A 55,730-nucleotide genomic window follows, 5' to 3' on the forward strand; every position below is an offset into this window, starting at 1 on the left:
GCCGTGGGGGTGCGGATGAGCCCGCGGTGGCGCGGGGCGGGGGGTGGCGCGCCCCCCGGCCCCGGGGGGCCGCCGGCCGGTCCGGCGCCCCCGGCGTGGGGCGCCGGACGGGTGCGTCAGCCGCTCACGCCGCGGCCGAGCTCCCAGAGCTGGAGGGTGGAGGAGGAGTTGAGCGCGTAGGCCGTGCCCGTGATGTCGTCACCGGCGGCGACGTACTGCTTGCCCTGCCACAGCGGGAGGACCGGCACGTCGTTGGCGACGATGTCCTGGATCTCGGTGAGGCTGCCGGTCGCGGCGATGCGGTCGGCGGCACGCCGGGACTCGGGGATGAGGCTGTTGCGGATGCGGCCGTTGGCGTACGGCGAGCCGAGGAAGTTGTCCTTGTCGAGGAACGGGGCGACGTAGTTGTCGGCGTCGGGGAAGTCAGGGAACCAGCCCATGCCGTAGACCTCGTACTTGCCCTTCTTCTCGGCGGGGCGGAACACGTCCCAGGGGGTGCCCTCGATGTCGACGTCGAACAGGCCGCTGCCGTTGAGCTGTTCCTTCAGCAGCTCGAACTCCTTCTTCGTGGCCGGACCGTAGTGGTCGGTGGTGTAGTGCAGCGTCAGCCGGACCGGGGTGGTGACGCCGGCCCGCTCCAGGATGGCCTTGGCCTTGCCGTTGCTGGGCTCGCCGTACTTGTTGAAGAACGAGTTGGAGTGGCCCGTGATACTGGCGGGGACCAGGGAGTACAGGGGCTCGGCCTGGGAGCCGTACACCTTGGAGACGAGTTCGCCGCGGTCGATCAGCTGGGCCATGGCCTGGCGGACGGCCTTGCTGCGCACGCTGGAGTCGTTGGTGTTGAAGGCGAGGTAGCGGATCTCGAGGCCCGCCATGTCGATGAGGTCGACGGCGTCGTCCGAGTCGGCGGACAGCTTGTCGATCTGCCCCGGCGACATGGCGCGGGTCATGACGTCGATGTCACCGCTGTCGAGGGCGGCACCCATCGCGTCGGCGCTGTCGAAGTTGCGCATCTCGACCTTGTCGTTGTTCACCGTCAGGCTCCCCTTGTACTCGGGGTTCTTGGTGAACTCGGCGGAGACGAGCTTGTCGCCTTCGACCTTCGCCTTGAAGGTGTACGGGCCGGAGCCGTCGACCTCGAAGCCGCTGCGCAGCTTCTTCTTGTCGTACAGGTCCGGGTCGATGATGCCCGCGACCGGGGTGGACAGCTTGTACGGGAAGGTGGCGTCGGCGGTCTTCAGGTGGAAGACGACCTCGCGGTCGCCGCGCGCCTCGACGGTGTCGATGGTGGACAGCAGGGCGAAGACGCCGCTGTCGGCCTTCAGGGAGAGGGCGCGGTCGATGGAGTACTTCACGTCGTCCGCGGTGACCGCGTCGCCGTCGGCGAACTTGAGGTCCTTGCGCAGGGTGCAGGCGTAGCGTTCGTTGCCGCTGTCCGTGAAGCTGCAGCTCTCGGCGGCCTCGGGGACGGGTTCGCCCTCGCCGCGCGGCTGGATCATCAGGGTCTGCACGGTCTGGCGCAGGATGTTCCACAGGCCGACGTCGTAGGCCCAGGCCGGATCGAGCGGTGCGGGACTCTCCTCCGAGGCAGTGAACACATCCGTGGTGCCCACGACGATCCCGTCGCCGCCGCCGCTGCCGCTGTCGGCTCCGCCACAGGCGGCGAGAACCGGCGCGAGCAGGCCGATGACGACCGGCAGCACCAAAGTCTTGCGGTTCATGCTCGGGTTTCTCCAGCTGTCTTCTCCGTGTATCCGCCATGCAGAGGGTGGTGCGGCGGATCACGAGGGTAAGGGCGATGTTCTCGCGACGAGATTAGTCCGCGCCCACAGGAGGGTTGGAGGGGACCGGAGTTGAGGCTTCCTCACTCAGCGGAATCGGGCGTGGACACACCGGAAGGCTGAGGCGGGAAGGATTGGCGCACCGGTCCATCAATCAGGACACATGGGTGCGCTCGAAACCGTTGTCCGGGGGCGAAAAGCACGAGGAGGGCACCTCGGCACGACCCCTTGGAGTGGCGAACGTCACAGATTGGACCATCTTGAGGGGCGCCGGAATTCAGCCCGTCCGGCGCGATCGAATTTCCTTGCGGAATTTCTCCGCCGTCAAGGCGCCATCAAAGCAGCACGCTCGGTGAACGACGGGCGGATTCAAGTTGTCATGACAGTGACGAGTCGTGGTCAGACCGTCATCAGGCCGCGCAGAAATGCCAGATCGACGTGTTCCAGCGAGGGCACCACCGTGCGCCGGGCGGCCGGCGCGATGGGCGCGATCGAGGGCACGGCCACCACGTGGCAGCCGGCGGCCTCCGCGGCGGCGACCCCGGTCGCCGTGTCCTCGACGACGGCGCACCGGGCGGGGTCGGCCCCGAGGCCGACGGCGGCGAGCAGATAGGGATCGGGGTGGGGCTTGGTGCGCGCCACCTCGTCACCGGCGACGGTCAGGGCGAAGTGCTGCGGGCCGAGCGTGGTGAGCACCCGGTCGATGATGCGGCGGTGCGAGGCGGAGACGAGGGCCGTCGGGATCCGGTGCTCGGCCAGCTCGGCCAGCAGCCGGGCGGCTCCCGGCATCAGGGGCAGGGAGTGGTCGATGCGGTCCTCGAAGCCCTGGTTGAGCAGCACCGTGAGCTCGTCCAGGCCGATGTCGGCGCCGGTGGCCTCGATCAGGAAGCCGGCGCTGCGGGTCATGGGCCCGCCGACCACGACATGCCGCCAGGTGTCGTCGAGGGTGTGGCCGAGGGAGGCGAAGACCTCGACCTCGACATCCCACCAGAAGCCCTCGGAGTCCACCAGGGTGCCGTCCATGTCGAGGAGTACGGCCTGTAGGGCCGAGCCGTCGGCCGTACGGGTCGACGGCGCGGGGACGGTGCTGGTCATCCACGTACCTCCTTCAAGGGACGACCAGGCCGGTTCCCACGGAGGGAACCGGCCTGCGATGGACCGTCCAGTGTACGGCGCTCCCGGAGGTATCGCCTGATCGACCCGCTGTGGCCCCCCGGCACACCGGGGCCGGGCCCTCAGGAGCGGGCGTCAGCGTGCGTTGAAGTACTTCGCCTCCGGGTGGTGGATCACGATGGCGTCCGTGGACTGCTCGGGGTGGAGCTGGAACTCCTCGGACAGGTGGACGCCGATGCGCTCGGGCCGGAGCAGGTCGGCGATCTTGGCGCGGTCCTCCAGATCGGGGCAGGCGCCGTAGCCGAGCGAGAAGCGGGCGCCGCGGTACTTCAGGGAGAACATGTCCTCCATGGCGGCCGGGTCCTCGCCGGCGAAGCCGAGCTCGGCGCGCACGCGGGCGTGCCAGTACTCGGCGAGGGCCTCGGCGAGCTGGACGGACAGCCCGTGCAATTCGAGGTAGTCGCGGTAGGCGTTGGCCTCGAAGAGCCGGGCGGTCTCCTCGCCGATGCGGGAGCCGACGGTGACGACCTGGAAGCCGACGACGTCGGTCTCACCGGACTCCTGGGGGCGGAAGAAGTCCGCGAGGCACAGGCGGCGGCCGCGGCGCTGGCGCGGGAAGGTGAACCGGGTCCGTTCGTTGCCGTGCTCGTCGAGGACGATCAGGTCGTCGTCCTTGGAGACGCACGGGAAGTAGCCGTGGACGACGGCCGCCTCGAGCAGGTTGTCGGTCTGGAGCCGGTCGAGCAGGCCGCGCAGCCGCGGGCGGCCCTCGGTCTCGACGAGCTCCTGGTACGACGGCCCGCCACCGGCACGGGACTCCTTCAGGCCCCACTGCCCCTTGAACAGGGCGCCCTCGTCCAGCCAGGAGGCGTACTCCTTGAGCTGGATGCCCTTGCTGACGCGGGTGCCCCAGAACGGCGGTTCGGGGACGGGGTTGTCGGTGGCGACGTCGGAGCGCACGTGACCGGCCTCGGGGCGCTCCTCGACCACGGCCTGGGCGGTCGCCCGCACCCGGCGCTGCCTGAGCTCGGGCAGCTTGGCGCCGGGCACGCCGCGCTTGACGCCGATGAGGGCGTCCATCAGGCGCAGTCCCTCGAAGGCGTCGCGGGCGTAGCGGACCTCGCCCTCGTAGACCTCGTGCAGGTCCTGTTCGACGTAGGCGCGGGTCAGGGCGGCACCGCCGAGGATGACCGGGTAGTCGGCGGCGAGGCCGCGCTGGTTCAGCTCCTCGAGGTTCTCCTTCATGATCACGGTGGACTTCACCAGGAGCCCGGACATGCCGATGACGTCGGCGCGGTGCTCCTCGGCGGCTTCCAGGATCGCGGAGACAGGCTGCTTGATGCCCAGGTTGACCACGTTGTAGCCGTTGTTGGACAGGATGATGTCCACGAGGTTCTTGCCGATGTCGTGGACGTCGCCGCGCACGGTGGCCAGCACGATGGTGCCCTTGCCCTCGGCGTCGGACTTCTCCATGTGCGGTTCGAGGTAGGCGACGGCGGCCTTCATGACCTCGGCGGACTGCAGCACGAACGGCAGCTGCATCTGCCCGGAACCGAACAGTTCGCCGACGACCTTCATGCCGTCCAGGAGGGTGGCGTTGACGATGTCCAGGGCGGGCCGGTCCTGGAGGGCCGCGTCGAGGTCGGCCTCCAGGCCGTTGCGCTCGCCGTCGATGATGCGCCGCTTGAGGCGTTCCTCCAGCGGCAGGGCGGCCAGTTCCTCGGCCCTGCCGGCCTTCAGGGACTTGGCGGTGGCGCCCTCGAACAGGGCCATGAGCTTCTGCAGCGGGTCGTAGCCCTCGGCGCGGCGGTCGTGGATGAGGTCGAGGGCCGTGCGCACCTCTTCCTCGTTGAAGCGGGCGATCGGCAGGATCTTGCTGGCGTGCACGATCGCCGAGTCCAGGCCGGCCTTCACGCACTCGTCCAGGAACACGGAGTTCAGCAGGATGCGGGCGGCCGGGTTGAGGCCGAAGGAGATGTTCGACAGGCCGAGCGTGGTCTGCACGTCGGGGTGGCGCCGCTTGAGCTCGCGGATCGCCTCGATGGTGGCGATGCCGTCCTTGCGGGACTCCTCCTGACCGGTGCAGATGGTGAAGGTCAGGGTGTCGATGAGGATGTCGGACTCGTGGATGCCCCAGTTCTCCGTCAGGTCCTCGATCAGCCGTTCGGCGATCTCGACCTTCTTCTCGGGGGTGCGGGCCTGCCCCTCCTCGTCGATGGTCAGCGCGATCAGGGCCGCCCCGTGCTCCCGGGCCAGCTTCGTGACGCTCGCGAACCTCGACTCGGGGCCGTCGCCGTCCTCGTAGTTCACGGAGTTGATGACCGCGCGTCCGCCGAGCTTCTCCAGGCCGGCCTGGATGACGTCGACCTCGGTGGAGTCCAGCACGATCGGCAGCGTGGAGGCGGTGGCGAAGCGCCCGGCGAGCTCGCGCATGTCGGCGACGCCGTCCCGGCCGACGTAGTCCACGCACAGGTCGAGCATGTGCGCGCCCTCGCGGATCTGCTCGCGCGCCATCTCCACGCAGTCGTCCCAGCGGCCCTCCAGCATGGCCTCGCGGAACTTCTTGGAGCCGTTGGCGTTGGTGCGCTCGCCGATGGCCAGGTAGGAGGTGTCCTGGCGGAAGGGCACGGTCTGGTAGAGCGAGGCGGCGCCGGGCTCGGGGCGCGGGTCGCGCCCGGTGGGCGCCAGGTCCCGGACCCGCTCGACGAGCTGCCGCAGGTGCTCGGGCGTGGTGCCGCAACAGCCGCCGACCAGGGACAGCCCGTAGTCGCGGACGAAGGTCTCGTGGGCGTCCGCCAGCTCCGGGGCGGTCAGCGGATAGGTGGCGCCGTCCTTGCCGAGGACGGGCAGGCCCGCGTTCGGCATGCAGGACAGCGGGATGCGGGAGTGCCGGGAGAGGTAGCGCAGGTGCTCGCTCATCTCGGCGGGGCCCGTGGCGCAGTTCATGCCGATCATGTCGATGCCGAGCGGCTCCAGGGCCGTCAGGGCGGCGCCGATCTCGGAGCCGAGCAGCATGGTGCCGGTCGTCTCGACGGTGACGGAGACGATGATCGGCAGGTCCAGGCCGGAGAGCTCCCGGGCGCGCTGGGCGCCGATGACGGCGGCCTTGGTCTGCAGCAGGTCCTGCGTGGTCTCCACGATCAGCGCGTCGGCGCCGCCGGAGATCAGGCCTTCGGCGTTCTGCTGGAAGGCGTCGCGGATGGTGGTGTAGCCGATGTGGCCGAGCGTGGGGAGCTTGGTGCCGGGGCCGATGGAGCCCAGCACCCAGCGGTCGCGCCCGTCACGGGCGGCGTAGGCGTCGGCGGTCTCCCGGGCGATGCGGGCGCCGGCCTCGGACAGCTCGAAGACGCGCTCGGGGATGTCGTACTCGGCCATCGCGGCGTGGTTCGCCCCGAAGGTGTTCGTCTCCACGCAGTCCACGCCCACGTCGAAGTACGCCTCGTGGACGGAGCGGACGATGTCCGGCCGGGTCACGTTCAGGATCTCGTTGCAGCCCTCGAGATTCTGGAAGTCGTCCAGCGTGGGGTCCTGGGCCTGCAACATGGTGCCCATCGCTCCGTCGGCGACGACCACGCGGGTGGCGAGGGCCTGACGGAGGGCGGACACACGGGTCCGGCTGTCGGCGGAAGGGGTCGGTGGCAACGAGGCCATGAAAGGGCTCCCTGGAGTGCGACGGCTGTCGGCTTTGCGCCCGCAGGGCAGGTTCCACGGCGGGCGCACCTCGCCAGCGTAGCCGGGAGCGCGGCGCGATGGTCGCGACGTCCACGGGCCGGGACGGGGACTGCCCCGGGACGGCACCCGGTATACGTGTGACACGGTCCGGACGGATGAACTCCGACGGACCATTAGCGGAGGGTCGACATCGACCGGTAGTGTTCGACATTGCCGAACGACGGCAGCGACGTCGTGTAGGTCGACGGTCGAAGGGGACGGAGGCAGTACGGCGATGGCACGGAACATCCAGTCGCTCGAACGGGCGGCCGCGATGCTGCGGCTGCTCGCAGGTGGTGAGCGGCGCCTCGGCCTGTCGGACATCGCCTCCTCGCTGGGCCTCGCGAAGGGCACCGCCCACGGGATCCTGCGCACCCTCCAGCAGGAGGGGTTCGTCGAGCAGGACGAGCCGTCCGGAAGGTACCAGCTGGGGGCCGAGCTGCTGCGCCTGGGCACGACCTATCTGGACGTGCACGAGCTGCGCGCCCGCGCGCTGGTGTGGACGGACGACCTGGCCCGCTCCAGCGGCGAGAGCGTCTATCTGGGGGTGCTGCACCAGCAGGGCGTCCTGATCGTGCACCACGTCTTCCGCCCGGACGACAGCCGTCAGGTGCTGGAGATCGGAGCCATGCAGCCGCTGCACTCCACCGCGCTGGGCAAGGTGCTGTCGGCGTACGACCCCGTGGCGCACAGCGAGGCCGTCGAGGCCGGCCGCAAGGCGTTCACCGAGCGCACGGTGTGCGAGCTGGACGACTTCGAGCAGCTCCTCGACCTGACCCGCGCGCGGGGGTACGCGGCCGACGTCGAGGAGACCTGGGAGGGCGTCGCGTCGGTCGCCGCCCCCATCCACGACCGGCGCCGCATGCCGGTGGGCGCGGTCGGCATCACCGGCGCGGTGGAGCGCCTGTGCCACGAGGGCGAGCTGCGCGCGGAGCTGATCGCGGCGGTGCGGGACTGCGCCCGCGCGGTGTCGCGGGATCTGGGCGCCGGGCGCTTCTGATCCGCCCGCCGGCCCGTCGGACCGCCGACGGCCACGACCACGAGAGTCGACGACCCGGACGCCGAACGGCGTGCCGGGTCTTCCCACGTGCGCCCACGGGCGTGCCGATGCGGGCGGTGCGCACACAGCGTGCCCCTCCCCACCCATACGCACACGTGACGCACCCGCACGCACACGTGACGTCGTATCGACAAATCAACACAGCCGATAACGATCGAGCATTCAGGAACAGGACCCTTGACGCACCCCTGACGCCGGGGCGAGACTCCCGTCCATCGGTCGGCATTGTCGAACACCTACCGGCAATACGCGCTAGAGTGGGACAACGCCAGAGGCCGGTATCGCTCTCATCCCGAGAGCAACACGAACCACCGGTGGGACCCGGGGTTCGGCTTCCCCTGGACGAAGGACAAAGGAGTCGCGGGTGTCCAGCTCCGACATCTTCATCGGCGAGACCATCGGTACCGCCATACTCATCCTGCTCGGCGGCGGCGTCTGCGCCGCGGTCACGCTGAAGGCCTCCAAGGCCCGCAACGCCGGCTGGCTCGCCATCACCTTCGGGTGGGGCTTCGCCGTACTCACGGCGGTCTACACCTCGGCACCGCTCTCCGGCGCCCACCTCAACCCGGCCGTGACCGTCGCCATCGCGATCAAGGACAACGCCTGGAGCGACGTCCCGACGTACTTCGCCGGCCAGCTCCTCGGCGCCATGATCGGCGCGGCGCTGGTGTGGGCCGCCTACGCCGGCCAGTTCCACGCCCACCTCACCGACAAGGAGATCGTCGGCGGCCCGGGCGCGCAGGCCACGACCACCAAGGCCGTCGAGGCGCAGGAGAAGGGCGCCGGCCCCGTCCTGGGCATCTTCTCCACCGGTCCCGAGATCCGCAACGTCGTGCAGAACCTGATCACGGAGATCATCGGCACCGTGGTGCTGGTGCTCGCGGTCCTCACCCAGGGCCTCAACGACAGCGGCAAGGGCCTCGGCACCCTGGGCGCCCTGATCACCGCGCTCGTGGTCGTGTCCATCGGTCTGTCGCTCGGCGGCCCGACCGGGTACGCGATCAACCCCGCCCGTGACCTCGGTCCGAGAATCGTCCACGCCCTTCTGCCCCTGCCCAACAAGGGGGGCTCCGACTGGGGCTACGCCTGGATCCCGGTGGTGGGACCGCTCATCGGCGGTGCCATCGCGGCAGGCATCTACAACGTCGCGTTTGCCTAGGAACAGCGCTTCACCCGTCCGGGTGAGAAGCACCGAAACTCTCGGCGCACGCCGTACGTAAAGCCCCATAACCAAGGACTTCCAGGAGCTAACAGTGACCGACGCCCACACCGCCGGGCCCTTCATCGCCGCGATCGACCAGGGCACGACCTCGTCCCGCTGCATCGTCTTCGACCGCGACGGCCGGATCGTCTCCGTCGACCAGAAGGAGCACGAGCAGATCTTCCCGAAGCCGGGCTGGGTCGAGCACAACGCCACCGAGATCTGGACCAACGTCCAGGAGGTCGTCGCCGGAGCCATCGAGAAGGCCGGCATCACCCGCGACGACATCAAGGCCATCGGCATCACCAACCAGCGCGAGACCACCGTCCTGTGGGACAGGAACACCGGTGAGCCCGTCCACAACGCCATCGTCTGGCAGGACACCCGCACCGACTCCCTGTGCCGCGAGCTCGGCCGCAACGTCGGGCAGGACCGCTTCCGCCGCGAGACCGGCCTGCCCCTCGCCTCCTACTTCGCCGGTCCGAAGGCCCGCTGGCTGCTGGACAACGTCGAGGGCCTCAAGGAGCGCGCCGAGGCCGGCGACATCCTCTTCGGCACCATGGACACCTGGGTCATCTGGAACCTGACCGGCGGTGTCGACGGCGGCAAGCACGTCACCGACGTCACCAACGCCTCCCGCACCATGCTGATGAACCTGCACACCATGGAGTGGGACGCGAAGATCGCCGAGTCCATCGGCGTCCCGCTGCAGATCCTGCCCGAGATCCGCTCCTCCGCCGAGGTCTACGGCGAGATCACCGGCGGCAAGCTGGGCGAGCTGCTCGGCGGCATCCCGGTGGCCTCCGCGCTCGGCGACCAGCAGGCGGCCCTGTTCGGCCAGACCTGCTTCGCCGAGGGCGAGACCAAGTCGACGTACGGCACCGGCACCTTCATGGTGATGAACACCGGCGACAAGATCATCAACTCCTACGCCGGTCTGCTGACCACCGTCGGCTACAAGATCGGCGACCAGGACACGGTGTACGCCCTGGAGGGCTCGATCGCCGTCACCGGTTCGCTGGTGCAGTGGATGCGCGACCAGATGGGCCTGATCTCCACCGCCGCCGAGATCGAGACGCTCGCGCTCTCCGTCGAGGACAACGGCGGCGCCTACTTCGTGCCGGCCTTCTCCGGCCTGTTCGCCCCGCACTGGCGCTCCGACGCCCGCGGTGTGATCGCCGGCCTGACCCGGTACGTGACGAAGGCGCACCTCGCCCGTGCCGTCCTGGAGGCCACCGCCTGGCAGACGCGGGAGATCGCGGACGCCATGGTCAAGGACTCCGGCGTCGAGCTCATCACCCTCAAGGTCGACGGCGGCATGACCGCGAACAACCTGCTCATGCAGACCCTCTCGGACGTCCTGGACGCGCCGGTGGTGCGCCCGATGGTCGCCGAGACGACCTGCCTCGGCGCCGCCTACGCCGCCGGTCTCGCCGTCGGCTTCTGGAACAGCACCGACGACCTGCGGGCCAACTGGCGCCGGGCCGCCGAGTGGACCCCCCGCATGGACGCGGAGACCCGCGACCGTGAGTACAAGAGCTGGCTCAAGGCCGTCGAGCGGACCATGGGCTGGCTCGAGGACGACGAGAGCTGACCCGCTCCTCGCCGGCCCTCGAACTCTGATGAGGAGTAAGAACCCGAAATGACCAGTCAGACCACCCTGCAGTCCGTGCCTGCCCTCGGTACGCACCCGGCCTCCGGCTCCCAGCCGAGTCGCGCCGAGACCCGGGAGCAGCTCTCCAAGGCGTCGTACGACCTCCTCGTGATCGGCGGCGGCATCCTGGGCATCTCCACCGCCTGGCACGCCGCGCAGTCCGGCCTCAGGGTGGCCCTGGTCGACGCCGGTGACTTCGCCGGCGCCACCTCCTCCGCCTCCTCCAAGCTCCTCCACGGCGGTCTGCGCTACCTGCAGACCGGCGCGGTGAAGCTGGTGGCGGAGAACCACTTCGAGCGCCGTGCGGTCTCCCGCCAGGTGGCCCCCCACCTGGCGAACCCGCTCACCTTCTACCTCCCCGTGTACAAGGGCGGGCCGCACGGCGCCGCGAAGCTCGGGGCGGGCGTCTTCGCCTACTCCGCGCTCTCCGCGTTCGGTGACGGCGTCGGCCACCTCCTGTCGCCCGCCAAGGCGGCGCAGGACGTGCCGGAGCTGCGCACCGAGAACCTCAAGGCCGTGGCCGTGTACGGCGACGACCAGATGAACGACGCGCGCATGGCGCTGATGACGGTCCGCGCGGCCGTCGAGTCCGGCGCGGTCGTGCTCAACCACGCCGAGGTCACCGGGCTGCGCTTCACGCAGGGCCGGGTGACGGGCGCCGACCTGCGGGACCGCCTGTCCGGTGACGAGTTCGGGGTGAACGCCCGGCTCGTGCTGAACGCCACCGGTCCCTGGGTCGACCACCTGCGCAAGATGGAGGACCCGAACGCGGCGCCGTCGATCCGTCTGTCCAAGGGCGCGCACCTGGTCCTGAAGCGGACCGCGCCCTGGAAGGCGGCGCTGGCGACCCCGATCGACAAGTACCGCATCACGTTCGCCCTGCCGTGGGAGGACATGCTGCTGCTGGGCACCACGGACGAGGCGTACGAGGGCGACCCCGCGGACGTCGCCGTCAACGACAAGGACATAGCCCAGATCCTGGACGAGGCCGCGTTCTCCATCCGCGACCAGCAACTGGACCGCGACCTGATCACGTACGCCTTCGCGGGCCTGCGGGTGCTGCCGGGCGGCCCCGGCGACACGGCGAAGGCCAAGCGCGAGACGGTCGTGACCGAGGGACGCGGCGGGATGCTGTCCGTGGCGGGCGGCAAGTGGACGACGTTCCGGCACATCGGCAGGACCGTCATGAAGAAGCTGGAGGCGCTGCCGGGCGCTCCGCTGGGCGACGACTTCGAGCCCATCTCCGCGCTGCCGAAGAAGCTGCCGCTGCCGGGCATCGCGAACCCGCGCGCGGTCGCCCACCGGCTGCTGACCGACCGTCCGGCGCCGGGCCCGCGCATGGCGGCGGACACCGCCCGGCACCTGGCTACGCACTACGGTTCGCTGGCCTTCGACATCGCCCGCCTCGCCAACGAGGACCCGGAGCTGGGCGAGCGCGTCCACCCGGACGCCCCGGAGATCTGGGCGCAGGTCGTCTACGCCCGGGACAACGAGTGGGCGGAGACCGCGGACGACGTGCTGCGCCGCCGGACGACGCTGACGATCCGGGGTCTGGCCACGGACGACGTCCGGGCGAAGGTGCAGGACGTGCTCGACAAGAAGTGACCTCGCGCGCGGCGGGCGGTTTTCGCCGGATGAGGCGTCCGCCGCGCGGGGTCCGGCCACTCCCCTGACCGCGCCGGACCGCACGAGGGCGGCCCCTTCCGCACCGGGGCCGGCCACGACCGGAGGGGCGGCTCCTCGCCGACGGAGCCGCCCCTTCGCGCTGCCCGGACCGCGTACGCCCGCCTGGGCCGCCGTACATAATGTGGGCCGAGACATCGGAGGTCTCGTGGGGCGGGGTGGACAACGGGGAGTTCTGCCATGGCGGTCACCGACGAGGCGATCGAGAAGATCAAGGGGATGATCGTCTCCGGCGCGCTGCGCCCCGGCGACCGGCTTCCCAAGGAGAGCGAGCTCGCGGCCGCCCTCGGGCTGTCCCGCAACTCGCTGCGGGAGGCGGTGCGGGCCCTGTCGCTGATCCGCGTCCTGGACGTCCGGCAGGGCGACGGGACGTATGTGACCAGCCTGGACCCGCAACTGCTGCTGGAGGCGGTGAGCTTCGTCGTCGACTTCCACCGCGACGACACGGTCCTGGAGTTCCTGGCGGTGCGCCGCATCCTGGAGCCGGCGGCCACGGCGATGGCGGCGACCCGGATCGGCGAGCGGCAGCTCGACGCGCTGGCCGGCCGGCTGGACCGGCTCGGTGACGCCCCGTCGGTGGAGGAACTCGTGGCGAGCGACCTGGAGTTCCACCGGGGCATCGTCCACAGCGCGGGCAACTCGGTGCTGTGTTCGCTGCTCGACGGTCTGTCGGGGCCGACGACGCGGGCCCGTATCTGGCGGGGGCTGACCCAGGAGGACGCGGTCAGCCGGACCCTGTACGAGCACCGGGCGATCCTGGCGGCGCTGCGGGACCGGGACGCGGAGGCGGCGCGGTCGTGGGCGACCGCGCACATCGCGAGCGTGGAGCAGTGGCTGCGCTCCACCCTGTGACCGGCGCCCGGCCGTGCCGGAACACGGCGGCCGGGCACCCGCGTTGTGCCTGCGGTGGGGACGTCGGATCTCTGCCGGGGGTGTTCCCGGGTGGGGATCGGGGCAGTGATCCCGCATCCCCCCTGCGAGGGGGCTGCGGGCGCCCCCGCCGCACGCCGTAAGGTTGGTTCGTCAGGCGAGGGCACGTCGGAAGGAGGCGCTGGGTGATCGAGCTCGAGGGGGTTCCCGAGCTGATCGACCCGGTCATGGTGGCCGCGTTCGAGGGCTGGAACGATGCCGGCGACGCCGCCTCCACCGCGGTCGCGCATCTGGACAGGGAGTGGAAGGGCGAGGTGTTCGCGGCGCTGGACGCCGAGGACTACTACGACTTCCAGGTGAACCGGCCCACGGTGTGGATGGACGCCGGAGTGCGCAAGATCACGTGGCCGACGACCCGGCTGTCCGTGGTCCGGGTCGGTGGTGACAAGCCGCGCGACCTCGTACTGGTCCGCGGTATCGAACCGTCCATGCGCTGGCGCTCGTTCTGCAACGAGCTCCTCGGCTTCGCGCACGAGCTGGGTGTGGAGCTGGTGGTCATCCTGGGCGCCCTGCTCGGGGACACCCCGCACACGCGTCCGGTCCCGATCAGCGGGACCACCTCCGACCCGGACCTGGCCCGCCGGATGGATCTGGAGGAGACCAAGTACGAGGGCCCGACGGGCATCGTCGGCATCCTCCAGGAGGCCTGCACGCACGCCGGTGTGCCGGCGGTGTCGCTGTGGGCGGCGGTGCCGCACTACGTGTCGCAGCCGCCGAACCCGAAGGCGACGCTGGCGCTGCTGAACCGCCTGGAGGACCTGATCGACGTGCGGATCCCGCTGGGCGAGCTGCCCGAGGACGCGCGCGCCTGGCAGGTCGGCGTGGACCAGCTGGCCGCGGAGGACAGCGAGGTCGCCGAGTACGTGCAGACGCTGGAGGAGGCCCGGGACACCGCGGAGCTCCCGGAGGCGTCGGGCGAGGCGATCGCCCGCGAGTTCGAGCGGTATCTGCGCCGGCGGGACGGCGGCGGGCCGACGGCCGGCGGGCACCCCAGCGACGGCCAGGACGGCCCCTCGGGCCCGCCGTACCGGCGGGAGGGCCCCGGTGGCCGCACGCGTCCGCCGAAGCCGCCCCGGTCCGGCGGCAAGGACACGGGCGAGGGCGACGACTCCTCGGAGGACTGAGGGTCGCCGGCACGGACGACGAGAAGGATCGAGGGCGGTGCGCTCCACGCGCACCGCCCTCGGTCGTCCTCAGCCCCGCACCGGCTACAGGGCCACGCCCATGAGCGCGTCCACGGCGCGCGAGACGACGCCGGGGGCAGCGGTGTCCGTGCCGCCGTGCTCCTCCTGGGCGGCGGCCCAGCGGTCGACCGCGGCGAGCGCGGTGGGCGCGTCCAGGTCGTCGGCGAGGGCTTCGCGGATCTCCTCGACGAGCGCCTCCGCCGACGGTCCGTCGGGCCGGGAGACGGCGGCGCGCCAGCGGTCGAGACGAGCGACGGCCTCCCGGAGCACGTCGTCGGTCCACTCCCAGTCGGCCCGGTAGTGGTGGGCGAGCAGGGCGAGCCGGATCGCGGCCGGGTCGACACCGTCGCGGCGCAGCTGGGAGACGAAGACCAGGTTGCCCTTGGACTTGGACATCTTCTCGCCGTGCAGGGCGACCATGCCGGCGTGGACGTACGCCTTGGCCATGGGGAACTCGCCGGTCAGCACCTGGGCGTGGGAGGCGCCCATCTCGTGGTGCGGGAAGGCGAGGTCCGAGCCGCCGCCCTGGACGTCGAAGCCCATGCCGAGGTGGTCGAGGGCGATGGCGACGCACTCGATGTGCCAGCCGGGGCGGCCCCGGCCGAGGGAGCCGCCGTCCCAGCTGGGCTCACCGGGCCGGGCGGCCATCCACAGCATCGGGTCGAGCGGGTTCTTCTTGCCCGGCCGGTCCGGGTCGCCGCCGCGCTCGGCGGACAGCAGCCGCATGGCGGCGGCGTCCAGGTGCGAGACCTGGCCGAAGTGCGGGTCGGACTCGACGGAGAAGTAGATGTCGCCGCCGAGCTCGTAGGCGGCGCCGGCCTCCCGGAGCCGTTCGACCAGCGGGACGATCCCGGGTATGGCCTCGACGGCGCCGATGTAGTGCCGCGGCGGCAGCATCCGCAGGGCCGTCATGTCCTCACGGAAGAGGGCGGTCTCCTTCTCGGCGAGGGCCACCCAGTCGACGGAGTCGCGCTCGGCCCGCTCCAGGAGCGGGTCGTCGACGTCGGTGACGTTCTGGACGTAGTGGACCTGGCGCTTGGTGTCGAGCCACACGCGCTGCACGAGGTCGAACGCGTTGTAGGTCGCCGCGTGCCCCAGGTGGGTGGCGTCGTACGGGGTGATGCCGCAGACGTAGATACGGGCGACGGGACCGGGGTCGAGGGTGACCGGGCCGCCGGTCGCGGTGTCGTGGATCCTCAGGTCGCGGCCCTGACCAGGCAGGGCGGGGACCTCAGAAGCGGGCCAGGCATGCATGCCATGAGCCTAACCGGACTGGAGTTCCGTATACGAACCGGACCGGGCCGGATGGCCGGTAAGGCGGTCTTGTGTGGCGGCGGCCGGTGTGCTGCCGGCCGCCGCGCGTCCTACACGGGCGGCCAGGGGATGGCCGGCCAGTCGCCGCCGGGCTGCGGGTGGACGCCGGTGGCCAGCAGGGTGGCGACCCGCGCACGGGTGGCGTCCATCTCGGCGGGGGTGATGAGCTGCCCGAGGCGCGCCGCGAGGGCCCCGTCGTCCTTCAGCCCTTCGTCCAGGGTGTGCAGGACCCGCAGGGCGTCCTCCGTCAGCGGCTCCCCCGCCCAGCCCCACAGCAGGGTCCGCAGCTTGTTGTCGACGTGGAAGGTCACGCCGTGGTCGATGCCGTGGAGCCGGCCGTCCGCGGTGGGCAGCAGATGCCCGCCCTTGCGGTCGGCGTTGTTGATCACGGCGTCCAGGACGGCGAGCCGCCGCAGCCGTTCGTCGTCGGCGTGCACGAGCAGCGCGGTGCGGCCCTCGCCGACCTCGGCGAAGCCGATCGCCTTCCATCCGGGCTCCGGCTCCTCCCCGTCCACGAGAGCGAGCAGTTCCGCCTCGGGGGTCACGTCGATCCACAGCTGGACCATGCCCTCGCCGTACGGCCCGTCGCGCAGCACGGTGGGCGGGACGAGCCCCCAGCCGGTCGCCTCGGAGACCTCGTACGCGGCGACCTCCCGCTCGGCGAGGGTGCCGTCGGGGAAGTCCCACAGCGGCTGCTCGCCGGCGACCGGCTTGTAGACGCAGGACGCCTCACGCCCGCCGTGGGCCACGGTGCACAGGAGCGCGGCGTTGGACGCCTCGCGGATGCGGCCGCGCACCGTCAGCTCACCCTCGGTGAGCAGGTCCACGGGGGTCACGCTCCGCGGCGGTATCCGTTCTGGCGCGGACATACGTGTCCTTCCGGGTCGAGCGGGAGGCTGCACAGCGGGCACGGCGGCCGCCCGGCGTTGACGACGTCGAGGGCGCGTTTGGCGAAGGCCCTCGCCTGGGCGCCGGTGAGCCGGACCCGCAGCATCGGGGGGCCGTTCTCCTCGTCCTGGAGGAGCCGCTCCTCGGCCTCGGCGAGGTCCTCCTCGGTCTCGGCGTCGAGCTCCACCAGGGCCTGCGCCTCGACGATCATGCGCTGTTCCTCGCCGTCCCAGGCCAGGGCCATGGTGCCGACGCGGAACTCCTCCTCGACGGGCGTCTCCAGCGGGCCGGTGTCGGCGATCTCACTGGGGGCCACGACGGGGACGGCGGCGCTGCCCCCGCTGCGCCGTACGACCTCGTCCAGCAGTTCGTCCATGCGCTCGGCGAGGGCGGCGACCTGTGTCTTCTCCAGGGCCACGCTGGTCACCCGGGGGCCGGCGGTGGCCTGGAGGAAGAACGTACGGCGTCCGGGCAGTCCGACCGTGCCGGCCACGAAACGGTCCGGGGGGTCGTAGAGGAACACCTGACGGGACACGTCCTGTCTCCATGGGGGTCGTGAGTACGGCGGTTCGTGGGCATCACGGGTGGTGCGGGCGGCGCTGCTTCGACCGCTTCACCCTACTGCGCCGGACGATCACGGTGCGCCCGCGCCGCCCCCGACGGCGGCGTCACCGGCGGCGGGCCCCTCACGGGGCGCGAGGGACGCGAAGTCGCCGGTGTCCCCGAGGCGTACGAGGAACGGCCTCAGACGGGTGTAACGGATCGCGGTGATGGAACACGGTTCAACGGAGATCCTCTGGAAGAGGTCGAGATGAAGACCGAGTGCGTCCGCGACGAGCGACTTGATGATGTCGCCGTGCGAGCACATGAGATAGACGGCGTCGGCGCCGTGGTCGCGCTCCACGCGCGCGTTCCACTCGCGGACGGCCTCCGCGGCGCGGGTCTGCATGGCCCGCATCGACTCGCCGCCGGGGAACGCGGCCGAGGAGGGGTGGGCCTGGACGACCTCCATCAGCGGCTCGTCCTTGAGGTCGGCGAGCTTACGGCCGGACCAGTCGCCGTAGTGGCACTCGCCGATGCGCTCCTCGGTGTGCGCGGTGAGGCCGGGGCGGGCGTCCAGCAGGGGGCGGATCGTCTCCTGACAGCGCTGCAGGGGGCTGCTGACGACCTCGGCGATCGGCAGGGCGGCGAGCCGGGCGGGCAGCGCGGCGGCCTGCCGGGTCCCGCGTTCGTCGAGGGCGACGCCGGGCGTCCAGCCGGCGAGCACCCCTTCGGTGTTGGCGGTGGAACGTCCGTGGCGGACCAGGATCAGCGTGGGCATGCCGCCCAGCCTAGGCATACGGGCGGACACACTCGGGACCGGATGACGGGAGAACACACCCTGTGATCGTCGACTGCGCCATCTACCGTGACGGGCGTCGCTCGGAGGAGCCCCCTCGGGATTTCTCCGACGCTCTCGACCTGTGCCGTCTGCGGGACGACGCCTTCGTGTGGATCGGCCTGCACGAGCCGACCGAGGACGAGTTCGGCAAGGTCACCGAGGAGTTCGGGCTGCATCCGCTGGCCGTGGAGGACGCCTTGAAGGCGCACCAGCGGCCCAAGATGGAGGTGTACGACGACTCGCTGTTCGTGGTCCTCAAGCCGGTCGCCTACGAGCCGAAGAGCGACGTGGTCACCGCGGGTGAGGTGATGGTGTTCATCGGCGACTCCTTCGTGGTGACGGTCCGGCACGGCGAGGAGACCACGCTCGGGGCCGTCCGCGAGCGTTTGGAGGGCGATCCGGACATGCTGCGGCACGGCCCGACGGCGGTGCTGTACGCGGTCGCCGACTCCGTGGTCGACCACTATCTCGAGGTGGCCGAGGAACTGAGCATCGACCTGGAGGAGGTGGAGGCGGAGGTGTTCTCGCCGACGGCGGGCGGCTCGCGGAACACGGCCTCGCGCATCTACGCCTTCAAACGGCAGGTCCTGGAGTTCCGCAGGGCGACGGGCCCACTGGCGAACCCCCTGGTCCGGCTCGCCCAGACCGGGCCGACCGGCACACGGGTGCCGTTCGTGCGCGACGACGCGCAGCCGTTCTTCCGGGACGTGAGCGACCACCTCACGCGCGTGAACGAGTCGGTGGAGGGCTTGGACCGGCTGGTCTCGGACGTCCTGTCGGCTCATCTGGCGCAGACGGGCGTGCAGCAGAACGACGACATGCGCAAGATCTCCGCGTGGGCGGCCATGGCCGCTCTCCCCACGCTGCTCGCGGGGATTTACGGCATGAACTTCGAGCACATGCCCGAGCTGACCTGGGTGTGGTCGTACCCGGCGCTGCTCGCGATCATGGCCGCCCTGGAGCTCCTGCTGTACCGGACCTTCAAGCACCGGGGCTGGCTGTAGAGGTCAGGCGAACTCGGGGGCCGAGGTGGCCGGTCCGCCGAGGGCGTCGCGGCGCTCCGGCATCGACAGGGACACCATGCGCCGCCAGCCCGCGATCCGCTCCCAGGCGTACACCGCATGGATGCCCGCGGCGAGTACCGCGGCCTTGGGCCGGGACCAGCCCAGGATGCGGCCCATGTGGTCCATGACCGCGAGGCTGACGTCGCGGTAGATACGGATCTCGGCGAGCGCGCTCTCGCGCAGGGTCCGCTGGATGGCCCGGCCGTGGCCCCGGGCGGCGTAGCGCAGGAGTTCCTCGTGGCAGTAGGCGAGGTGGTTGTCCTCGTCGCCGGAGATCATCCGCACCGCACGGCCGATGTCGGGGTGGTCGGCGAAGTGCCTGCGCAGCAGTTCCATCTGCTCGGAGGCCCGCTGCTCGGTGACCCGGCTGTGCGCGAGGTAGGTGACGATGTCCTGCAGGGTGAGCGGCTGGTCGCTCTTGAGCTTGTCGTGGGCGAGGCCGATGCCGTGCCGCTCGAGAAGCATCGTGTAGTCGGTCTCGGGCGGGACGGGCACCGGTTCGAGGCCGCGCTTCTTCAGCAGGGCGTTGAAGATCCGCCCGTGCTTGTCCTCGTCGGCGCCGTGCCTGGAGATCTTGGGGGCGAGGGCGCGTTCGCTCGGGGGGACGAGCGCGGCGATGCGCGCGTTCTCCCAGCCGCCCTGGGACTCGCCACTGGCCGCGATGGAGCAGAACAGCCGGAACGACTCGTCGTTGGCGAGGATCTCCTGGAACAGACTCTTGGCCGAAAGCATCGTGGGCCACCTCTCTCAGGACGCCGCAGGATTACCGCGAAGAACGAGTCAAATGCGGTGAGAGTGGTGCTGCAACAGCTGTGTCGGACAACTGGGCCGAACGGATGACCCGCGGGGCACGACGGGAGCGTAACCACCCGGGGCACGCGCGCGTTGTTCTCCGTGACGGCCGTGGCGGGGAAGACCCCCGAGCCCCCACCACGGCCGTAGGAATGTCCGGGACCGGCCCCCGGGGTCAGGCCAGGCCGGCGCGCTCCAGGGCCTCGACGCCGGCGCGCAGCGAGCGCAGCCGCTCGTCGAGGGTGAAACCGGCCGGGGCGAGGGACAGCGTGGTGACGCCGGCGGCGGCGTAGGCCTTCATCCGGTCGGCGATGCGGTCGACGGAGCCGAGCAGCGTGGTCCGGTCGATCAGCTCCTGCGGTACGGCGGCCGCGGCGCCCTGCTTGTCGCCGGAGAGGTACTTGGCCTGGATGTCGGCGGCTTCCTTCTCGTAGCCCATGCGCTGCGCGAGCTGGTTGTAGAAGTTCTGCTTGGCGCTGCCCATGCCGCCGACGTACAGCGCGGTGTAGGGGCGGAAGGTGTCGGCGAGCGCGGCGACGTCCTTGTCGTCGCCCACGGCGAGCGGCAGCGTCGGGCAGACGTCGAAGCCGTCGAGGGTCTTGCCGGCCTTCTCGCGGCCCGCCCGCAGGTGCCGGATGGTGGTGTCCTCCAGGTGGTCCGCGGAGGGGAAGATGAGCAGGGCGCCGTCGGCGATCTCGCCGGTCTGCTCCAGGTTCTTCGGGCCGATCGCGGCGATGTAGAGCGGGATGTGCTCGCGCTGCGGGTGCACGGTCAGCTTGATCGGCTTGCCGGGGCCGCCGGGCAGCGGCAGCGTCCAGTGCTCGCCCTCATAGCTGAGGCGCTCGCGGGTCATGGCCCGGCGGACGATCTCGACGTACTCGCGGGTGCGGGCGAGCGGCTTGTCGAACTTGACGCCGTACCAGCCCTCGGAGACCTGCGGTCCGGAGACGCCGAGGCCGAGCCGGAAGCGGCCGCCGGACAGGGAGTCCAGGGTCGCGGCGGTCATCGCGGTCATCGCGGGCTGGCGGGCCGGGATCTGGAAGATCGCGGAGCCGACGTCGATGCGTTCGGTCTGGGCGGCGACCCAGCTGAGCACGGTGGCCGCGTCCGAGCCGTACGCCTCGGCGGCCCAGCACACGGCGTACCCGAGCCGGTCGGCCTCCTGCGCGACGGCGAGATTGTCCGCGTCCATTCCGGCACCCCAGTAGCCGAGGTTGATCCCGAGCTGCATGGCCGACTCCTCTTACCGATCAGTAACGTCCTGGTGGGCCAGACCTTAGCGCGGGGGGCCGGTCACGGGGAGGGCGGTGTGGCGGGCGTCGCCCGGCCGGGGCCGCCCACCGCGCCGAAACTGGTCATCCACAGGCCCCCACAGGTCAGGTTCTGGCCAGTAATCTCGGCGTTCATGGAGCAGAGGCATCTCGGCCGCACCGGCCTGCGCGTGTCCCGGATCGGGCTCGGCACCCTCACCTGGGGAAGGGACACCGACGAGCACGACGCTGCGGACCTCCTGAAGACGTTCTGGGAGGCGGGCGGCACCCTCGTCGACACGGCCGACGTGTACGGCGACGGGGAGGCGGAGTACCTGCTGGGCCGGCTCATGGAAGGGCTCGTCCCGCGCCGGGACCTGGTCATCTCGACGAAGGCGGGGAGCGTCCCCGACCCCGACCGCAGGGTCGACGGCTCGCGCGGCCATCTGCTCTCCGCGCTGGACGCCTCGCTGGCCCGCCTCGGCACGGAGTACGTCGACATCTGGCACATCCACGCCTACGACCCGCACACCCCGCTCGACGAGGCGCTGCACGCCCTCGACCTGGCGGTGTCCAGCGGCCGCGCCCGCTACGTCGGCGTCTCCAACTTCTGCGGCTGGCAGCTCGCCAAGGCGGCCACCTGGCAGCTCGCGGCGCCGGGCACCCGGACCCGGCTGGCGAGCACGCAGCTGGAGTACTCGCTGCTCCAGCGGGGCGTGGAGCGTGAGGTGCTGCCCGCCGCGCTGGACCTGGGGGTCGGCCTGCTGCCGTCGTCGCCGCTGGGCCGGGGCGTGCTGACCGGCAAGTACCGCAACGGGACGCCACCGGACTCGCGCGGCGGTTCGGAGCACCTGGCCCCGTTCGTCGCCCCGTACCTCGACGACACGGCGAGCCGCATCGTGGACGCCGTGCAGACGGCCGCCGACGGGCTGGCCGTCTCCCCGCTCCAGGTCGCCCTCGCCTGGGTCCGGGACCGGCCCGGCGTGACCGCACCCGTCATAGGCGCGCGCACCGCGCAGCAGCTCACGGCCGCGTTGTCAGTGGAGGACCTTAGTCTTCCTGACGAGATCTGCCGGGCGCTCGACGACGTCTCCGCGCCCGTGCACCACTATCCCGATCACGACTGGAGCACGCTGTGAGCACGGAGCCGCCCGAGACCACGGAGGACGCCGAGCCGGGGACGCCGGCGGACGAGCCGGCCGGCACCGAGGGGCCGGAGGGCGCGGCCCCCGCGGCCGAAGGCGACGCGGCGAAGCAGTTGTCGGAGGCCGAGGCCGAGCTCGCCGCCCAGCGCCTGGAGCGGGAGCGGATCGAGCGGCGCAAGGCCGAGAAGCAGGCGCCCGTGGCCGCCGGGGCCAAGCTCAGCGGCAAGGCCGCGGACCTGCTGGCCGCGGTGCGGGCCGTGGAGAGCGGCGCCAAGCCCGCCGCCACCGTCTTCAGCGAGCCGGAGCCGCCGCGCCGCGCCGCGCCCGAGCCGGTGCGCCGCCCCGAGCCCGTGGCCGAGCCGGGCGCGCCCGCGGCGCCCGCACCGGAGAGCGTCGAGGCGGTGCGGGGCGTGCTGACCGAGGGCGGCGCCCCGGAAGGGCTCGCCCCGCAGGTGGCGGCGGTCCTCGGTGAGACCGCCGCGCAGGCGCTGCGGGAGGACCCGTGGCAGCTGCTGCGGGTCGCCGGCGTACGGCCCGAGCAGGCGGACGGGTTCGCGCGGGCGCTGCTCGGCGCCGAGTGCGCACCGGACGACGAGCGGCGCGGACGCGCGGTCACCGGATGGCTGCTGGAGCAGGCCGCGATCGCCGGGCACACGGCGCTGGAGCTGCCGGCGCTGACGGCCGCGCTGGCCCGGCAGGGGGTGCCCGACCCGGACGCGGCCGTGCAGGACACGCTGGCCGAGGGCGAGGCCCTGGCGTTCCAGGACGCCCTGGAGGAGCCCGGCGCCCCGGCCGCCGCGGGCGGTGAGGCGGGCGAGGACGAGGAGCGGCCGGTCCGCGTCCTCGTCGGCCTCGAGCGGTACGCCCTCGCGGAGGAGAGCCTCGCCGACGGCCTGGCCCGGCTGATCAACTCGGTGCCCAAGCAGGACGGTTCGGCCGAGGACTGGGAGAGGGCGGCGAGCGGCGCGGGTTCCGCCGCCGAGCTGATCCGCGCGGTCGCCGCGCACGGCCTCGTCCTGCACACCGGCGGGGAGGCGTCGCTGGCCGAGCCGGCGGCCCTGCTGCGTGCGGCGGGGGCGCTGGGACTGCGGGCCTGGGCCGCCGCACACACCCCGGGCGGCCGGGACCGCTTCACGGCCCTGTCCGACGGGCCGGAGGCGGGGAGCGGGGGGACCGTGGCGACCGTCGCCGGTCTGCTCTCCGGCGCGGAGGGCCCCGGCCGGGACACGGACGGCGCCCTCGACCTCGACCTGCTGATCGTGCTGGACGCGCCGCTGCTGGATGTCGAGACGGCGGCCCTCCTGACCGAGTCGCTGCCCGACGGGGCCCGGCTGGTGCTGGCCGGCGACCCCGGAGTGCTGTGGTCGGCGGGCCCGGGCCGGGTGTTCGCCGATCTGCTGGCGGCGCGGGTCTGCCCGCAGCTCGCCTCGCGGCGCCCTGATCCCGGCCCGCTGGGCGAGCTGGTGTCCGGCATCGGCGTCGGCGAGCTCCACCAGGTGGAGGCCCCCGGCAAGGAGGTCGTGATCGTGCCGGTACGAAACGCCGGTGAGGCTGTCCACCGCACCGTGCAGCTCGTCGCGGACTCGGTGCCGCGGGCGATCGGCGTCTCGCCCGAGGACACCCAGGTGATCACGCCGGGACACGGCGGCGCGGCCGGTACGCGCGCGCTCAACGCCGCGCTCAAGGAACGCCTCAACCCCGGCCCGGGCCGCTTCGGCGGCTTCGACCCCGGGGACCGCGTCGCCTACTCCCCCGCACCGGGCCGTACGGTGCCGGGGCAGGTCGTGGGGGCCGACGCCGAGGGGCTGCGGCTGACCTGCGCGGGAGAGGCCGTGCTCGTGCCGAGGGCGCGGGTGGAGCAGTCCGTGCGGCACGGCTGGGCGCTCACCGCGCACCAGGCGGCGGGCGGCCGCTGGCCGGCGGTGGTCGTGGTCCTGCCCGGTGACGCCGCCCAGGCGCTGAGCCGTCCCTGGGTCTACACGGCCTTCAGCCGCGCCGACCGCCATCTGTCCGTCGTCCACGGTGTGGAGCAGGCCCTGCCCCGGGCCGTCGCCGAGGTCCAGGCGAAGCCGCGCACGACCCGGCTGGCCGCGCTGCTGCGGCCGCAGGTGCCGACGCCGGCGTGAGCTGACGGCCCGCTCACGACGACGGCGGCGGTCACGGAGGGTTTCTCCGTGACCGCCGCCGCCGTCGTCGCCTGTCGCGTGGGCGCGGGGCGCTTCAGCGCCGGTCCACGTCGTCGTCCGCGTCCAGGGGCTCGATCTCGGCCTCGTCGTCGTCTCCGTCGTCCTCGTCTCCGTCCTCGTCCGGTTCGGTGTCGAGTTCCTCCTCGAGGTCGTCGTCGGCGTCCTCGTCGGGGTCCTCCGCCTCCTCGACGTCGTCCAGGTCGTCGTCGAAGACGGTGCTCACGTCGAAGCGGCAGATCACCCGCTGCGGGTCGGCGCCGTCGAAGGGCGCCTCCAGCCACTCGCCGGGGTCGGCCTGCTCGTCCGACGCGGTCACCCAGAGCGTCGAGTCGCCCTCCTCCAGGCCGAACTCCTTGTGCCGGGAAGCGATCTCGTCCGGCTCGAACTCGCCGAACAGCACCCCCAGCGCTCCGTGCACGGTGCCCGAGGCGTCCACGTCCGCGCCGCCGTAGTCCGCCGCCTCGATCCGCTCGGCCTGGGCCAGCAGCCGCTGCGGCTCCACCACGGAGTAGTCGCGCCGGATCAGCACGCTGACCGCGCTCGGCTCCTCGGGCCCCGTGTACGGGGGCAGTGCGTCCTCGGTGCCGGGGATCTCGAAGGGGGTGACCTCGTCGTAGCGGTCGTAGAGCAGCTCGTCGTAGGCCTCGGCGGCGGCGGCCAACTCGTTGAACGCCTCGTAGACGGCCGGGTCGTCCTCACCCGACCGGCGTTCGACGGCGGCCAGGTGGCGGTCGAGCGCGGTCTTGACCGCCTCGGCGGCGGCGCGTACCTCGGCAGCGGTGGGCTGCACAGCATCAGACATAGTGCAGACGCTATCCGTACCGGGCCCCAGCCCGCACAATAGATGCGATGCCGGAATACGAATTTGTCGACGTGTACGTACCGCGCGGGGTCTCCCGCAAGGACGCCACACGTCTGCTGACGGACCATGCCGAGTACGGACACTGGGAGTTGGACCGCCTGAGTCTGCTGCGCGACGGCAGCCGCCGGGTGCGGTTGCGCCGCCGGATCATCCGCCAGGTGCGGGCCACCTGGTGAGCTGAGCCACAGACCGGACGGACGGAACGGAGGCGGGCCCCGCGTGGACGGGGCCCGCTGTGTTCGTACCGGTCCGCTATGTCCTGCTAGGCGGACTGACGGGCCTTGCGGTACAGGACCGCGCCCGCGAGCAGTGCGCCGGCGCCGACCGGCAGGACGAGGCCCATCGGGACGTCGCTGCCGGTGTGGGCGAGCTGGGCGTCGCCCTGGGGCTGGGTGACGAAGTGGGCGCCCGGCTGGTTGCCGTGCGAGCCGCCGCCCGGGGTGTTCGGCTCCTCGGGCGTACCGGGGTTGCCGGGCTCACCGGGGTTGCCCGGCTCTCCAGGGTTGCCGGGGTTCCCCGGGTTACCGGGCTCACCAGGGTTGCCGGGGTTCCCCGGGTTGCCGGGGTTGCCCGGCTCCTCGGGCGAACCGGGCGGGTTCTGGTGGCCACCGCCGTTGGCGCAGTCGTTGCCCTCGGCAGCGTTGCCGATGCCGATGACGTCGACCGTGTTGCCGCAGACGTTGACCGGCACGTGCACCGGGACCTGGACGTGGTTGCCGGAGCCGATGCCCGGCGAGTCACTGGCGTGCCCGTCGGCCTTGGCGCCCGAGCCGCCCTTGTTGGCGCAACTGTTGCCCATCGCGGGGTTGAGGACGCCCACCACGTTGACGGTGTTGCCGCAGATGTTGACCGGCACGTCCACCGGCACCTGCACCGAGTTGCCCGACAGCACGCCGGGCGAGTGGGACGAGGAGCCGTGCGCACTCGAGCCGGTGGCGTGCGCGGCGCCGCCCGCGGCCGCGATGACCCCGGTCGCCGCCGCCACGGTCATCAGGCCCTTGCGGGTGACCTGTCGCATTGCTGGATACCTGCCTTCGACCTTGTTCCGAGAAGACACGTCGGGAGATCGGCCGACGTTCCGTAAAGGCCGGTCGGCCCCGGAGCGCATGGCACGCACTCCGGGGCCGACGGCTCAGCCCTGGTCACAGGGCGAGACACAACGTCACTTGTTGATGCAGGTGTTGCCGAAGGCGGGGTTCAGCAGCCCGATCACGGAGACCGTGTTGCCGCAGACGTTCACGGGGACGTGAATCGGAGCCTGAATCACGTTGCCGGACACGATGCCCGGGGAGTGCACGGCGGCACCCTGGGCACCGGAGTCGGCAACGGCCAGGCCCGCGCCCGCGAGAACCAGCCCACCGGTGGCAGCCGCAGCAGCGACGACCTTCTTGATCATTGTTCCTCCTTGTTGGCAATGCGATCTCACTTGCTGATCGCAACACCTGTAACGAGGAGCGGTTAATAGAGATACGACCCTATGAGCGTGTTCACCCGCCCAGATCACATCCCGTACGCCAGGTCGAATTACGACGCGTCGATGAACCGGTCGAGCACCCGCACCCCGAAACGCAGCCCGTCGACCGGTACGCGCTCGTCGACGCCGTGGAACATGCCCGCGAAGTCCAGCTCCGGGGGGAGCTTCAGCGGGGCGAACCCGAAGCCGCGGATGCCGAGGTCGTCGAAGGACTTGGCGTCGGTGCCGCCGGACAGCATGTACGGGATGGCCTTGGCCGCCGGGTCCTCCGCGACCAGCGCGGACTGCATCGCGGCCACGAGGGCCCCGTCGAAGCCGGTCTCGACGGCCTTGTCGGCGTGCACGTCCTCGCGCCGCACGTTCGGTCCGAGGATGCGGTCGAGGTCGGCCAGGAACTCCTCCTCGTACCCGGGCAGGAAGCGGCCGTCGACGTGCGCGGTGGCCTCGCCGGGGATGACGTTGACCTTGTAGCCGGCGTTCAGCTGGGTCGGGTTGGCCGTGTTGCCGAGGGTGGCCCCGATGAGCTTGGCGATGCCGCCGAGCTTGGCGAGGGTGCCCTCCATGTTCTCGGGGTCGAGCTCGGTGCCGAGCGCGTCGCCCAGCTCGTCGAGGAAGGCGCGGGTGGTCTTGGTGACCCGGACCGGGAACTTGTGCCGGCCGAGCCGCGCGACGGCCTCCGACAGCTCGGTGATGGCGTTGTCCCGGTGGATCATCGAGCCGTGCCCGGCGGTGCCGGCCACGGTCAGCTTCATCCAGTGCATGCCCTTCTCGGCCGTCTGGATCAGATAGAGCCGCCGCTCCTCGCTCACCGTGAACGAGAACCCGCCGACCTCGCTGATGGCCTCCGTGACGCCCTCGAAGAGGTCCGGGTGCTTGTCGACGAGGAACCGGGCGCCGTAGGTGCCGCCGGCCTCCTCGTCGGCGAGGAAGGCGAGCACGATGTCCCGGGGGGGCTTGCGGCCGCTGCGCAGCCGGTCGCGGACGACCGCGAGGGTCATCGCGTCCATGTCCTTCATGTCGACGGCTCCGCGCCCCCACACACAGCCGTCGGCGATCTCGCCGGAGAACGGATGGTGGGTCCAGTCGTCGGCGTTGGCCGGGACGACGTCGGTGTGGCCGTGGATGAGCAGCGCGGGCCGGGAGGGATCCTCGCCCTCGATGCGCGCCACGGTGGAGGCGCGCCCCGGGTGCGACTCGAAGATCTTCGGCTCCAGGCCCACCTCGGCGAGCTTCTCGGCGACGTACTCGGCCGCCGCGCGCTCGCCGGGGCCCGAGTGGTCCCCGTAGTTGCTGGTGTCGATGCGGATCAGCTCGCGGCAGAGGTCCACGACCTCGTCCTCGCCGGTGACGCTCCTGGTCGTGTCCGTGTCGCTCACGCTGCTTCCTCCCGCGGTGTCACTGCTGGTGGGTCCCCCTCATCCTCTCTCTCCGCCCGGCACGGCCCAAGACCGGGCGCACCTCGTCACACGCCGTTCACGCCGCTCCGGGGGGTGATCGGGAGCCCTTCGAAAGCCTGGTAGTGTTTTCTCTGTCGCCGCGAGGGAGACCCGCGCGAAAGACACCTTGTCCGGGTGGCGGAATGGCAGACGCGCTAGCTTGAGGTGCTAGTGCCCTTTATCGGGCGTGGGGGTTCAAGTCCCCCCTCGGACACAGATCGGACAGCCCCTCCTGGTGAGGGGCTGTTCTCGTTGTGGGCGGGTTCGTCGCGCGCGGGCCGGCACCGGCACAATGGGGCCCATGTCCCGACGTGCCGCCCGTGCCACCTCCATGCCCAGGTCCTCGGACGGGTGCCCGTGCGGGCTGCCCGGTTCCTACGAGGCGTGCTGCGGGCGGTTCCACTCCGGGGCGGCGGCCGCGCCGACCGCCGAGGCGCTGATGCGGTCGCGGTACAGCGCGTTCGTCCGGGGCGAGGTGCCGTATCTGCTGCTCACCTGGCATCCGCGGACGCGGCCGGGCCGGCTGGAGCTGGATCCGGGGATGCGGTGGACGGGCCTGGAGATCCTCGGGACGGCGGACGGCTCGGCGTTCCACACCACGGGGACGGTGACCTTCCGGGCCTCGTTCCGCGGCGGATCGCTGCACGAGCGCAGCCGGTTCGAGCGGGTGGACGGCGCCTGGGTCTACGTCGACGGGGAGTTCCTGAGCTAGGGGGCCAGGATGTCGAGCTCCTGCAGGGCGCCGACCGCGATCTCGCGGGTGAGGTGCTCGGCGCGGACGGCGTCGCCGGCGCGGACCGCCTCGGCCACCTGGACGTGCAGGGTGACCGCCGCCGGGTCGGGGTCCTCGAACATGACCTCGTGATGGGTGCGACCGGCCAGGACCTCGGCGACGACGTCGCCGAGCCGGGCGAACATCTCGTTGCCCGAGGCGTTGAGGATGACGCGGTGGAAGGCGATGTCGTGCAGGAGGTAGCCCTCCAGCTGGTGGCCGCGTGAGTGGGCGACCATGCCGAGGGCGCACTCGGTGAGTTCGGCGCACTGCCCGGCCGTGGCGTGCTTGGCGGCCAGGCCCGCCGCCACCGGTTCCACGGCGGAGCGCAGCACGGTGAGCGAACGCAGCTGGTGCGGGCGGTCGGCACCGGCCAGCCGCCAGCGGATGACCTGGGGGTCGTAGACGTTCCACTCGGCCTTGGGGCGGACCGTGACACCGACGCGGCGGCGGGACTCGACCAGGTGCATGGACTCCAGGACGCGGACCGCCTCGCGCATCACCGAGCGTGAGACGTCGAAGCGCTGGGCGAGTTCGTCCGTGCGCAGCACGCTGCCCGGCGGGTACTCGCCCGCGGTGATCGCGGGGCCGAGGGAGTCCAGTACTCGGCCGTGCAGCCCCCGGCCCGTTGTGCTCATGCACTCAGCGTACGGGCCGGATCACGGGACAAAAAGTCAGACTTATATGTCACAGACTCTTGATTCGTCGTACCTAATGGGTTTCAGTGTCCGTCGACATCACGTGTCGACGAGGACAGACAGTGAGGCAGCGATGAACACCCCCCATGTCGTCGTGGTCATGGGCGTCGCGGGCACCGGGAAAACCACCATCGGTCCCCTGCTCGCGGCCCGCCTCGGCGTTCCCTACGCCGAGGGCGACGACTTCCACTCCGAGGCCAACATCGCCAAGATGTCGGCCGGCACCCCGCTCGACGACGACGACAGGTGGCCGTGGCTCGACGCCATCGGCGCCTGGGCGCACCGCCGGGCCGGGCTCGGCGGAGTGGTCAGCTGCTCCGCGCTGAAGCGCTCGTACCGCGACCGGTTGCGGGCCGCCGCGCCGGACGTCGTGTTCGTGCACCTCGCGGGTGACCGCGCGGTGATCGAGGACCGGATGTCCCACCGGCAGGGGCACTTCATGCCGACCGCGCTGCTCGATTCCCAGTTCGCCGCCCTCCAGCCGCTCCAGGAGGACGAGGCGGGCGTCGCCGTGGACGTGGCCGGCAGCCCCGAGGAGATCACCGAACGCGCCGTCACGGCCCTGACGGCGCTCCCCGAGCCGACCGTGTAACCCCCCTCCCCACCCCCGTACCTGCAAGGGAAACACCCGTGACCAGACTCAGCGTCGAGATGCTGGCAGCGGACCCCGTCGAGCCCATCACCTCGGCGGGACACGCTCAGCTCGGTGTCGCCGTCCTGGTGGGCATCGCCGTCATCGTGCTGCTCATCACCAAGTTCAAGCTCCACGCCTTCCTGTCCCTGACCCTCGGGTCGCTGGTGCTCGGCGCGATCGCCGGCGCACCGCTGGACAAGGTCATCGCCAGCTTCACCACCGGCCTCGGTTCCACGGTCGCGGGCGTCGGCGTACTGATCGCCCTGGGCGCCATCCTCGGCAAGATGCTCGCCGACTCCGGCGGCGCCGACCAGATCGTCGACACCATCCTCGCCAAGGCGGGCGGCCGCTCGATGCCGTGGGCGATGGTGCTGATCGCCTCCGTGATCGGACTGCCGCTCTTCTTCGAGGTCGGCGTCGTCCTGCTGATCCCGGTCGTGCTGATGGTCGCCAAGCGCGGCAACTACTCGCTCATGCGCGTCGGCATCCCGGCGCTGGCCGGTCTGTCCGTGATGCACGGTCTGGTCCCGCCGCACCCCGGCCCGCTGGTCGCGATCGACGCGGTCGGCGCCAACCTGGGCGTCACCCTGGCGCTCGGCGTCCTCGTCGCGATACCGACGGTGATCATCGCCGGCCCGGTGTTCTCGAAGTACGCCGCGCGCTGGGTGGACGTCCCGGCGCCGGAGCGGATGATCCCGCAGCGCGCCTCGGAGGTGCTGAAGAAGCGTCCCGGCTTCGGCGCCACCCTGGCGACGATCCTGCTGCCGGTCGTCCTGATGCTGTCCAAGGCGCTGGTCGACATCGTCGTGGACGACCCGGAGAACACCGTCCAGCGGGTCTTCGACGTCGTCGGCTCGCCGCTGATCGCCCTGCTCGCCTCCGTGCTCGTCGGCATCTTCACGCTGCTGCGGCCGGCCGGGTTCGGCAAGGAACGCGTCTCCCCGCTCGTCGAGAAGGGCCTCGCGCCGATCGCGGGCATCCTGCTGATCGTCGGCGCCGGCGGCGGCTTCAAGCAGACGCTGATCGACACCGGCGTGGGCCAGATGGTCCTGGACATCTCCAAGGACTGGTCGATCCCCGCGCTGCTGCTGGCCTGGCTGATCGCGGTGGCGATCCGGCTGGCGACGGGCTCGGCGACCGTGGCCACCGTCTCCGCGGCCGGTCTGGTCGCCCCGCTCGCGGCCGACATGTCGACCACGCACACGGCCCTGCTCGTCCTGGCCATCGGTGCCGGCTCGCTGTTCTTCAGCCATGTCAACGACGCCGGGTTCTGGCTGGTGAAGGAGTACTTCGGGCTGAACGTCGGGCAGACCATCAAGACCTGGTCCGTCATGGAGACGATCATCTCCGTGGTCGCCGGCGGCACGGTCCTGCTGCTGTCCCTGGTGTTGTAGGGGTACGGCGACGGCGGCCCACCCGCTCTTCGACATCTCCGGGCGCGCGGCCCTGGTCACCGGTTCCAGCCGGGCCATCGGACGCGCGCTCGCCCGTGGCCTGGCCGGGGCCGGCTGCACGGTCGTCCTCGACGGACGGTCGGCGAACGCCTCGCGCAGGCCGCCAAGGAACTGCCCGGGGACGTCCGTACGGCCGTGTGCGACGTGACCGACGGCCCGTCGGTGGCGGCGGGCATCGCGGACGTCGAGGAGCGGGTGGGCCCGCTGCACATCCTGGACACCACCCTCACCGGCGCGTTCCTGGTGGGCCGGGCGGCCGCCCGGCGGATGACGGAACGCGGCCACGGCAAGGTCGTCGACATCTGCTCGCCGCGGAGCGACGTCGTCCGGCCGGGCATCGCGCCCTACGCCGCCACCAAGGGCGCGCTGAAGACGCTCACCCAGGGCAGGTGCGCCGACTGGGGCCCGTACGGCGTCCAGGTCGGCGGACTCGGCCCCTGCCGCCTCGAGACCGAGCCGACCCGGCCCCCCGTCGACGTACAGCGCGTGCTGTGAGCGGAGCTCCGGCGAGCGGCCCGGTTCCGCCGGTCCTCCCGTCATCTTGTCCCGGATGCCCGGAAGGTTCCCTGTCGGCGCCCTGTCGATGTCCTCACGCCTTCCCCAGGAGCGCGCGGGGCCCGATGATGTGGTGATCCCCCGGAGGCCGCCGCGACCGTCGGGGGCACGGACGTCGGGGGGTCTCATGGCGGTTTCCCTCGGGATGCGCATCTCGGGGCTGCTGTTCGTCGGCGCGGTGGCGGTGGCCGCCGCCGCCTTCACCGGCCTGGAGGGCGGCGACCGCGCGGACGGCGGGGGCGGCGGCCCGGCGGTGACCGCCGGGCCCTCCACCGGGCCGGTGACGGCCTCGCCCTCCCCCTCCACTCGTCAGCGCCCGGACGGGCACATCGGCGCGCCCGCGGTCACCGGCGCGCCCGGTGCCGTCGCGGACGGCGCCCCGCCGCGCCGGTCCGCGAGCCCCGCGCCCTCGGAGAGCCGCGACCACTTCGTGGCACCCGCCTGGCTGCCGCCCGGTCCCGGCTCACCGGACCTCGACGGCACGGCCGACCCGGCGAGCGTGTACGACCGGCTCCGGGACCCCGGCGCGTGCGGGACCGCGCTGGACGGTGTGCCCGAGGCGGCGGACGGCGACGAGTGGACGCTGCTGCGGGCCCTGTCGTCGGCCTGTCTGGCCGTGCAGGGCGAGGGCGGCGACTGGGAGCAGGCGGACCGGGACCACGCGGCCCTGGCCGGCGAGGTGCGGTCCTGCAAGGGGCGTGCCGCCTACGCGGTGCTGGGCGGGCTGCTCGACTTCCACCGGCGCAGCCCCGGCGCGACCGTGCGGCTGCGGACGCCGGCCGGCGGGACCCCGGCGTGCGGGTACCGGATCGCGGGCGTGGACACGGGCGGCGACGGCACCGCGCGGCCCGCCGAGGTGATCGGCATCGAGCTGGCGGACACCTACTTCGACCCCGCCGAACTGCCGCGGGCCGCGACGGTGACGGTCGGGGGCCGGCAGGTGCCGGGCGTCCCCCTGCTGGGACCGCGCTCCGGCGACACGGTCGTCCTGTCCGTCGTGGTCCCGGCGCTCGGGCCGGGACCGGTGGACGTGTCCCTCCGGTACGGCGGCGACGAGGTGCGCCTGCCACAGGCCTTCACGGTCGCCCCGCCGGACGTGGTCCCCGACCCGGCACCCGAACAGGACACCGGCGGCGGTCAGGACGTGCAGGCGCCCTCGGCCGAGGTGCCGGCCGGGCTCATGTCGTTCGCTCGGCCAGGGGCGCCACAGGGAGGGCTGGAGCAGGTCACGGGCGCCACGCCGAGTGCTCCCGGTCGGCCCACTCGCGGCTGACAGTGCCGGTGCGCAGGCCGTGGCGGGATTCCGGGTCGGCCAGGGCCATGCCGATGTGACCGGCGACGACGACGCCGAGGGTGAGCGCGAGCCAGTCGTGCACGAAGGTGGCGCTGGTGCGCCAGCGCAGGGGGGTGAGGTGGGTGAACCACATCAGCAGGCCGGTGCCGAGCATCACCAGCGTCGCCCCGGCGAGCCAGGAGGCGTAGATCTTCTGCCCGGCGTTGAACTTGCCCGCCGGGCGGGAGCCGGGGCGCCGGTCGCGGCGCAGGACGGCCCGCAGCCAGATCCGGTCGTGCGGGCCGAAGCGGTTGAGGAGTCCCAGGTCGCGGCGGAAGGCGCGGGAGACCAGTCCGGCCAGGGCGGGCACGGGCAGGGCGAGGCCGGCCCACTCGTGGACGCGGACCACGAGTTCGCGGCGGCCCACCAGCTCGGCGAACTGCGGGATGTAGAGGCAGGCCGCCGTGACCACGCACACCCCCATCAGCGCGGCGGTGGCGCGGTGCACCCGGCGGGCGGCCGGGGTGAAGCGGCGGACCTCCGTGGCCGGGCGGCGCGCGTCAACTCGTGGGGGCATCGTCACGTCCGTTCGAGCGGCCGACCCAGGCGTCGACGTCGTAGCCCCGTTCCTCCCAGTAGCCCGGCCGCACGTCCCGGGTGACGGTGATGCCGGAGAGCCACTTGGCGGACTTGTAGAAGTACATGGGGGCGACGTAGAGGCGCGCGGGGCCGCCGTGGGCGTGGCCGAGGTCCTCGTCCCGCATGCGCAGGGCGACCATGACGTCGGAGCGGCGGGCCTGGTCGAGGGTGAGGCTCTCGGAGTAGGCGCCGTCGAAGCAGGTGAAGCGCACGGCGCCCGCGCCGGGGCGCATGCCGGCCGCGTCGAGCAGCCGGGACAGCCGTACGCCTTCGAAGGGGGTACCGGGGACCCGCCAGCCGGTGACGCACTGGACGTCGCGGACGAGCCGGGTCTGCGGGAGGGCTCGGAGATCGGCCAGCGTGTAGGAGTGTGGACGGTCGACGAGGCCGTCCACAGTCAGGCGGTAGGCGGTGGCGCTCTTCCGGGGGACGGAGGAGGTGACCGAGTAGTAGCGGAAGCCGCCGCCGTTGGGCAGCAGGTCGGCCAGGCCGGTGGGGTCCTTGTCGGACGCTCCGGCGAGGAAGGACTCCAGGCCGCGTTGCAGAGTGGGCGCGGTGACCACGCCGAGGACGCCGAGACCGAGGGTGCCGAGGAGGACGCGGCGGCCGACGGGCCTGCCCTGCTCCTCGCCCTCCGCCTCGGGGGCGCCGGGCTGTTCGGGGTTCACCCCCTCATTCGAACACCCGCGGCCCGGGCGGAGCCAGGGATCGCGGGTGTTCGTCAGACTTCCGTCATCTGTCGGGTGCCGGAGCGCCGGATCACGAGGTCTCCTCGGCGGCCTTGTCGAGCTGGAACGCCTCGTTGCCTAGGCCGAGGCGCGCGTGCCGTTCCGGGGCGCGCGAGCGCAGCAGCAGACCCTGGACGACCCCGGCGGCCAGGGCGAGGGCGATGACCGAGGGCAGGACCCAGCTCAGGGCGGAGCCCGGGCCGGCGCCGATCAGGACGTCGAAGTCCTTGACCGTGTAGACGACGATGAAGAGCAGTGCCAGGACGGACAGCGCGGAGGCGGCGAGCCGCCAGAACTGGGCCGCGGCGGCACCGCGCCGGACGAAGAAGGCGATCACGGAGACCGAGGCGGCGGCCATCAGGGCGGTGACGCCCAGCGCGCCGAGGCTGCCCATCCAGGTGAACAGGTGCAGGACGGGTGCGGTGGGGTCGCCGGCCGGCTTGTCGTCGGTGAGCGCGAAGGCGGCGACGGCGACCAGCGAGACGCCGGTCTGCAGGAGCGAGCCGGTGCTGGGGGCGCCGCTGACGCCGCTGGTGCGGCCGAAGGCGGCGGGCAGCAGGCCCTCGCGGCCCATGGCGAAGGCGTAGCGGGCGACGACGTTGTGGAAGCTGAGCATGGCCGCGAACATGCCGGTCACGAACAGCACGTGCAGGACGTCGGTGAAGGTCGCGCCGAGGAGGTCCTCGGTGAGGAAGAAGAGCATGCCGGCGCTCTGCTCCTGGGCGGTGCCGACGACGGCGGAGGGCCCGGTGGCGACGGTGTACGCCCAGCAGCTGATCGTGTAGAACACCGCGATACCGCCGATGGCCAGGAACATCACGCGGGGCACGAGGACGTGCGGGCGGCTGGTCTCCTCGGCGTAGACGGGTGCCTGTTCGAAGCCGAGGAAGGCGGCGACGCAGAAGCACAGGGCGGTGCCGATGCCCGCGCCGGTGAGGGTGTCGGGGTTGAAGGCGTGCAGCGACAGCCCCTCCTTCGCGGGACCGGAGATCGCGGCGACGTCGAAGATCACGACGAGGACGACCTCGATGACCAGCAGGACGCCGAGCACGCGCGCGTTCAGGTCGATCTTCAGCCAGCCGAGCGCGCCGACGGCGAGTGCCGCGAGCAGGGCCGGTATCCACCAGGCGATCTCCAGGTCGAGGTAGGTGGCGAACAGCCCGGAGACCTCGAAGCCGAAGATGCCGTAGATGCCGACCTGGAGGGCGTTGTAGGCGACGAGCGCGACCATCGCGGCGCCGGCGCCGGCCGTGCCGCCGAGGCCGCGGGAGATGTAGGCGTAGAAGGCGCCCGCGTTGTGGACGTGCCGGCTCATCTCGGCGTAGCCGACGCTGAAGAGGGCGAGGACGAGGCCGAGGATCACGAACAGCAGCGGCTGCCCGACCACGCCCATCACCCCGAAGGTCGTGGGCATGACACCCGCGACGACCATGAGGGGCGCGGTCGCCGCGAGCACGGACAGCAGCAGGCCCGCGGTGCCCAGCCGGTCGGCGCGCAGGGCGCGGTCCTGCCCCTTGAACGTATTGATCCCGCCGTCGCCGGCGGTGGCGCTGCTGATGCTGGAACTGCCCGTCGTCATCGAATGTCCGTCCTTCGTCGGGTCGGGTGGCGCTGGGGGTGTCCTGAGGGTCCGCCGCTCTCAGGCCGTGCCGAGCGCGGTGTCGCGGGCGGCGCGGAAAGCGGAGTACGGGTCGCGGTCCGGGTAGGACCACGGTGACGGGGTGGCGTGGTCGCCGATGCGGTGGAACAGTGCGGCGGCCTCGGCGCCCCGGCCCTCGCAGACCTTGGCGTGGGCGAGGAAGTTCAGGTCGATCAGCCGGCGGGGGTGCCCCTCCTGCTCCCACTCCAGCCACCAGTCGAAGGCGGAGCGCATCACCTGGCGGGCCCGGCGGCCGGTCCAGTGCCCGGAGGCGGCCGCGTCCCGGGGTTCGTGCCCCGCCGCCGCGAGGACGCGGTAGCGCTCGGTGTGGGCGACGACCGGCAGGACGGCGAGCGGCGAGTCGGCGGGGGCCCGCTGCGCGACGTCCAGGGCGAAGTCGTACACCTCGTGCATCGGGTCGGCGCCGGCCGCGGAGCGCTGTTCCGCGAGCCGGGCGACCACCAGGTGGTGGGCGTGGTGGTGGTCGGTGTACCGGGCGCGCACCTCGGCGAAGCAGTGCCACATCTCCGGCTCGGCGCCGAGAGCGCTCTCCAGCATGAGCAGGCCCAGCCAGGGGGTGGGGTCGGCGGGCAGGAGCGCGGCGGCCCGGTGGCAGGCGTCACGGGCGCGGAGCGGCTTCTCCTTGCCGCGCAGGGCGAGCCGCACCTGGGCCAGGGCGAGCAGGACGGTGGCGTCGCCCGAGTCGGGCTCGGCGAGCAGCCAGTCGCGGGTCCAGGCGGCGCAGTGCGGCTCCGCGGCGAGGACGGTGACGCGGTGCCCTCTGCGGTCCCAGTCGTCGCCCGTACGGGCGAGCAGGGAGCGGACCGTCTGCCAGCGCCCTTGGGAGAGGGCGGTGCGGGCGGCGGTGAGCTCGGCGTCGTCCAGTGCCGCGTCGAAGGGGTGGCCGCCGCGCTTGCGGCCGCGACCGAGAGGGGGTGGGGGTGGGGACACCGGTTCTGGGTCCTGGGAGCACATCGTGGGCTGTCATCAGGTGGTCACGCACAGCAAACCCCCCGCCAAGGGTCTTCGTCAAGGGCCGCCAGGGGTGCTACACGCGTCAACTTCCGTGATCGACGGGGTAGTTGTTGCTCAGGTGATGCCCGAAATGATACGAATTGTAGAGACTGTGTGGCGTAGGTCATGGCGACGGGGTACTCGGTGCCGCACACTCGTAGGACGCGCATGCCGGGCCTGAGGTCGCTACAGTCGGCCTTTACGCACCCCGTCCCCTCCCCCGGCAGGATGATCGAGGTACGCAGCGTGTCGCTCCAGGTCCTCATACTCGCCGTCGCCGCCGCATCGTGTCTGGGCTTCGGTTTCGTCCTCCAGCAGAACGTCGCCCAGCGGGCTCCGCTCAGCGACTACCTCTCCCCCCGGCTGCTGCTCGACCTGATGAAGGTCCCGCGCTGGCTCGGCGGCATCGGTCTCATGGTGGTCGGCATGGCCCTCGGCGCGATGGCGCTGGGCCAGGGCGAGGTCTCCCTGGTCGAACCGCTGCTGGCCACGAACCTGCTCTTCGCGCTGATGCTCTCGCGCCGCCAGACCAAGCAGCCCCTGGGCCGCCAGGGCTGGGCGGGCCTCGCGCTCCTCGCGGGCGGGGTGACGGCGTTCATCATGGCGGGGCAGCCCCAGGGCGGCTCGGCCGGGGGCGACTCGTTCCGGCAGTGGCTGATCATCGGCGTCATGGTCGGGGCGGCCCTGCTGCTGACGGGGTACGCCAGACGCTCACGGCTCAACGCCGGCCCGGCCCTGCTCGCCACGGCCGCCGGCCTCCTGTACGGCGTGCAGGACGCGCTGACGCGGATGACCGGGCAGCGCTTCGCGGACGGCGGCCTCACCGCGGTCATGACCAGCTGGCAGCCGTACGCCATCGTCGCGCTCGGCCTGACCGGGCTGGTGCTCGTCCAGAGCGCCTTCGAGACGGCGTCGCTGCGCATGTCGCTGCCCGCGCTGACCGCGGCCCAGCCGCTGGCGGGCATCCTGTGCGGGGTGGGCTTCCTCGGCGACCGGCTGCGCACCGACCCGGGCGCGCTGGCCTGGGAGTCCGCGGGCCTCGCGGGCATCGTCGTCGGCATCATCCTGCTCGGCACCCACCAGGCCATGCCCTGCGGCACCCGGCAGGCCGAGCGCGCCACGGCCGCGGTCCCGGCTCCGCTGAGCTGACTCGCCGCCCGCACGCACCGGGGCCCCTCCTGCTTGGATGGGCCCCATGAGCGCTGCTGACGAGATCCTGGACATCGTCGACGAGCAGGACCGGGTGGTCGGGCAGGCCCCGCGCGGCGAGGCGTACGCCCGGGGGCTGCGGCACCGCTGCGTCTTCATCGAGGCCCGGGACGCCGAGGGCCGTCTCTTCGTGCACCGGCGCACCCCCACCAAGCTGGTCTTCCCCTCGCACTACGACATGTTCGTCGGCGGGGTGGTCGGCGCGGGCGAGACGTACGACGCCGCGGCGCTGCGCGAGGCCGAGGAGGAGCTCGGCGTGAGCGGCCTGCCGCGGCCGGAGTTCCTGTTCAAGTTCCTCTACGACGACGGCGCCGGGCGGACCTGGTGGTCGGCGGTGTACGAGGTGCGCTGCACGCTGCCGGTGGAGCCCCAGGCCGAGGAGGTCGCCTGGCACGGCTTCCTGACCGACGGGGAACTGGAGCAAAGGCTCCCCGAGTGGCCGTGGGTGCCGGACGGAACGGCGGCGTACGAGCGGCTGCGGGCGCACCGGGCGGCCGGCTGACCGGCGGGCGGCACCGGCCGGGCCCTCCCGCCCGTGCCCGGTTAGGGTCGTGCGTGTGATCGAGATCGTGCGCAACGTCCGGCTGTGGTTCGCGCCGGAGCAGATCCGGCGGGAGGGAGCCACGCCCGACTACCGGTTCTCGCTGGCCAACGAGCGCACCTTCCTCGCCTGGCTGCGGACCGCGCTCGCGCTGGTCGGCGGCGGCTTCGCGGTGGACCAGTTCCTGCCCGACCTGCGCTGGGGATGGCGCGTCGGGCTCGCGCTCGCGCTGCTGGCGGCCGGTGTGCTGTGCGCGCTGCGCGCCGTCAACCACTGGGTGCGCTGCGAGCGGGCGATGCGCCGCGGCGAGGACCTTCCGGTGTCCCGGTTCCCGGCGCTGCTCGGCCTCGTCGTCGCGCTGGTGGCCGTGGCGATGGTCTTCCTGGTGCTCGTCGGGTGGGACACGTGAGTGCCGGGCCGGTACGGGACCCCGGGCTCCAGCCCGAGCGGACGCGTCTGGCGTGGCGGCGGACGACGCTGGCCGCCACGGTGGCCGCCGTCCTCGCCGCGAAGAGCGCGCTGCGGGGCGGGGTCTCGGTGACCGGTGCGGTCGTCTGCGCCCTGTGCTGCGTCCTGTGGCTGGGGTTCCTGGCGCTCGCCCACCGCAGGATCCGGCTGCTGGCCGCGTCGGCCGAACCCCGGGCGCTGACACCCCGGCACGCGACGGCCGCGGCCCTGGTCACCGTGGCCCTGGCGGTCTGCGGGGCGGGACTGCTCCTCTGAACCGGTCCGCGATCCGGTCAGTCCGTCTTCTCCCGGAGCCCCGGCGGGGTGGCGTCCTCCGTCTCCCCGTCCACGGTCACCACGATCTTGCCGGGTGTCCCGCCCTCCTCGCTCAGGCGGTGCGCCTCGGCCCCCTGTTCCAGGGGGAGCGTCCGCGCGACGCGGACCGTCACGACGCCCTGCTCCGCCAGCTCGGACAGCCGCAGCAGGTCCTCGGGGTCGGGGCGGGTGAAGTGGTAGCGGCCGCCGTAGGCGACGACGTCCGGGTCGGCGATCGAGAGCAGGCGCCCCTCCGGGGCCAGCAGGTTGGCCGAGACCTTCAGGGCGTCGCCGCCGACCGTGTCGAGAACGGCGGTCACCCCTTCCGGCGCGAGACCGCGCACCCGCTCCGCCAGCCCCTCGCCGTACTCGACCGGCTCGCCGCCGAGTCCGCGCACGAAGTCGTGGTTGCGGGCGCTCGCCGTGCCGATCACCCGGGCGCCCGCGTGCCGGGCGAGCTGGACGGCGAGGGAGCCGACCCCGCCGGACGCGCCGTGCACGAGGACGGTCTCGTCCCGTCTGACCTGGAGCGTCCTCGTGAGCGCCTGGTAGGCGGTCAGCCCCCCGAGGGGCAGCCCGGCCGCCTCCTCCCAGGTGAGGTTGCGGGGCTTGCGCGCGAGGGTGCGCACGGGCGCCGCGACGTACTCGGCGAAGGTGCCGTGCTCGAGGACGTCCTGGCGTACGTAGCCGATGACCTCGTCGCCGACGGCGAACTCCGTGACGGCCAGTCCGGGCTGGACGACGACCCCGCACACGTCCCAGCCCGGCACCACCGGGAAGACGGGCTCGATCAGCTGGTCCAGGTGACCCTCGCGACACTTCCAGTCCACCGGGTTCACCGCCGCCGCCCGCACCTTGACGAGCACGAAGTCGACACCGACCCGGGGGTCGTCGACCTCCCCGTAGGCGAGCACGTCGGGCCCGCCGTAGCGTGAGTAGCTGATGGCCTTCATGGGTCCGACCCTCCGGGGCGGGAGGACGCCGCGCAAGCGGAATACCCTGATATGCACCGTTCGCGTGGCAGCCTGGGCGCCGTCGGACTCCGCTCCTTCCGAAGGTGAGCACCATGACCACCCAGCATGTCGAACACTCCGCCCACACGCATGTCCACGGCCCAGGCTGCGGACACACCCCGGTGCCGCACGGCGACCACACCGACTACGCGCACGACGGGCATCTGCACCGCGAGCACGCGGGCCACTGGGACGAGTGCGTCAGCGAGCACCACGTCACCCACGACGACCACAGCCACCGGCACGGCGTGGGCTGCGGGCACGAGAGCGTCCCGCACGGCGACCACGTCGACTATCTGCACGACGGGCACCGGCACGCGGCGCACGACGGGCACTGGGACGACCACTGAGCCCACCGGGCCCGGCGGAACGCACCCCCGGACAGCTCCCTGGCGCTTCGCCCGGGAGCTGTCGCCGTATCGTGGGCCCGATCACGTTCGGGCGACCCTCTGGACTACATACCGACTGGTCGGCATCATAAGTCGGGTCACGTTCACCCGTCCCGAGGAGCACTGATGAGCCCCGACCATCCGCCCGGACTCGATCTCGACCGGCTGCACGGCCTGCTCGAGCGCGAGCTGCCCGGTCTGGCGCAGGGCCCGCTGACCGGCCGGCTCATCGAGGGCGGACGGTCCAACCTGACCTACACCGTCTCGGACGGCACCTCCCGCTGGGTCGTGCGCCGCCCGCCGCTGGGCCACGTCCTCGCCACCGCGCACGACATGAAGCGCGAGCACCGCGTCATCAGCGCGCTGCACCCGACCAGCGTGCCGGTTCCCCGGCCGCTGCTGCTGTGCGAGGACGAGGAGGTGCTCGGCGCGCCGTTCTACGTGATGGAGTTCGTCGAGGGCATCCCCTACCGCACCGCGGGCCAGCTCGCCCCGCTCGGCGCGCAGCGCACGCGGGACGCGGTGCTGTCCCTGGTGGACACCCTCGTCGGACTGCACGCGGTGGACCCCGCCTCGGTCGGCCTCGAGGACTTCGGCCGCCCCGAGGGCTTCCTGGACCGGCAGCTGCGCCGCTGGGGCAAGCAGCTGGACGCCTCCCGCAACCGCGAGCTGGCCGGGATCGACGAGCTGCACGCGACGCTGGGCCGCCGGCTGCCGGACTCGCCCGCGCCGACCGTGATCCACGGCGACTACCGCCTGGACAACGTCCTGATCGGCCCGGACGACCGGATCAAGGCCATCCTCGACTGGGAGATGTCCACCCTCGGCGACCCGCTCACCGACCTGGGCCTGCTGGTGATGTACAGCATGCCGCTCGGGGCGTCCGACTCCCCGGTCTCCACGACCGCCGAGGCGGCCGGCCACCCCACGCCCACCGAGCTGATCCAGCGGTACGCCGAGCGGTCGGGCCGTGACGTCTCCGCGGTGTCCTGGTACACGGCGTTCGCCTGGTTCAAGCTCGCCGTGATCCTGGAGGGCATCCACTACCGCTACACGCTGGGCCAGACGGTCGGCCGCGGCTTCGACCGCATCGGCGACCTGGTCCCGGTCTTCATCCAGCACGGTCTGACCACGCTCCGCGACGGCATCCAGGAAGGCTGACGGACATGGACTTCGCGTTCGACGCGCGTACCGAGGAACTCCGCGCCAGGCTGCTCGCCTTCATGGACGAGCACGTCTACCCGGCCGAGGCGGTGGCCGAGGAGCAGCGCGCCCTGCTGGCCTCGCCGTGGGACACCCCGGCCGTGGTGGAGGAGCTGAAGGCCGAGGCGCGCAGCCAGGGCCTGTGGAACCTCTTCCTGCCCGACGCCGCGTACGGCGCCGGTCTCACCAACCTGCAGTACGCGCCGCTCGCCGAGATCACCGGCCGCTCCCCGCACCTGGCGCCCACCGCGACGAACTGCGCGGCGCCGGACACCGGGAACATGGAGGTGCTGGCCCAGTTCGGCGACGAGCGGCAGAAGAAGCAGTGGCTGGAGCCGCTGCTGGCGGGCGAGATCCGCTCGGCGTTCGCGATGACCGAGCCGGAGGTGGCGTCCTCCGACGCCACGAACATCACCACCCGGATCGAGCGGGACGGCGACGAGTACGTCATCACCGGCCGCAAGTGGTACATCTCCGGCGCGATGAACCCCGACTGCGCGATCTTCATCGTGATGGGCAAGACGGACCCGGACGGCGCGGACATCCGCCGCCAGCAGTCCATGGTCCTGGTCCCCCGGGACACCCCGGGCGTCACGATCCGGCGTGCCATGCGGGTGTTCGGCTACGAGGACCACTCCCACGGCGGCCACGCCGAGGTCGTCTTCGACCAGGCGCGCGTGCCCGTGGGCAACCTCATCGGTGAGGAGGGCGGCGGCTTCGCCATCGCCCAGGCACGGCTCGGCCCCGGCCGTATCCACCACTGCATGCGGCTGATCGGCATGGCCGAGCGGGCGATCGAGCTGATGTGCCGGCGCGCGGTGTCGCGTCAGGCGTTCGGCAAGGCGCTCGCCCAGCAGGGTGTGGTGCACAACTGGATCGCCGACGCCCGGGTGACCGTCGAGCAGCTGCGGCTGCTGGTGCTGAAGACGGCCTGGCTGATGGACACCGTCGGCAACAAGGGGGCCCACGCCGAGATCCAGGCCATCAAGATCGCGACACCGCGTGCGGTCGTCGGCATCATCGACCGGGCGATCCAGCTGTACGGCGCGGGCGGCGTCAGCCAGGACTTCCCGCTCGCGGAGCTGTACGCCTCGGCGCGGACGCTGATGATCGCCGACGGGCCGGACGAGGTGCACCAGCGGTCGCTGGCCCGGCGGGAACTGAAGAAGTACCTGTAGCGGGGCGCGTGCGGGGGCCCGGGCCCCCGCACGCCCTCAGGGGCGCAGGGCGCGCAGCAGCAGGTCGGCGAGGTGGTCGGCGACCTCCTGCGGGCTGAGCGGGCCGTCGGGCCGGTACCACGTGGACAGGTGGTGGACCGAGCCGAAGTGGTAGTCGACCACGAGGTCGGCCGGGGTCGCCGTCGAGAAGACGCCGGTGCGCTGCCCCTCCTCGACGAGCGCGCGGAAGCGTTCGTGGTAACGCCGGCGCTCGGCGCGCACCAGTTTGTTCTTATCGGGGCTCAGGTGGTGCATCGAGCGGAAGAAGATCGACGCGTCGTCGAGGTTCTCGATGGTCGTCACGACCACGTCGGCGGCGGCCCCGCGCAGCCGCTTCTCGACGGGCTCGTCGGCGTCCGCGAAGGCGTCCAGGCGCTCCTGCTGCACGCGCAGGACCCGCGCGTACACCTCGTGCAGGAGGTCGTCCTTGGAGCCGAAGTAGTGGTAGAGCGCGCCCTTGGTGACGCCGGCCGCCTCCACGATCTCCTGCACCGAGGTGCGGTCGTAGCCCTGCTCCGCGAAGAGCCGGGTGGCGGCGGCGAGCAGCCGCTGCGGGACGGGCGTACCGTCACCGTCCGTCGTTCTGGCCACTGTGCCGCCACCTGCCCTTCCGAGATGTCCGCTTGCTGTCTATCCGTCGTTCGTACGGGAACGAAGTTCCCGACGGAGGATCTTCCCACTTGCCGTCTTGGGCAAGTCGGGCAGGATCTCCACCTGACGTGGATATTTGTAGGCGGCCAGTCTCTCCTTGCAGTGCGCGACGAGTTCGCCGGGGTCGGTCTCGGCACCCGGACGGAGGCTGATGTACGCCTTGACGGTCTCACCGCGGTAGCCGTCGGGCACCCCGACCACGGCGGCCTCCCGGACGGCGGGGTGGGTGTGCAGGACGTCCTCGACCTCGCGCGGCCAGACCTTGAAGCCGGACGCGTTGATCATGTCCTTCTTGCGGTCGACGACGTACAGCCAGCCGTCGGCGTCCATGAACCCGATGTCCCCGGTGCGCAGTTCGCCGTCCGGGAAGGTCTCCGCGGTGGCCTCGGGCCGCCGCCAGTATCCGGGGACCACCTGCGGCCCACGGACGACGATCTCGCCCTGCTCGCCGAAGGGCACCTCCTCGCCCCGGTCGTCGACGATCCGGACGACCGTCTCGGGGCCCGGCAGGCCCACGGCGAGCGTCCCGGAGGCCGGGTCGACGGGGGCCTCCAGGCCGGGCGGCACGGAGGCGCAGGGGGCGGTGCACTCGGTGAGGCCGTAGCCGTTGCGGATGTACGGACCGAGGGCGGCCCGGAACCTCTCCACCAGGGCCGGCGGCAGCGGGGCGCCGCCGGAGGAGATCATGTGGAACGAGGCGAAGTGGTCGCGGGTGACGTCCGGGTGGGCGGCCAGCGCCATGAAGGCCGTGGAGGGGCCGACGGTGTAGTGCGGCCGGTGTTCCGCGAACGCGTCGAGGACGACGCCCGCCTCGAAGCGGTACGCGAGGACGAGGGTGCCCGCGCTGACCACGCAGGCGCCGAGCTGGCAGACCATGCCGGTGATGTGGAACAGCGGCGCGAGCCCGAAGTAGACGGGTGGGTCGGGCAGTTCGAGGCCGGTCCGCTGCCGCTCGGCGTTGTACAGGATGTTGCGATGCGTGTTGGTGGCGCCCTTCGGGACGCCGCTGGTGCCCGAGGTGTAGCTGATCAGCGCGATGTCCGACGGGTCCGGGTCGCGGCCCTCGGGCGCGGGATGCCCGGCGCGGGCCACGGCCGTCAGGTCGTCGGTGCCGGCGGGCGTGGGAAGGCGGTCGAGGCCGGTCACCCGGGGGTCGTCGCGGGTCTGGAGGTCCGCCTCGCAGGCGGTGAGCACGATCCGCACCGGCGAGCCGGCCGCCGTGTCGCGCAGATACGTCTCCCAGGCCCGGCCGGAGCAGACGAGGGCGGCGACCTCGCCGTCCTCGAGGACGTGGCCGACCTCGCCCGACTTGTACATCGGGTTGACGGGGGCGACGATCGCGCCCGCCTTCCAGGCGCCGAGCAGGGCGAGCACGAAGTGCGGGGAGTTCTGGAGCAGGATCGCCACCCGGTCGCCGCGCTCCAGGCCGCGGGCGGCGAGGTGTCCTGCGACCGAGTCGCTGAGCTCGTCGACCTGTCGGTACGTCAGACGAGCGTCGAAGTAGGCGAGGCAGACCCGGTCGGGGGTCTCCGCGGCGGCCCGGCGCAGGGCGTGCACGAGGGAGTCGTCCGGCGCGACGGGGGCGCGCTGGGCGTCGCTGAGCTGGGCCAGCCAGGGCATGGCGGCGTAGCGCGAGCCGGTCATCGGGTCTCCTCCCAGCGCTGCTGGAGGTGGTTCATCCCGGCGAGCCAGCGGTCGGGGGCGGCCGCCCGCGTCTCGTAGTAGCCGGCGACCTCGGGGTGCGGCAGGATCAGGAAGCGGTCCTCCTCCATGCCCTTGAACAGGGCGTCCGCCACGTCCTCGGGGGCGATGGCGGTGGGCTTGAGCACCAGGTCGCCGGCGCTGCCGGTGGCGTCCAGCATGTCGGTGCGCACGCCCTGCGGGCAGATGGCGTGGACCTTGATGCCGCGGTGCCGGTACGTCAGCGACAGGTACTCGGCGAAGGCGAGGGCGCCGTGCTTGGTGACGGCGTAGGGCGCGGCGCCGATCATGGTGAGCAGCCCGGCGGCGGAGACGGTGGAGACGAAGCGCCCGCTGCCGCGTTCCAGCCAGTCGGGCAGCAGGGCCTGGGCGGCCCGTACGTGCGCCATGACGTTGACGTCCCAGGACGTCGCCCACGTCTGCTCGTCGAGGGGTGCGCCGGGCTCGTCCCCGGCGAAGGCGACGCCCGCGTTCGCGCACCAGACGTCGATCGTGCCGCCGAGCGCCTCGCGGGCCTCGGGGAGGATCGAGGAGGCGTCGCCGGGGACGGCGAGGCCGCCGATCTCCTCCGCGACCGTCCGCGCCTTCGCGGCGTCCAGGTCGTTGACGGCGACCCGGGCCCCGGCGGCCGCGAACCGCCGGGCCAGCGCGGCCCCGATGCCCCCTCCGGCCCCGGTGACGACGACTGCGGCGTCCTGCACGGCTTGCACCATCGGTCTCCTTCGACTGCGGCTCTGGCACGGTCAGACTAACCGGTCGGTATGTGCCAGGGAAGGGCGCGCGCCACCCGCTCCGCCACCTTCCCTGCGCTCCGCACGGGCCATACGGTGCACCCCATGCGCCTCTCCAGACGAGCTCTTCTCGCAGCGACCACGGCGGCGACAGCGGCCTCCGTCTCCTCGCCGGCCTCGGCGGCACCGCGCCCCCCACGCCTGCGCACCGGTTTCGAACGGCTCTCGGCGGACGGCTACGCGCTCCTCGACGGGCAGAAGGTCGGGATCGTCACCAACCCTACCGGCGTGACCCGGGACGTCCGCCACATGGTGGACGTCATGCACGCCGACGACCGGGTGAACCTGACGGCCGTCTTCGGCCCCGAGCACGGTTTCCGCGGCACCGCGCAGGCGGGCGGCTCGGAGGGCCGCTACGACGACCCGGCCACCGGGCTGCCGGTGTACGACACCTACCTCAAGAGCGGCCGGCCGCTGGCCGACGTCTTCACCGCGTCCGGCGTCGACACGGTCGTCTTCGACATCCAGGACGCCGGCGCCCGCTTCTACACGTACATCTGGACCCTCTACGACTGCATGGAGGCGGCCCAGCTCACCGGGAAGCGCTTCGTCGTGCTGGACCGGCCCAACCCGGTCACCGGCCGGGCCGCCCTGGGGCCCGTCCTGCACGAGGAGTTCGCCACCTTCGTCGGCCGCCGGCCCATCGCGCAGGCGCACGGCATGACGGTCGCCGAGCTGGCGCTGCTGTTCAACGGGGAGTTCCTGGACACCCCCGTGCCGCTGGAGACCGTGCGGATGACGGGCTGGAAGCGCTCGGACTTCTACGACGCCTCGGGGCTGCCCTGGGTGCCGCCGAGCCCCAACATGCCCACCCCGGACACCGCGCTCGTGTACGCGGGCACCTGTCTGTTCGAGGGCACCAATCTGTCGGAGGGGCGCGGCACCACCCGCCCGTTCGAACTGCTCGGCGCGGACGGCGTCGACGGGCGCTGGGCGGCGGCCGTCAACGGACTCGGGCTGCCCGGCGTGCGGTTCAGGGAGGCGTATTTCGCGCCGACCTTCTCCAAGTTCCAGGGGAAGACCATCGGCGGTGTGCAGCTCCATGTGCACGACCGGGCCGCGTTCGACCCGGTGCGCACCGGCATCGCGCTGCTGGTGACGGCCAAGCGGACCTGGAGCGGCTTCGCCTGGCGTGCGGACAACTGGATCGACAAGCTCACCGGGTCCACCCAGGTGCGCACGATGATCGACGCGGGCGCGGACACCGACGAGGTGGTGGCGGGCTGGCAGCGGGAACTGGCGGCGTTCCGCCGGGTCCGCAAGGAGTATCTGCTGTACCGGTGAGACCTGGCGCTGGGGTCGCGGCCTCCGCGCCAGGTCTCCGCCGGGTCACCGGTGCGAGGTGAACTCCGCGACCTGCTGGTACGTCGGCCGGTTCTGCCAGCTGATCTTCCCGTGCCTGATGCCGCCCAGGGTGCGCTGGACGATCGCGTCGGCGCACCACTGGTCGCCCGCCGCGCATTGGTCGTCGCCGGGGTAGACCTGGGCCGCCGTGCGGCCGGCCGCCTCCTTCAGGGTGCCGATCAGCAGGTCCCGGCAGGCGGTCAGGCTGCCGCCGCCGCAGTACACGCGGTCGAGCGGCCCCCGGACCGGCTCACCGAGCACCGCCCGGATGTCCTTGTCGACATAGCTCCACCAGCCGTACTGGAAGGAGCTGCCGGCGTGCGATCCGGTGGGGCCGTGCCCGGCGGACGGGGCCTCGTCGACGGGCAGGTTGCGCTGCATCGCCGTGTACAGGGTGCTGCCGAGCCCGGGTTCGAACTCGGCCTTCACCAGCCGCGGCCACCAGGCGTCCAGGATGCGGATCGCGTCGGCGTCGGCGTACTTCTTGGAGCCGGCCGAGGTCTCGGTGCGCCGGGCGCCCCCCGCGACCCACGCCTGGAGCCTGGTCACCGCCGCGGCGGCCTGGGAGTCGGTCACCGGCGCGCTGGTGACGACCCTCAGCAGACCGGGCAGGACGTCCTCGGCGCGCAGGTCGGCGAGGCCGGCGTCGGCCATCGCCTTCACCAGCGCGGCCCGGGTCACACCGCCCTTGCCGACCAGCGCGCGCACCCGGTCGTCCAGCAGGTCGCCCCGGTGGACGGAGCCGTCGCCCCAGGGCGCGGTGCTGTAGTCGGCGGCCTGCTTGTTGTTCCAGGAGATGTAGTAGTCCTGGTCGACGGAGTTGGGGTGCTCGGACGGCGGGGTGTACTGCGCGGTGTTCCCCGCCGGGTTCCAGCCCCGCCACTCGTGGGCCGGGCGCGCCCAGACCGGGAAGTCCGCGTCGACGCCGGCCGCCCGGACCGGGTTGTCGCCGCTGTTGTGGTACGCGGTGTGCGCGGAGTCGGCGTAGAACCAGTTGAAGGTGAAGTTGATGTGCTGTGTGGCCCGCTGGAAGTCGGCAGGGCCCTTGACGTAGTCGGGGTCGTTCAGCATCTGGAAGCCGATGATCGAGTCGACCTCGTGCAGATACGACGAACGCAGACTGGTGTAGGCGACCTTCTTGCCGCCGACTGTCGCGCGGTGCGTCACCGGGCCGTACTCGGTGCGCCACACCCGCATCGTGTACGAGCCCGCGGCGGTGCCGTCGGCGGTGGTCGGCTTCCAGGCGTTCTTCCGCTCGACCTTGTCCATCGCCGTGCAGGTGCCGCGGTAGAGGTAGTGGTGATCGTCCTGGCAGAGCTCGACGGCGTAGGTGTCGATGATGTCCTGGCCGGAGGTCGTGGCGCTCCACGCGTAGTCCTGTCCGCGGCCGAGCTCGACGTACATGCTCAGGCCCGCGAAGGAGGCGCCGCGCGCGCTGATGCCCGGGCCCTGGATCTCCTGGAGCAGCAGCAGCTGGGGCGCGAAGTAGCCGGTCTGCGGCCCGAAGACGGCGATCGGGTGGCCGCTCGCGGTGTGCTCGCCGCTGACGACCAGCGCGTTGGACATGCCCCGCCGGGCCGAGCCGAGGGCGGCGGCGGCCGTCGCGGAGGCACCGCCCGCGGCGGCGCCGGCCGCGCTGCCGGTCCGGTCGTACACCAGTTGCTCGTCGGTCACCGAGCCGGCGTCGGGCAGGGCCGTGCCCTGCGGGTCGGCGGGCTTCGTGGCGTACGGGAAGCTCTTGCCGTGGACGGTGACGGCTGCCTCGGGGTCGTTGCGCTGCCGGAACGACTCCCACAGCCGGGTGCCCTCGACGACGCCGTACTTCTCCTGGGCGGCCAGCAGGGAGAGCGCGTTGTCGACCTCGCCGCCGCCCCCGGAGCCGAACAGGGCGCCGATGACGGAGGCGAGCGCGACCAGGTCCGTCAGCTTGAAGTGCTCGATGGTGCCGGCGTTGGTGATCGAGTCCTTGTGGCCGGTCAGGACGTACTCGCCGGGGAAGTAGCGGCCGCTGTCGGAGGCGTCGATGTAGCTGTTGACACCGTCGAGGTAGGCCGTGGCGTCGGCGAGGGCCTGCCGGCCGCGGTCGCCGCCCTTGGCGACGGCGCTGTCGATCTGCGCCTGCAGTTCGGCCTCGGTGTAGGGCGCGCTGCGCCAGAACTGCTGTTCAAGCCCCTGATTGGAGGGTGCCCCGCCGGCGAAGGAGGTCAACTGGCCGCGTCCGACGTGCCGGAAGACGTCCATCAGCCACAGCCGGTCCTGGGCGGCCGCGTAGCCCGCCCCGAACTCGGTGCCGTAGCGGGTGGTCCCCGTGATGTGCGGCACGCCCGTCTTCTTGTCCCGGACGATCGTCACGTCGGCGCGTCCGGCGGGCTTGAGGGTGGAGGCGACCTGGTCGGACGGGACGCCGAAGGAGGCGTCGCCGAAGAAGGTGCTGAGGGTGGCGTCGGTGAGTCCCGGGTGGCCCTTGGCCAGGGCGGCGTACGGGCCGAGCTGGTCGGACGCGTGCTCGGGCAGGGTGCCGAAGGCCTGGTTGAGCAGGATCTGGGCCAGGGTCGCGTTGCCGTTCTGGCCCGGCGGGAGGATGTCGGAGCAGCGTCCGCCGCAGTGGTCGGTCACGGCGGCCGGCTCGGCGGCGGCCTGGGACACGGGCACCGCCGGGGAAAGAGGTGACAAAAGACCGGCAATCAACATGCATACGGATGCGGCCTTCAGGAACCCGGGGAATCCGCCGGGAGTTCTCGGTACGGCTGGGGCGTTGCGTGGGGTACGCCGTGGCATGGCAGCTCCTACCGACGAGGGTGGGCCGGGACGTTACCGGCGGTATCCCCGGGATTGAAGATGAACATGCGTCAGGTTTCCGAGTCGGCAGGACTCGCTGGGGAGGTCGTCGGACAACGGATGGAGCCGAATCGCTTGTCGATACGTCTATTCGTCAACGCCGCGCGGGAAGGAGGCGCGGTGTCGCCGAAGTGACCGAAGTACAGGTGCAGATGTGACGGAGGTGCAGGGCGATGGCAGGTTTCCGGAGTCTGGCGAGACAGGTGCGCGATCCGCGGTGCGACCTGGCACTGCGGCGTTATTCACTGCGCAAGTGCCTGGAGCGGTTCGCACCGTACGGGCACAGGGCGACCTGGGACCACTTGTGCTCCCGGGCGGGATTCGGTCCGGAGGACCGGTCTCCTGAGCCGGCGCGGCTCGTGGCCGCGTTGGAGGAGCTGGAAGAGGCGCGTTCGGTCTGGCTGGCCTACGAGGTCGCGTTCGCCGAGCGGCGCAAGAAGGAGAAGCACGACGGACTGCGCAGGCCGGGCAGCGTGGACGACTGGCACCGGCTGACCTGGGGCGGGTTCGGCGTCGCCTGGTGCGACGACCCCCGGGTGCACCCGCGGGGGCCGCTGGCCGACGTGCTGCGCAAGCTGATCTCCGCGCTGGAGCGCGCGCCGGGCACGAACTGCCCGGTGTGCGACGGGGACCGGCTGGTCTGGAAGTACGACCTGGCCCATGAACCGTCGTCCGGCCCGGTCTGCACGGACTGCGGCATCGTGGTGCCGCGTCCGGTTCTCACACCGGAAGCGCTGGCGACGGCGCGGCGCGGACAGCGCATGCTCGTGTCCGCGTAGGGGGGGACGCCCCCTCCCAGGGGGATCCTCAAGCACGTCGGGGGTGCGCCGGGGATGCCGCACCCCCTCCCTCGGGCCCTCGGGACGCGCGGCCGCGTCCTGGCGCTGTCGGTGCCGCCTGGCACCATCGGCACATGGTCCAGGTCTGTCTGAACGGTTCCCGGGGCGCGGGCGACGGAGCGCATGTGCCGCTGACGCCTTCGGCCCTCGCGGAGTCGGCCGCCGACGCGGTCGCCGCCGGGGCCACGGACGTGCACGTCCACCCCAAGTCCCCCTGCGGGCAGGACACTCTGTCCGCGCGTGTACTGACCCCGGTGCTCACCGCGCTGAGGGACCGGGTGCGGGTGCCGGTCGGGGTGACGACGGGGGCCTGGGCGGAACCGGACCCGGCGGCGCGGGTGGCGCGCGTCCGCGGCTGGACGGTCCTGCCCGACCACGCCTCGGTCAACTGGCACGAACCGGGCGCCGAGGAGGTGGCCGCCGCGCTGCTGGAGCGGGGTGTGGGCGTGGAGGCGGGCATCTGGTCCGGCACGGACGGTGCGACCCGGTTCGCCGCGTCCCCGTTGGGCCCGAGGGTGCTGCGGGTGCTGGCCGAGGTGACCGACGCCGATCCCGGCAGCGCGGTGACGACGGCCCGGGCGCTGCTCGCCGACCTGGGGCCCGCCCACGACCGCCCGGTGCTGCTGCACGGGGAGGACGGGGGCGCGTGGCCGGTGCTGCGGCTGGCGGGCCGGCTGGGCCTGGCGACCCGCGTCGGCCTGGAGGACACGCTGTTCCTGCCGGACGGCGAACCGGCTGACTCCAACGCCCGCTTGGTGAGCGAGGCCCTGAAGTGGCTCCCGCACTCCGGTCCCGCGAAGACGATGTGACGTGCGGTCAGCGACGGTCGGCGTCCTGCCGCCGCCTGTTCCCCCTCTGCTCCGCCAGCAGGCGCGAGCCCGTCAGCCGTTCACCGGTGATGTCGTCCGGGTTGGACAGGACGCAGCCGTCGAGGGAGAGACAGCCGCAGCCGATGCAGTCGGTCAGGTGGTCGCGCAGGCGGTTGAGCCGGCTGATGCGTTCGTCGAGCTCCGAGCGCCACGCCTCCGACAGCCGCGCCCAGTCCTCGCGGGTGGGTGTGCGCTCCTCGGGGAGTTCGGCGAGCGCCTGCCGGATCGTGGCCAGCGGGATGCCGACGCGCTGCGCGGCCCGGACGAAGGCGACCCGGCGCAGGGTGTCACGGGTGTAGCGGCGCTGGTTCCCGGAGGTGCGGCGGCTGGTGATCAGGCCCTTGGACTCGTAGAAGTGCAGGGCGGACACCGCGGCACCGCTGCGGGCGGACAACTGGCCGACCGTGAGCTCGTGGATCTTCTCGGGGATCTGGGGCACGCCCCCAACCTACCCACCCGTGTCACTCCCCCGGTCCGTTGACAGGCATCCGGCCACCTAGCATGCTAAGCAGTTGCTTAGAGTTGCCCTTCCGAGACACGTGACGCGAGAGGCCTGGACATGGCAGAGCCGAGGATCTTCACCGGCGCCGACGACCTGAAGGCGGCGGTGGGCGAGCAGCTGGGGTACACGGACTGGCTGGACGTCGACCAGAAGCGGATCGACACGTTCGCGGAGGCCACCGGCGACCACCAGTGGATCCACGTCGACCCGGAGAAGGCCGCCTCCGGCCCGTTCGGGACGACGATCGCCCACGGCTACCTCACCCTGTCGCTGCTGCCGCTGTTCGGCCCCCAGCTGATCGCCGTCGAGGGCGTGAAGATGGGCGTCAACTACGGCACCAACAAGGTGCGTTTCCCCGCCCCGGTCCCGGTCGGCTCGCGGCTGCGCGCCACCGCCGTCATCACGGACGTCACGGACGTGGCGGGCGGTGTGCAGGTCAGCGTCGCCTTCACCGTGGAGCGCGAGGGCGGGGACAAGCCGGTCTGCGTGGCCGAGTCCGTGGCCCGGTACTACCTCTAGGGGATGTCCTGTCGATCAGGCCGGGCACCGGGAGCCCGGCATGATCGGCGAGACGCCCCCTGGGCGGCTACTTCGCCCCGACCATCCGCAGCACGAGGTCGGCGTACAGCGCGCCGACCTCGTCCGGCGTCCAGGGGCCGGACACGCTGAACCAGCGCGCCACGTCGATGCACAGGGACAGGACGGCGAGGGTGGTGCCCTTGACGTCCAGGACGTCGAAGTCGCCGGCCGCCACGCCGTCCTCGATGATCCCGCGCACCTCGGCGTCGCACTGCCGGCGCAGCGCGAGGATCTCGGCGCGGGCGTCGGGACCCAGCGAGTCGAGTTCGTACTGCACGACCCGGGCGGTGGTGCGCCCGCCCGCGTGCCAGCGGACGAAGGAACCGACCGCGTCGGCGAGCCGCTCGGCGGGGGTGCCCTCGCGCCGGGCCGCCGTGCGCAGGATGTCCAGCGCCTTCTCGTGGCCGATGCGGCTGATCCGGTGGAGGAGCTCCTCCTTGGTCTTGTAGTGGATGTAGAGCGCCGCGGGGCTCATGCCCGCCCGGCCCGCGATGTCCCGGGTCGTGGTGGCGTGGTAGCCGCGCTCGGCGAAGGCCTCCACGGCGGCGATCAGCAGCCGCCGGGCCGCGTCGGGCGTGACCTCACCCCACGCCGACGTCTCGCCGCCGGCCGTGTCCTCCGCCGTACTCATCGCTCACTCGCCCCTCTCGCTGACAGAGGCTCCACCATACCGCCCCAGGTGAGCGGGCGCTTAGCGCGCGGTACGGCCCCGGGGCCTCAGTGCTTGGGGAAGGGCGGGTAGGCGGGCGGTGCCGTCGCGTCCTGGCGGTCCCGGATCACCTTGGCGAGGGTGAACGCGGAGGTGACGAGGTAGAGCACGGCGATCGCCAGGAAGGCCCGCACCCAGGCGTCGGCGTTCAGCTTGAAGATGCCGATCGCGGTCGCGGCCATGGCGACCGCGAAGGAGGCGACGGCCTGGCCGTAGAAGGCCGCGGTGTTGTGGGGCTTGCCCGATGCGTCACTCATGGGCCCATGCTCGGGCCGCCGCGGCCGGTCCGGCATCCGTCGAAGTACCCAGAGGCACCCGGGAGGTACTCAGCCGGTACTCAGAACGCCTCAGCCGGTGCTCAGAACGCGGAGACCCCGGTGAGCGCCCGGCCGATGACCAGCTTCTGGATCTGGCTGGTGCCCTCGTAGAGGGTCATCACGCGGGCGTCGCGCAGCAGCTTGCCCACCGGGTACTCGTCGATGTAGCCGTAGCCGCCGAAGACCTGCAGGGCGTTGTTGGCGGCGCGGACGGCGGCCTCGGAGGCGAACAGCTTGGCCTTGGAGGACTCCACGGCGAACGGCTGCCCGCGGTCGATCAGGTCGGCCACCCGCCAGGTCAGCAACCGGGCCGCGTCCACGTCGACGGCGATGTCGCTGATCAGCTCCTGGACGAGCTGGTGCCCGGCGATGGGCTTGCCGAACTGCTCGCGCTCCCCCGCGTAGCGCACGGCGGCGTCGAGCGCGGCCTGGGCGATGCCCACGCAGCCCGCGGCGACCGACATCCGGCCCTTGGCCAGCGCCGACATGGCGACGGAGAATCCCTTGCCCTCCTCGCCCACCCGGGCCGACGCGGGCACACGCACCCCGTCGAGGACGAGTTCGGCGGTGGCCTGGCCGCGCAGACCGAGCTTGCCGTGGACGGTGCGGCGGGTCAGGCCGGGCGTGTCCGTGGGCACCAGGAACGCGGAGACGCCCTTGTGGCCGGGGGCGTCCGTGGAGCGGGCGAAGAGCAGGACGACGTCGGCCCAGGTGCCGTTGGTGATGAACATCTTGGTGCCG

At 72.2% G+C, this 55,730-nt stretch carries 52 protein-coding genes, 1 tRNA gene and 1 pseudogene (1 of these 54 only partly in view); 27 read left to right on the forward strand and 27 right to left on the reverse strand.

Translation table 11 applies throughout. The annotated features are described in order from the left end of the window. Positions 1-116: 116 nt before the first annotated feature. The 3 genes from ACFRAC_RS16325 to metH form a co-directional block, all read right to left on the reverse strand. A complete protein-coding gene (locus ACFRAC_RS16325) occupies positions 117-1,721 on the reverse strand; it encodes an ABC transporter substrate-binding protein (protein WP_382924554.1) in 1,605 nt (534 codons plus the stop codon). A gap of 459 nt (positions 1,722-2,180) precedes the next feature. Continuing rightward, positions 2,181-2,876 carry an HAD family phosphatase gene (locus ACFRAC_RS16330; protein WP_361339949.1) on the reverse strand — a complete coding sequence of 232 codons (696 nt, stop codon included), beginning with the start codon at positions 2,874-2,876 and terminating at the stop codon, positions 2,181-2,183. Positions 2,877-3,029: 153 nt separating this feature from the next. Then, positions 3,030-6,545 (reverse strand): methionine synthase, encoded by a 3,516-nt coding sequence (gene metH, locus ACFRAC_RS16335; protein WP_382924555.1) that lies wholly within the window; start codon positions 6,543-6,545, stop codon positions 3,030-3,032. Between the two features lie 295 nt (positions 6,546-6,840). Between metH and ACFRAC_RS16340 the strand changes: the two genes are divergently transcribed. The 6 genes from ACFRAC_RS16340 (at position 6,841) to ACFRAC_RS16365 (ending at position 14,257) form a co-directional block, all read left to right on the forward strand. After that, positions 6,841-7,605 carry an IclR family transcriptional regulator gene (locus ACFRAC_RS16340; protein WP_382924556.1) on the forward strand — a complete coding sequence of 255 codons (765 nt, stop codon included), beginning with the start codon at positions 6,841-6,843 and terminating at the stop codon, positions 7,603-7,605. Positions 7,606-8,029: 424 nt separating this feature from the next. Then, a complete protein-coding gene (locus tag ACFRAC_RS16345) occupies positions 8,030-8,824 on the forward strand; it encodes an MIP/aquaporin family protein (RefSeq protein WP_382924557.1) in 795 nt (264 codons plus the stop codon). Between the two features lie 94 nt (positions 8,825-8,918). After that, positions 8,919-10,460: a glycerol kinase GlpK gene (glpK, locus tag ACFRAC_RS16350; RefSeq protein ID WP_382924558.1), complete on the forward strand. Its 1,542-nt coding sequence runs from the start codon at positions 8,919-8,921 to the stop codon at positions 10,458-10,460. Between the two features lie 48 nt (positions 10,461-10,508). Beyond that, entirely contained in the window at positions 10,509-12,125 is a 1,617-nt protein-coding gene (locus ACFRAC_RS16355; protein WP_382924559.1) for an FAD-dependent oxidoreductase, read from the forward strand. A 258-nt stretch (positions 12,126-12,383) separates the two neighbouring features. Beyond that, the gene (locus tag ACFRAC_RS16360; RefSeq protein ID WP_382924560.1) at positions 12,384-13,055 is read left to right on the forward strand and encodes a FadR/GntR family transcriptional regulator; all 672 of its coding nucleotides are present in this window, start codon (positions 12,384-12,386) and stop codon (positions 13,053-13,055) included. A gap of 203 nt (positions 13,056-13,258) precedes the next feature. Next, a complete protein-coding gene (locus tag ACFRAC_RS16365; protein ID WP_382924561.1) occupies positions 13,259-14,257 on the forward strand; it encodes a PAC2 family protein in 999 nt (332 codons plus the stop codon). An 84-nt stretch (positions 14,258-14,341) separates the two neighbouring features. On the opposite strand, the gene mshC is transcribed toward ACFRAC_RS16365, so the two are convergent. The 4 genes from mshC to ACFRAC_RS16385 all read right to left on the reverse strand — a co-directional run bounded on the left by mshC (position 14,342) and on the right by ACFRAC_RS16385 (position 17,840). After that, a complete protein-coding gene (gene mshC / locus ACFRAC_RS16370; protein ID WP_382924562.1) occupies positions 14,342-15,571 on the reverse strand; it encodes a cysteine--1-D-myo-inosityl 2-amino-2-deoxy-alpha-D-glucopyranoside ligase in 1,230 nt (409 codons plus the stop codon). Positions 15,572-15,681: 110 nt separating this feature from the next. Further along, positions 15,682-16,500, reverse strand: a complete 819-nt coding sequence (locus tag ACFRAC_RS16375) for an SCO1664 family protein (RefSeq protein WP_382924563.1) — start codon at positions 16,498-16,500, stop codon at positions 15,682-15,684. After that, positions 16,464-17,054 (reverse strand): DUF3090 domain-containing protein, encoded by a 591-nt coding sequence (locus tag ACFRAC_RS16380; protein ID WP_361339922.1) that lies wholly within the window; start codon positions 17,052-17,054, stop codon positions 16,464-16,466. Before ACFRAC_RS16380 ends, ACFRAC_RS16375 begins: the two co-directional genes overlap by 37 nt. Positions 17,055-17,153: 99 nt before the next feature. After that, complete coding sequence (locus ACFRAC_RS16385) at positions 17,154-17,840, reverse strand: histidine phosphatase family protein (RefSeq protein ID WP_382924564.1); 687 nt, start codon at positions 17,838-17,840, stop codon at positions 17,154-17,156. Positions 17,841-17,902: 62 nt separating this feature from the next. Here ACFRAC_RS16385 and corA point away from each other — a divergent pair, with 62 nt between their 5' ends. Then, complete coding sequence (gene corA / locus ACFRAC_RS16390) at positions 17,903-18,904, forward strand: magnesium/cobalt transporter CorA (RefSeq protein ID WP_382924565.1); 1,002 nt, start codon at positions 17,903-17,905, stop codon at positions 18,902-18,904. A 3-nt stretch (positions 18,905-18,907) separates the two neighbouring features. Here the strand turns inward: corA and ACFRAC_RS16395 are convergent, their stop codons facing one another. Next, a complete protein-coding gene (locus ACFRAC_RS16395; RefSeq protein ID WP_382924566.1) occupies positions 18,908-19,696 on the reverse strand; it encodes a ferritin-like domain-containing protein in 789 nt (262 codons plus the stop codon). Positions 19,697-19,931: 235 nt separating this feature from the next. Continuing rightward, positions 19,932-20,987: an LLM class F420-dependent oxidoreductase gene (locus tag ACFRAC_RS16400; RefSeq protein ID WP_382924567.1), complete on the reverse strand. Its 1,056-nt coding sequence runs from the start codon at positions 20,985-20,987 to the stop codon at positions 19,932-19,934. A 174-nt stretch (positions 20,988-21,161) separates the two neighbouring features. On the opposite strand from ACFRAC_RS16400, the gene ACFRAC_RS16405 reads away from it, so the two are divergent. Both ACFRAC_RS16405 and ACFRAC_RS16410 read left to right on the forward strand, forming a co-directional pair. Then, the gene (locus ACFRAC_RS16405) at positions 21,162-22,145 is read left to right on the forward strand and encodes an aldo/keto reductase (RefSeq protein WP_382924568.1); all 984 of its coding nucleotides are present in this window, start codon (positions 21,162-21,164) and stop codon (positions 22,143-22,145) included. Then, entirely contained in the window at positions 22,142-24,277 is a 2,136-nt protein-coding gene (locus ACFRAC_RS16410) for a helix-hairpin-helix domain-containing protein (protein WP_382924569.1), read from the forward strand. Before ACFRAC_RS16405 ends, ACFRAC_RS16410 begins: the two co-directional genes overlap by 4 nt. 94 nt (positions 24,278-24,371) lie before the next feature. On the opposite strand, the gene ACFRAC_RS16415 is transcribed toward ACFRAC_RS16410, so the two are convergent. Then, complete coding sequence (locus tag ACFRAC_RS16415) at positions 24,372-25,139, reverse strand: hypothetical protein (RefSeq protein WP_382924570.1); 768 nt, start codon at positions 25,137-25,139, stop codon at positions 24,372-24,374. A gap of 47 nt (positions 25,140-25,186) precedes the next feature. Here ACFRAC_RS16415 and ACFRAC_RS16420 point away from each other — a divergent pair, with 47 nt between their 5' ends. Further along, positions 25,187-25,375 (forward strand): DUF5703 family protein, encoded by a 189-nt coding sequence (locus ACFRAC_RS16420; RefSeq protein WP_005485166.1) that lies wholly within the window; start codon positions 25,187-25,189, stop codon positions 25,373-25,375. Positions 25,376-25,461: 86 nt separating this feature from the next. Here ACFRAC_RS16420 and ACFRAC_RS16425 read toward each other — a convergent pair whose 3' ends face one another. The 3 genes from ACFRAC_RS16425 to ACFRAC_RS16435 all read right to left on the reverse strand — a co-directional run bounded on the left by ACFRAC_RS16425 (position 25,462) and on the right by ACFRAC_RS16435 (position 28,049). Beyond that, entirely contained in the window at positions 25,462-26,217 is a 756-nt protein-coding gene (locus ACFRAC_RS16425) for a chaplin (protein ID WP_382924571.1), read from the reverse strand. A 144-nt stretch (positions 26,218-26,361) separates the two neighbouring features. After that, positions 26,362-26,595, reverse strand: coding sequence for a chaplin ChpH (gene chpH / locus ACFRAC_RS16430; RefSeq protein WP_382924572.1), 234 nt, complete (start codon positions 26,593-26,595; stop codon positions 26,362-26,364). A gap of 128 nt (positions 26,596-26,723) precedes the next feature. Further along, complete coding sequence (locus ACFRAC_RS16435; protein WP_382924573.1) at positions 26,724-28,049, reverse strand: M20/M25/M40 family metallo-hydrolase; 1,326 nt, start codon at positions 28,047-28,049, stop codon at positions 26,724-26,726. A gap of 189 nt (positions 28,050-28,238) precedes the next feature. Here ACFRAC_RS16435 and ACFRAC_RS16440 point away from each other — a divergent pair. Then, positions 28,239-28,323, forward strand: a tRNA-Leu gene (locus ACFRAC_RS16440). Between the two features lie 78 nt (positions 28,324-28,401). Continuing rightward, positions 28,402-28,821 carry a YchJ family protein gene (locus ACFRAC_RS16445; RefSeq protein ID WP_382924574.1) on the forward strand — a complete coding sequence of 140 codons (420 nt, stop codon included), beginning with the start codon at positions 28,402-28,404 and terminating at the stop codon, positions 28,819-28,821. Here ACFRAC_RS16445 and ACFRAC_RS16450 read toward each other — a convergent pair. Then, complete coding sequence (locus tag ACFRAC_RS16450; protein ID WP_361339893.1) at positions 28,818-29,519, reverse strand: FadR/GntR family transcriptional regulator; 702 nt, start codon at positions 29,517-29,519, stop codon at positions 28,818-28,820. The genes ACFRAC_RS16445 and ACFRAC_RS16450 overlap by 4 nt on opposite strands. 133 nt (positions 29,520-29,652) lie before the next feature. On the opposite strand from ACFRAC_RS16450, the gene ACFRAC_RS16455 reads away from it, so the two are divergent. The 4 genes and pseudogenes from ACFRAC_RS16455 to ACFRAC_RS16470 all read left to right on the forward strand — a co-directional run bounded on the left by ACFRAC_RS16455 (position 29,653) and on the right by ACFRAC_RS16470 (position 33,495). Then, positions 29,653-30,171, forward strand: a complete 519-nt coding sequence (locus ACFRAC_RS16455) for a gluconokinase (RefSeq protein WP_382924575.1) — start codon at positions 29,653-29,655, stop codon at positions 30,169-30,171. 38 nt (positions 30,172-30,209) lie between these two features. Further along, positions 30,210-31,607: a GntP family permease gene (locus ACFRAC_RS16460; RefSeq protein ID WP_382924576.1), complete on the forward strand. Its 1,398-nt coding sequence runs from the start codon at positions 30,210-30,212 to the stop codon at positions 31,605-31,607. A gap of 34 nt (positions 31,608-31,641) precedes the next feature. After that, positions 31,642-32,141 (forward strand): annotated as a pseudogene (locus tag ACFRAC_RS16465) (SDR family NAD(P)-dependent oxidoreductase); the annotation flags it as partial. Positions 32,142-32,349: 208 nt separating this feature from the next. Then, entirely contained in the window at positions 32,350-33,495 is a 1,146-nt protein-coding gene (locus ACFRAC_RS16470) for a hypothetical protein (RefSeq protein WP_382924577.1), read from the forward strand. Here the strand turns inward: ACFRAC_RS16470 and ACFRAC_RS16475 are convergent. From ACFRAC_RS16475 to ACFRAC_RS16490, 4 genes are all read right to left on the reverse strand, one after another. Continuing rightward, complete coding sequence (locus ACFRAC_RS16475; protein ID WP_382924578.1) at positions 33,449-34,072, reverse strand: cytochrome b/b6 domain-containing protein; 624 nt, start codon at positions 34,070-34,072, stop codon at positions 33,449-33,451. The two genes, ACFRAC_RS16470 and ACFRAC_RS16475, sit on opposite strands and share 47 nt — an antisense overlap. Next, positions 34,056-34,802, reverse strand: coding sequence for a molybdopterin-dependent oxidoreductase (locus tag ACFRAC_RS16480; protein WP_382924579.1), 747 nt, complete (start codon positions 34,800-34,802; stop codon positions 34,056-34,058). The genes ACFRAC_RS16475 and ACFRAC_RS16480 overlap by 17 nt, the downstream gene beginning before the upstream one ends. 91 nt (positions 34,803-34,893) lie before the next feature. Continuing rightward, positions 34,894-36,441: an APC family permease gene (locus ACFRAC_RS16485; RefSeq protein WP_382924580.1), complete on the reverse strand. Its 1,548-nt coding sequence runs from the start codon at positions 36,439-36,441 to the stop codon at positions 34,894-34,896. A 60-nt stretch (positions 36,442-36,501) separates the two neighbouring features. Then, positions 36,502-37,452: a hypothetical protein gene (locus ACFRAC_RS16490; protein ID WP_382924581.1), complete on the reverse strand. Its 951-nt coding sequence runs from the start codon at positions 37,450-37,452 to the stop codon at positions 36,502-36,504. Positions 37,453-37,761: 309 nt separating this feature from the next. Between ACFRAC_RS16490 and ACFRAC_RS16495 the strand changes: the two genes are divergently transcribed. Genes ACFRAC_RS16495 through ACFRAC_RS16510 form a run of 4 tightly spaced genes read left to right on the forward strand, consistent with a single transcriptional unit; the run spans position 37,762 to position 39,988 of the window. After that, complete coding sequence (locus ACFRAC_RS16495) at positions 37,762-38,664, forward strand: DMT family transporter (protein ID WP_382924689.1); 903 nt, start codon at positions 37,762-37,764, stop codon at positions 38,662-38,664. 46 nt (positions 38,665-38,710) lie between these two features. Next, positions 38,711-39,226, forward strand: coding sequence for an NUDIX domain-containing protein (locus tag ACFRAC_RS16500; RefSeq protein WP_382924582.1), 516 nt, complete (start codon positions 38,711-38,713; stop codon positions 39,224-39,226). 55 nt (positions 39,227-39,281) lie between these two features. Next, positions 39,282-39,674, forward strand: coding sequence for a YidH family protein (locus ACFRAC_RS16505; protein WP_382924583.1), 393 nt, complete (start codon positions 39,282-39,284; stop codon positions 39,672-39,674). Then, positions 39,671-39,988, forward strand: a complete 318-nt coding sequence (locus tag ACFRAC_RS16510) for a DUF202 domain-containing protein (protein WP_382924584.1) — start codon at positions 39,671-39,673, stop codon at positions 39,986-39,988. Before ACFRAC_RS16505 ends, ACFRAC_RS16510 begins: the two co-directional genes overlap by 4 nt. A gap of 17 nt (positions 39,989-40,005) precedes the next feature. On the opposite strand, the gene ACFRAC_RS16515 is transcribed toward ACFRAC_RS16510, so the two are convergent. After that, a complete protein-coding gene (locus ACFRAC_RS16515) occupies positions 40,006-40,980 on the reverse strand; it encodes an NADP-dependent oxidoreductase (protein WP_382924585.1) in 975 nt (324 codons plus the stop codon). Between the two features lie 113 nt (positions 40,981-41,093). On the opposite strand from ACFRAC_RS16515, the gene ACFRAC_RS16520 reads away from it, so the two are divergent. The 3 genes from ACFRAC_RS16520 to ACFRAC_RS16530 all read left to right on the forward strand — a co-directional run bounded on the left by ACFRAC_RS16520 (position 41,094) and on the right by ACFRAC_RS16530 (position 43,810). Then, on the forward strand, positions 41,094-41,390 hold the full coding sequence (locus tag ACFRAC_RS16520) for a hypothetical protein (protein ID WP_382924586.1): 297 nt from the start codon (positions 41,094-41,096) through the stop codon (positions 41,388-41,390). 165 nt (positions 41,391-41,555) lie between these two features. Further along, a complete protein-coding gene (locus ACFRAC_RS16525; protein WP_382924587.1) occupies positions 41,556-42,590 on the forward strand; it encodes a phosphotransferase family protein in 1,035 nt (344 codons plus the stop codon). A gap of 5 nt (positions 42,591-42,595) precedes the next feature. Beyond that, positions 42,596-43,810, forward strand: a complete 1,215-nt coding sequence (locus ACFRAC_RS16530) for an acyl-CoA dehydrogenase family protein (protein ID WP_382924588.1) — start codon at positions 42,596-42,598, stop codon at positions 43,808-43,810. A gap of 36 nt (positions 43,811-43,846) precedes the next feature. Here the strand turns inward: ACFRAC_RS16530 and ACFRAC_RS16535 are convergent, their stop codons facing one another. The 3 genes from ACFRAC_RS16535 to ACFRAC_RS16545 are packed head-to-tail and all read right to left on the reverse strand — an operon-like array spanning position 43,847 to position 46,914. Continuing rightward, on the reverse strand, positions 43,847-44,440 hold the full coding sequence (locus ACFRAC_RS16535) for a TetR/AcrR family transcriptional regulator (RefSeq protein WP_382924589.1): 594 nt from the start codon (positions 44,438-44,440) through the stop codon (positions 43,847-43,849). 39 nt (positions 44,441-44,479) lie between these two features. Then, positions 44,480-46,144, reverse strand: a complete 1,665-nt coding sequence (locus ACFRAC_RS16540) for a class I adenylate-forming enzyme family protein (RefSeq protein WP_382924590.1) — start codon at positions 46,142-46,144, stop codon at positions 44,480-44,482. Next, positions 46,141-46,914 (reverse strand): SDR family oxidoreductase, encoded by a 774-nt coding sequence (locus ACFRAC_RS16545; protein ID WP_382924591.1) that lies wholly within the window; start codon positions 46,912-46,914, stop codon positions 46,141-46,143. Before ACFRAC_RS16545 ends, ACFRAC_RS16540 begins: the two co-directional genes overlap by 4 nt. A 123-nt stretch (positions 46,915-47,037) precedes the next feature. Here ACFRAC_RS16545 and ACFRAC_RS16550 point away from each other — a divergent pair, with 123 nt between their 5' ends. Next, entirely contained in the window at positions 47,038-48,276 is a 1,239-nt protein-coding gene (locus ACFRAC_RS16550) for an exo-beta-N-acetylmuramidase NamZ domain-containing protein (RefSeq protein ID WP_382924592.1), read from the forward strand. 45 nt (positions 48,277-48,321) lie between these two features. On the opposite strand, the gene ACFRAC_RS16555 is transcribed toward ACFRAC_RS16550, so the two are convergent. Next, complete coding sequence (locus ACFRAC_RS16555) at positions 48,322-51,114, reverse strand: penicillin acylase family protein (protein ID WP_382924593.1); 2,793 nt, start codon at positions 51,112-51,114, stop codon at positions 48,322-48,324. Positions 51,115-51,347: 233 nt separating this feature from the next. On the opposite strand from ACFRAC_RS16555, the gene ACFRAC_RS16560 reads away from it, so the two are divergent. Both ACFRAC_RS16560 and ACFRAC_RS16565 read left to right on the forward strand, forming a co-directional pair. Further along, a complete protein-coding gene (locus tag ACFRAC_RS16560) occupies positions 51,348-51,953 on the forward strand; it encodes a hypothetical protein (RefSeq protein ID WP_382924594.1) in 606 nt (201 codons plus the stop codon). Between the two features lie 134 nt (positions 51,954-52,087). After that, a complete protein-coding gene (locus ACFRAC_RS16565) occupies positions 52,088-52,822 on the forward strand; it encodes a 3-keto-5-aminohexanoate cleavage protein (protein ID WP_382924595.1) in 735 nt (244 codons plus the stop codon). Positions 52,823-52,829: 7 nt separating this feature from the next. Here the strand turns inward: ACFRAC_RS16565 and soxR are convergent, their stop codons facing one another. Continuing rightward, a complete protein-coding gene (gene soxR, locus ACFRAC_RS16570) occupies positions 52,830-53,321 on the reverse strand; it encodes a redox-sensitive transcriptional activator SoxR (protein ID WP_382924596.1) in 492 nt (163 codons plus the stop codon). 120 nt (positions 53,322-53,441) lie between these two features. Between soxR and ACFRAC_RS16575 the strand changes: the two genes are divergently transcribed. Then, the gene (locus ACFRAC_RS16575) at positions 53,442-53,903 is read left to right on the forward strand and encodes a MaoC family dehydratase (RefSeq protein WP_382924597.1); all 462 of its coding nucleotides are present in this window, start codon (positions 53,442-53,444) and stop codon (positions 53,901-53,903) included. Positions 53,904-53,970: 67 nt separating this feature from the next. Here the strand turns inward: ACFRAC_RS16575 and ACFRAC_RS16580 are convergent, their stop codons facing one another. The 3 genes from ACFRAC_RS16580 to ACFRAC_RS16590 all read right to left on the reverse strand — a co-directional run. After that, positions 53,971-54,594 (reverse strand): TetR/AcrR family transcriptional regulator, encoded by a 624-nt coding sequence (locus tag ACFRAC_RS16580; RefSeq protein ID WP_382924598.1) that lies wholly within the window; start codon positions 54,592-54,594, stop codon positions 53,971-53,973. 86 nt (positions 54,595-54,680) lie between these two features. Next, positions 54,681-54,929, reverse strand: coding sequence for a YiaA/YiaB family inner membrane protein (locus ACFRAC_RS16585; RefSeq protein WP_361339817.1), 249 nt, complete (start codon positions 54,927-54,929; stop codon positions 54,681-54,683). Between the two features lie 101 nt (positions 54,930-55,030). Next, a protein-coding gene (locus tag ACFRAC_RS16590) for an acyl-CoA dehydrogenase family protein (protein ID WP_382924599.1) crosses the window boundary here: on the reverse strand, positions 55,031-55,730 show its 3' portion. Its footprint extends 452 nt past the window's final position; only the last 700 of its 1,152 coding nucleotides appear in the window; its start codon lies off the right edge, out of view; the stop codon is at positions 55,031-55,033.

It is taken from the genome of Streptomyces sp. NPDC056628 (genome assembly GCF_042792555.1).
GTDB lineage: Bacteria > Actinomycetota > Actinomycetes > Streptomycetales > Streptomycetaceae > Streptomyces.

Coding starts and splice junctions, on each gene's coding strand:
- ACFRAC_RS16450 (WP_361339893.1), bottom strand. CDS start 29,519: ATGAGCACAACGGGCCGGGGGCTGCACGGCCGAGTACTGGACTCCCTC.
- ACFRAC_RS16475 (WP_382924578.1), bottom strand. CDS start 34,072: ATGCCCCCACGAGTTGACGCGCGCCGCCCGGCCACGGAGGTCCGCCGC.
- ACFRAC_RS16565 (WP_382924595.1), top strand. CDS start 52,088: ATGGTCCAGGTCTGTCTGAACGGTTCCCGGGGCGCGGGCGACGGAGCG.
- mshC (WP_382924562.1), bottom strand. CDS start 15,571: ATGCATGCCTGGCCCGCTTCTGAGGTCCCCGCCCTGCCTGGTCAGGGC.
- chpH (WP_382924572.1), bottom strand. CDS start 26,595: ATGATCAAGAAGGTCGTCGCTGCTGCGGCTGCCACCGGTGGGCTGGTT.
- ACFRAC_RS16515 (WP_382924585.1), bottom strand. CDS start 40,980: ATGAAGGCCATCAGCTACTCACGCTACGGCGGGCCCGACGTGCTCGCC.
- ACFRAC_RS16530 (WP_382924588.1), top strand. CDS start 42,596: ATGGACTTCGCGTTCGACGCGCGTACCGAGGAACTCCGCGCCAGGCTG.
- ACFRAC_RS16470 (WP_382924577.1), top strand. CDS start 32,350: ATGGCGGTTTCCCTCGGGATGCGCATCTCGGGGCTGCTGTTCGTCGGC.
- ACFRAC_RS16395 (WP_382924566.1), bottom strand. CDS start 19,696: ATGCTTTCGGCCAAGAGTCTGTTCCAGGAGATCCTCGCCAACGACGAG.
- ACFRAC_RS16415 (WP_382924570.1), bottom strand. CDS start 25,139: ATGTCTGATGCTGTGCAGCCCACCGCTGCCGAGGTACGCGCCGCCGCC.
- ACFRAC_RS16575 (WP_382924597.1), top strand. CDS start 53,442: ATGGCAGAGCCGAGGATCTTCACCGGCGCCGACGACCTGAAGGCGGCG.
- ACFRAC_RS16520 (WP_382924586.1), top strand. CDS start 41,094: ATGACCACCCAGCATGTCGAACACTCCGCCCACACGCATGTCCACGGC.
- ACFRAC_RS16500 (WP_382924582.1), top strand. CDS start 38,711: ATGAGCGCTGCTGACGAGATCCTGGACATCGTCGACGAGCAGGACCGG.
- ACFRAC_RS16405 (WP_382924568.1), top strand. CDS start 21,162: ATGGAGCAGAGGCATCTCGGCCGCACCGGCCTGCGCGTGTCCCGGATC.
- metH (WP_382924555.1), bottom strand. CDS start 6,545: ATGGCCTCGTTGCCACCGACCCCTTCCGCCGACAGCCGGACCCGTGTG.
- ACFRAC_RS16400 (WP_382924567.1), bottom strand. CDS start 20,987: ATGCAGCTCGGGATCAACCTCGGCTACTGGGGTGCCGGAATGGACGCG.
- ACFRAC_RS16375 (WP_382924563.1), bottom strand. CDS start 16,500: ATGTCCGCGCCAGAACGGATACCGCCGCGGAGCGTGACCCCCGTGGAC.
- ACFRAC_RS16420 (WP_005485166.1), top strand. CDS start 25,187: ATGCCGGAATACGAATTTGTCGACGTGTACGTACCGCGCGGGGTCTCC.
- ACFRAC_RS16455 (WP_382924575.1), top strand. CDS start 29,653: ATGAACACCCCCCATGTCGTCGTGGTCATGGGCGTCGCGGGCACCGGG.
- ACFRAC_RS16360 (WP_382924560.1), top strand. CDS start 12,384: ATGGCGGTCACCGACGAGGCGATCGAGAAGATCAAGGGGATGATCGTC.
- ACFRAC_RS16540 (WP_382924590.1), bottom strand. CDS start 46,144: ATGACCGGCTCGCGCTACGCCGCCATGCCCTGGCTGGCCCAGCTCAGC.
- ACFRAC_RS16445 (WP_382924574.1), top strand. CDS start 28,402: ATGGGGCCCATGTCCCGACGTGCCGCCCGTGCCACCTCCATGCCCAGG.
- ACFRAC_RS16330 (WP_361339949.1), bottom strand. CDS start 2,876: ATGACCAGCACCGTCCCCGCGCCGTCGACCCGTACGGCCGACGGCTCG.
- ACFRAC_RS16555 (WP_382924593.1), bottom strand. CDS start 51,114: ATGCCACGGCGTACCCCACGCAACGCCCCAGCCGTACCGAGAACTCCC.
- ACFRAC_RS16425 (WP_382924571.1), bottom strand. CDS start 26,217: ATGCGACAGGTCACCCGCAAGGGCCTGATGACCGTGGCGGCGGCGACC.
- ACFRAC_RS16550 (WP_382924592.1), top strand. CDS start 47,038: ATGCGCCTCTCCAGACGAGCTCTTCTCGCAGCGACCACGGCGGCGACA.
- ACFRAC_RS16325 (WP_382924554.1), bottom strand. CDS start 1,721: ATGAACCGCAAGACTTTGGTGCTGCCGGTCGTCATCGGCCTGCTCGCG.
- ACFRAC_RS16560 (WP_382924594.1), top strand. CDS start 51,348: ATGGCAGGTTTCCGGAGTCTGGCGAGACAGGTGCGCGATCCGCGGTGC.
- ACFRAC_RS16580 (WP_382924598.1), bottom strand. CDS start 54,594: ATGAGTACGGCGGAGGACACGGCCGGCGGCGAGACGTCGGCGTGGGGT.
- ACFRAC_RS16355 (WP_382924559.1), top strand. CDS start 10,509: ATGACCAGTCAGACCACCCTGCAGTCCGTGCCTGCCCTCGGTACGCAC.
- ACFRAC_RS16340 (WP_382924556.1), top strand. CDS start 6,841: ATGGCACGGAACATCCAGTCGCTCGAACGGGCGGCCGCGATGCTGCGG.
- ACFRAC_RS16485 (WP_382924580.1), bottom strand. CDS start 36,441: ATGACGACGGGCAGTTCCAGCATCAGCAGCGCCACCGCCGGCGACGGC.
- ACFRAC_RS16525 (WP_382924587.1), top strand. CDS start 41,556: ATGAGCCCCGACCATCCGCCCGGACTCGATCTCGACCGGCTGCACGGC.
- ACFRAC_RS16585 (WP_361339817.1), bottom strand. CDS start 54,929: ATGAGTGACGCATCGGGCAAGCCCCACAACACCGCGGCCTTCTACGGC.
- ACFRAC_RS16545 (WP_382924591.1), bottom strand. CDS start 46,914: ATGGTGCAAGCCGTGCAGGACGCCGCAGTCGTCGTCACCGGGGCCGGA.
- ACFRAC_RS16385 (WP_382924564.1), bottom strand. CDS start 17,840: ATGCCCACGCTGATCCTGGTCCGCCACGGACGTTCCACCGCCAACACC.